Genomic DNA, 57,671 nt, shown 5'->3' with positions numbered 1-57,671 from the left:
GGCAAAAGAATAAAAAATCTCTCCATACGTAAAGTAATGGATCTTGGATTGGCTTATGTTCCGGAAGATCGTCACGCGCATGGCATTTTCAATATTACATCTGTACGAAAAAACATTACCTCAACCATTTTAAATAGATTAAATGGGTTATTTATTCCGATTACAAAAGAAAATGAAATCACGAAAAAATACGTAAATGATTTAAAAATTAAAGCAGAAGGTACAAATCAAGAGTTGAGCGATTTATCCGGTGGTAATCAGCAAAAAGTTGTACTCGCAAAATACTTAGCTACTGAGCCAAAAGTAATTATTCTCGATGAACCTACACGAGGAATTGATGCAAGTGCCAGGGCAGATATTTACCGCATTATCAATCAGTTGAAGGAAAGAGGATTAGCAGTCTTGCTGATTTCATCAGATACAGAAGAGATTGTAGAGCTTAGTGACAGAGTACTTGTTATGCAGGAGGGGAAGATCAACAAGGAAATAGAGAAAGAAAAACTTACGGTTGATAACATTACTTCGGCAGCCTTTGGTGTAAAAAAGGATGTGATTTCATGAAATCTTTCCTATATAAAATTATTAAAGTAAGAGAATTATCGATTCTCATTTTAATGGTAGCTTACTTCCTTTTCGTTGGATCTATAAATAGTCAATTCACTAATTCAAACACGATTGTATTGTTGGTAAATGGAAGCATCATATTACTTGTTATGGCTATTGGACAATCGTTTGTACTTCTTACAGCCAATATTGATGTTTCTATTGGTTCTATTATGGGTTTGTCGGCAGCAGTCTGTGGAACGCTACTCGCAAGTGGAGCAAATTTAGGAGTAGTGGTCTTTTCGGTTATATGTGTCGGAGCTGTCATCGGGTTCGTAAATGGAATTGGTGTCTCATATTTGAAGATACCTGCAATAATTATGACATTGGGAATGTTAGGAGTAGTTCGAGGTCTCATGCTCCTTTATACAAAAGGAATGTGGATCGAGAACATTCCGAATTACTACAAAAAAATTGCAAGAATAGAGATTCTAAGTATTCCATTTCCCGTTTGGATTGGTGTATTTTTAGTTTTAATTGCTTACCTTTTTCTAACAAAAACAAAATTCGGTAGATACTTTTATGCAGTTGGTGATAATACGGACGGTGCACAATTACTAGGATTGCCAGTTAACACCGTAAAAGTTCTTGCTTTTATTTTGTCTGGTTTATCTGCAGCCATCGCCGGTCTTATCTTTGTCATGAACATTGGATTTGTTTCAAACCAAACGGGCAGCGGAATGGAACTTCAAGTAATTGCAGCTGCTGTGTTAGGGGGAGTTGCGCTAACTGGTGGAATGGGGAGTGTCATAGGAGCTGGATTAGGAGCCATTTTCTTCACGGTTATTAATAGTTCTCTAGTATTTATGAAAATTCCAGCGTATTGGAATAGTGCTATTTCAGGTTTATTACTCATATTAATTGTTGTTGGCGATTCAAGGTTCCAAAAATATCTGAAAGAACGATCACGTCAAAATCAGAAAAATAGTTTGGGGGAAAATGACCGTGAAAAGCAATCTAAAGCTATTCCTTAAATGGGAGCTATTCCTGTTTATGTTTTTAGTGGGAGAATTAATCTTTTTCGGTCTACTGACACCAGGTTTCTTAAATATACAAAATCTGTTATTTAGTATGAATGATTTCGCTTATATTGGGTTAGCTGCGATTCCAATGACCTTTGTTATCATTACAGGCGGCATTGATGTATCCGTAGGTTCTATTATGGGACTTTCCTCCATTACTGTGGGTGTTTTATGGGCTGGTGGTCTCCATATTTGGATTGCACTTATTGTTGCTTTAATTGTCTGTACTTTAGCAGGTTTACTCAATGGTTTAATTGTAGCCTTTACTGATGTGCAACCGCTCGTTGTAACATTGGGTACTATGTTTCTCTTCGCTGGAATCGCTCTTGTCATTTCAGGTGGTTCCAGTGCTACAGGATATGAAGGGATCAGTGGTTTTCCGAATCCCTTTGTTCAAATTGCAAATGGAATTACGTTAGGACTTCCCAATTCCATTTGGTTAATTCTATTTTTCTTACTCATTTTTGGCGCTTTACTTCACTTGACCAAATATGGCCGAAATGTATATTTAGTTGGTATTAATATGAAAGCTGCTAAATATAGTGGTATTGCTACAAAATGGATTGTCATGAGCACCTATATGCTAGCGGGTTTAGGGGGTGGTATAAGTGGCATTATATTAACATCTTATTTCAGTTCTGCTAGATCTGATTTAGGAGCACAAGCAATTTTGCCTGTTATCACGGCAGTCGTGCTTGGTGGAACGAGTATATTAGGGGGAAGGGGTACAGTTTTAGGAACTGTAATTGCAAGCATAGTCGTTGGTATGATGAACTACGGTCTCCAACTTTCTGGTATGACCAGCGAACAAACGACCATTATTGTTGGAGTTATGCTAATTGTAGCAGTTGTCATGAGACGTTTTAATATAAATTATGTGAAAAAGTGGTTTATTGGGAATCGAAGTACTACAACAAAGGGTAGTTGATAGAAGGGTATACTAGAGGAGGAGTTTAAAGGATGAAGAAAAGTAAACTGTTTTTGGTATTCATCTTCGCTCTAATACTTGTCATTGCATCTGCTTGTAGTAATAATGGAACAAATTCAAATGAAAAAGTAACAACAAGTGGTACAGGAACAGTTAATAAAGAAGATGTTAAATTAGCTTTTATCCCGAAATTGACTGGCGTAGGATTTTTCACTTCTGGAGGACTAGGAGCAGAAGAAATGGCAGATTCATTGGGGGTAGAATTCAAATACGATGGACCTAGTGAAGCATCGGTTGCCGAGCAAGTAAAGTATATAAATAACTTTGTTAATCAAGGATACAATGCATTAATGATTTCATCAACTTCGGTGGATGGTTTGAATCAGGCATTGGATCGTGCAAAAGAACGTGGCGTCAAAATTCTTACATGGGATTCCGATGTAAATCCAGAACACAGATCTTTTTATATCAATCAAGGAACTCCGAATCAACTAGGTGAATTACTTGTCAATATGGCGGCCGATCAATTAGATAAGGAAGATGCGAAAGTAGCCTTCTTCTATTCAAGCCCGACTGTTACAGACCAAAACCAATGGGTTGAAAAAGCAAAAGAATATATTGCCCAAAAGCATCCAGGCTGGGAAATTGTCACTACACAATATGGAGAAAATGATGCGCAAAAATCGTTAACAATAGGAGAAAGTATTTTGACAACATACCCTGATATCGATGTCATATTAGCTCCAGACGCAACTGCCTTACCTGCGATGGCGCAAGCTGCTGAAAATTTGGATAAAGCGGGAGAAGTAATTATTACAGGATTTTCTACTCCTAACGTTATGAGAGATTATGTAAAACGTGATACCGTTAAACAATTTGGCTTGTGGGATGTTAAACAACAAGGAGCGATTGCTACTTATGTAGCTTACTTAATGACAGTGGAAGGGAAAGAGTTAAAAGTAGGAGATTCATTTGAAGTACCTGGAATTGGAGAAGTAACCATTGAGCCGAACTCCATTCAAGGTTATGAATATACTGCCGATGATAGTGGAATCATTTTACTTCCAGAACGAGTTACATTTACAAAAGATAATATCGATAATTACGACTTTTAATGGAATTTCCATCATAGGGTAGAAATAGTAATACACTTATTTCTACCCTATGAGTTTTTATTTTTGGGGGTCAATGTTGTTTTAATGATTATGTAGGAGGGGTTTTTATCGTAAATGAACGTTTTACAATTCAAGGTGACAGTGAAATTAGTAAGTTAGTAAATAGATCTAGACTACTGGGAAAAGATTCGAGCCTTGTTTTATATGGTGGAGGAAATACCTCAAGTAAAATCGAGGAAACAGACCACTTAGGGAGAAAGCGGACAGTTCTACGGATAAAAGGAAGTGGCTGTGATTTAAGGACGATTACGGAACAAGATTTTTCCGGTCTTTATTTGCAAGAATTACTACCTTTAATAAATTTAGATAGTATGTCTGATGAAGATATGGTGGATTATCTTGGTCGTTGTATGGTAAGTGCTGCAGAACGAAGACCTTCCATTGAAACGTTACTCCATGCATTTATCGATGCATTGCATGTCGATCATGTCCACTCGGATGCCATTTGCACATTAACTAATCATGAAAATGCGGAAGAAATCATAAAGGAAGTCTTCGGTGAAGATGTTGCATTTGTTCCATATTGTAGACCTGGATTTACACTTTCTAAAATAGTTCAACAGTTCTCGGGAAGCTATGCTGTTGTATTGGAACATCATGGACTGGTTACATGGGGAAATACACATGAAGAATCGTATTTAAAGACAATTGAATTAGAAGAGAAAGCAAAAGAATATATTAACAGCCATAAGTTAAAAAAAGAAAAGAATCTAGATACATTAAAAACGGATACACGCACATCACTTCTTCTCCGTTTGCGTGGACAACTTTCTCAAAAGCAGAAACAAATTATTACGATTGATGAGACTCAGTTGGAGCTAGCGAATAGAAGAGATGTAGAAAAAATTGCAACTGGCGGAAGGTCCACACTAGAACATATTTTAAGAATCGGTAAAGATTCACTTGTGATTTCGGATAGCGATGACTGTAAACAAACCATTCAGTCCTATCGAGATAGTTATACAAATTTCTTTAATCAGTTCCAAAATAGACTACCAAAAGGTTTTGACATGCATGAAAATATTGATCCCAAAGTAGGGTTAATACCTGGTGTAGGCTGTTTTGGTGCAGGAATCTCTCTTGCTACAGCAAAAAGAAATACAGATATCGCAAGGCATTCTCATGAAGCAATGGTGAATGTTCTCGACCTTTTTATTACGACAAAAAACCTTACAGAAGAAGAAGTATTTGATATAGATTACTGGCCATTAGAATTATACAAACTAAATTTATCCCCTACAGTTCCAAATCTGGCAGGGTACATTTTTGCTTTTTTTGGCATAAATAATGATCGTGAAGAATTAATTTTAGAAAAACTGTTGAAAAAAGGGGCACATGTAGTCGTAGCCTCCACATATACAGAACGACTTAGCGGTATTTTAAATATTTATAAAACCCAAGTAGTATTAATAGAAGATAATCATGTTGAAGAAGCGATTCAAAAAGCAATTTTGCATTACGGTGGTTTAGATGGTGTAATCATGGGTGAAAACGCAGCGTTATCTAATGAGCAAGTGAATAGATTAAATGAGGTATTTGAAACACAAGCAATTACAGGGTTAATTATTACAACGAGTGAGAGCTTATTAAATACGGATGGAAATCATGAGTTGAACTCTACTAGTATTATTCATGCTTCCGGAAAACAAACAGCATCTGAAGGTATTCTTTCTATTTTGGGGAATTAACCTAGCAAGATAATTGGCAAAACACAAAAGGAGTGGATCAAGTAATGGCGAAAATCGCGACATTGATTACAAATTTGTTCGAGGACTCGGAATTTACGGAACCAGCAAAAGCGTTTGAAGATGCTGGACACGAAGTTTATACAATTGAAAAAGAAGAGGGAGTAGAAATAACAGGAAAGAAAGGTGGAACGCTCACAATTAATTTTGGGATAGACGATGTGACGCCTGAGGATTTCGATGCACTTCTTCTCCCTGGTGGATTCTCACCAGACCTTTTGCGAGCAGATGACCGTTTTGTGGAATTCACAAAAGCATTCATGAATGATAAAAAACCCGTTTTTGCCATTTGTCACGGACAGCAATTGCTTATTTCTGCTAGAAGTTTAGCTGGTAGAGAAGCTACGGGTTATAAATCGATTATCGTTGATTTGGAAAACGCTGGTGTCAAGTTCCGAGATGAAGAAGTAGTTGTTTGTCAAAATCAACTTGTGACAAGCCGAACACCAGATGATATGATCGCTTTTAATCGTGAATCATTAAAGTTGCTTGAGAAATAATTAATTAGAAGTAAGACGGGATAAGTATACAAAACTAGTGTTTTTCTACGTGGGATTGGTAGAGTTCTTTAGAAAGAGTAACTGATAATCTACTAAAGCTATAAACGGCTGTAAAGGAATTTGTGGATTCCTTTAGCAGCTGGCTATGTAAATGGAACTGGTTGATTTATCGTAAAATGATATGACTACGCCTGCCCAACATCTAATAATTTTTATTAATAAACCCCTTCTAATTGGATATAAATATAAAATTATCAACGAGATAGTGAAAATTATATAAACTAGAGTGCAGACTAGGTTTATCTTAATGTAACGATTATTCAGTCAATTATTTTGCGACTACGAGGATTTGCGCTATTGTAAATTCAGCGCATGCAAATTTTTTCGGATTGAACGGTGTCATTTCCCACGAACACATTCAGGATTGCTTCACCTACACTATTAAAATATTGGTTGTTTTGACTTTTCTGATAATATAATAAATCGTAAAATTAGTTTTATTGGAGGGGTTAACGTGTACGTACCGTTATTATTAACAGATTTTTTAGATCGAGCTGTTAAGCTATATGGCGATAAGACGGCAGTCATTGATGACGACAAGGTTGTCACTTATTTCGAACTGAATGAAAGAGTAAACAGGCTTTCCCACGGGTTGAAAGAACTGGGGGTCGAAAAAGGTGACCGGGTTGCTATCTTGGCACCGAATACGTTGGAAATGTTAGAAGGTTTCTACGGAGCATTTCAATTGGGAGCCGTTACCGTCCCACTAAATATTCGGTTAAAACCGAATGATTATTTGTTTATTTTAAACCATAGTGAAACTAAAGTGTTATTTGTGGACTGGGAATTATACGAACTTATCGGCCCGGTCAGAGATCTGTTACATGTTGAACAGATCATTGTCCACGGCGGAGGCAACATCAAACTTGAAGAAAACGATCTTAACTACGATAAGTGGCTGGCACAATTTCCAGCAAAGCCGTTTGACCGTGCAGAAATGGACGAAAGAGATATCGCCAGCCTGCTTTACACAAGCGGCACGACAGGAGACCCGAAAGGCGTTATGCTCACTCACCGAAACAATTACATTCAAGCCCTTCAAGTGATGCATCATTTACGTGTAAGTGATCAGGACGTGCTGCTTCATGTTTTGCCAATGTTTCACGTCAATGGTTGGGGCTCGATATTTTATTACACAAGCAACGGTGCTACTCAGGTCATGTTAAGAAAAACCCGTCCCAATATCATTTTTGAGAAGCTGCAAAAGCATGGCGTGACGATTATGCACATGGCCCCTACCGTACTGAATTCACTACTCCAATATTACGATGAAAATAATCTGGAAATTAGTAAAAGTCAAAATGTAAGGATTGTCATTGGAGGTTCCGCACCACCTATTACGTTTATAACAAAAGTGGAGGATGAAATGGGCTGGGAATTCATTCAGATTTATGGAATGACAGAAACGTCCCCGCTGACTCTAACATCCATTATCCGCGCCCAACATTTGGATGAGCCTAAAGAAGTACAATACCGGATGAAATCAAAGGCCGGCTATCAAATGAGTTTAACCGAAGTGAAAGTGGTCAATGAAAATGGTGAAGAAGTGGCGCCTAACGGTCAGGAAATCGGAGAACTTGTTATCCGGAGCAACGGTGTGATGGAAGGCTACTGGAAAAATGAAAAGGCGACAAAAGAAGTCATCAGGAATGGCTGGTTTCATACCGGAGATATGGGAGTCGTCGACAGTGATGGAAATATCGAAATTGTCGACAGGAAAAAAGATGTTATTATCAGCGGCGGAGAAAATATTTCGTCCATTGAGGTGGAAAATACCCTGTACGAACATCCGGCGGTAGTGGAAGCGGCCGTGATCTCCATCCCTCACGAAAAATGGGGAGAGACCCCGCATGCCGTTGTGGTTGTCCGCGATAGTGAAACGGTAACGGAAGAGGAGATTATTGCTTTTGCAAGAGAACGGCTCGCCCGCTATAAAGCCCCGACGTCTGTCAGTTTTGTAGAAGAACTTCCTAAAACAGGTTCAGGCAAAATACAAAAGGCGCATTTGCGAAATGAGTTTTGGAAGAGTAAGGAAAAAATGGTCAACTAAAAAGGTAAGTGGAGCAATGATATTCAATTACATCGCTTCAATCATAAATAAAAAAGGCGCATCTGGATACTTTTTTTCAATGGTAAAAACTTCGTGCCATCGTCTTCAAACACTTTTTCCGGTTCCAAGGAAAGTTGGGCATCAAACGGTCAAATATAATAGGCGGTTCCCTAGAGAGGATTAGCTATTTAATAGGATCTAACCTATCTGTGCTATAACTCGGATGGGTTAGTTATATTGAATAAGTCCCAGTGTTAGAGTCAACTCGGACACTATTCTGAATTGTTTTGAATTGTGTCTAACACAGGGAAGCTTCACTAAAGAATAGGGCATCCATTTGGATGCTTTTTCTTATGGGTTGATAGTAGGGATATAAACTACGTCGTTAACGATTCAATGAAAAAAAGAAAAGACTTCATAAAGAAGTCTTAAATAGGGTTTATATTATGAAGTTCTTTAATAAAAAGCTCGTATAAATCATTGAAGTCTTTTGATTCTGATCTATCTTCACCTTCAAAGTTAAAATATAAACGATTTGTAGCATAGCTATAACTTGGTTTCACATTTGAATTTTGAATAAATGCTTTAGTCAGTTCTATTGCATATCTGTCGTTTTCGTTCAATAATCACACCTCACTTGGTAAAATGTATGAAATGACTGTCCAAAATATACTTATAGTTTTATGTTTGTAGAAGGTTTCCTTTCTCTTACGTCGACTAATAATTCGAGAGGAAGGTAGATATGTATGACTGAAATATTATGTGAATACAAAATGAGAATTAATTACAATCATAATTTTTCGAAAAACGCATTCGAGAGATTACAATTGGCTATAGTGTATGCTCCCTGAGTTGTGTCTAACCACAGGGAAGCTTTACTACTTATGAAACCGTATTAAGAGAAATTTAGCATTGATAATACTATTTTTAGCACTTACCAAAATCTTGTTGTATAAATATTCATTAGTAGTTATAATTATAATAATTTAATGTATTTAGAGGAGAGAGTGCCATGAAAAGAAAAAATATTATTATTATAGGTGCAGCAGGAAGAGATTTTCACAACTTTAATACGTATTATCGTAATAATGAAGCATATAAAGTTGTTGCTTTTACAGCAACACAAATTCCAGATATCGATGGACGTAAATATCCAAGTGAATTAGCAGGTGAACTATACCCGGAAGGGATTCATATATATTCACAAGATCAACTACCAGAGTTGATTAAAGAGTTGCAAGTGGATGAATGTGTTTTTGCATATAGTGACATTGGTTATGAGGATCTGATGGGCGTAAGTGCAATCGTGAATGCAGCCGGTGCGAACTTTACATTGTTAGGTCCAAAGAGCACAATGTTAAAAAGTAATAAGCCTGTCATTTCTGTCTGCGCTGTACGAACTGGAACAGGAAAAAGCCAAACTTCGAGAAAAATTATTGAGACGCTACTGGAGCATGATTTAAAAGTCATTGCAGTGAGACATCCAATGCCTTATGGCGATTTAAACGCACAGCGTGTTCAGCGTTTTGCAACAGTGGAAGATTTAAAGAAACATAATTGTACGATCGAAGAGATGGAAGAATATGAACCACATGTGGCACGAGGTAACATTGTATATGCTGGGGTTGATTATGCAGATATTTTGGCAGCGGCTGAAAATGACCCAGACGGCTGTGACGTTATTTTATGGGACGGGGGAAATAATGATTTTTCTTTCTTCCAACCTGATTTAGCTGTTACTGTATTAGACCCACATCGCCCAGGTCATGAGCTTAAATATTATCCGGGTGAAGTATGTTTAAGAACAACTGACGTGGCCATCATTAACAAAGTAGATAGCGCGTCAGAGGAAGCTGTTCAAATCGTAGAAAATAATATCAAACTTGTAAGTCCAAATAGCACGATTATTAAAGCTGAATCAACGATTACTGTCGATCAGCCGGAGAGTGTTGTAGGAAAGCGCGTGTTAGTCGTTGAAGATGGTCCGACGTTGACACATGGAGAGATGAAACTTGGCGCAGGTACAGTTGCAGCGGAACGTTTGGGTGCGAAGGAAATCATTGACCCACGTCCATTTGCAGTAGGTAAACTAGCCGAAACATTAAACCAATACCAACATATTGGGAACGTTCTTCCAGCGATGGGATATGGCGAACAGCAGTTGAAAGATCTGGAAGAAACGATTAATAACGCTGACTGTGATGCAGTGATTATTGGGACACCAATCGATTTAACTCGCATCATTTCGATTAATAAACCGTCTATACGTGTACACTATGATTTAAATGAAATTGGCGGAACGAATTTAAGCGATATATTAAAAGAATTTATCCAAGAACATAAGCTTGTGCGATAAAGTGAAACTTCAAGTAGTGGGGGGGGCTTCATCCTTCGCTAATTGGTAATTGAACGAATCGGGCTTTTACTGCCGGTAAGCATCCGGTCCCACTCAAACAATTTAAAAAGACTAGCGACAGATTAGTTGCTAGTCTTTTTAAAATGCTTTCTAATTCGGAAAAGGGTAGTACCAAGTTCATTTAATTCAATAGCGACTAGTATAATAGCCGTGCCTACCCCCTGAAATAGTGCCTCAAACAGAGAGCATACATTATGCTGGGTTTAATTTTTCAGTGGAAAGGTAGCTGTAAATGTGGATTATGACCACGGAGCCCTTTGATGGTAACAGGATCAACCATTTTGGTGTTTGTTCTATTCATGTGAGATATCGAAATTATCAGAATCGTTTCCAAGTTGTGTCTAACACAGGGAAGCTTTACTATGGATAGTGTTTGGAAGGATTAAGATAAATAGCCTATGTAATGAACTTACTTGAAAGTAGGTTCATTTTTTTGTCTTTCTATCCATTCGATTCCCTAATGTTACATGCTAAATATTGTTATAAACCTTTTTAATACTCTTTCCATTTCTATATGACTCAATAAACAAAGCGGTCTCCTGATCGAATTCTTTCTTAGAAATCAATTAGGAAACCGTTTCTTTGTTTTTTCAAGGAAAAAGAATCTATTCCTGTTTATTTAATTTTTTCTTATCAGTACTATCCTTCAATAGTTCCTGTAATGTTTTAATTGGTATGCCAAATAACAATAGAAAGAATGTAGTATGAAATCCCCTTAAATATGGTGATAAGTCTATTATTAAAATATGTGTAAAATCAGGCCAATTGTAGCATAGATAATTACCGTAAAGTAAATAACAATCATGTACACCAATGAGAATTTAAACATTTTATTTGCCCAGTCTTTCATATCCATTTTGCGTGAGCCGAATAAGCTTAACCCCAACCAAAATAAGCCTAAAACAAGTGAAACTAAAGTTAGACCTAAGCTTAGTGGTAAAAATAAAAAGCTAGAGAACACCAACAAAATTAAATAGAAATTTGTTTGGATATACGTACGTTTTCTCCCCTTGACAACGGGAAGCATAGGAATTTTTGCCACAGCATAATCTTCTTTCTTACGAATAGCAATAGCGTAAAAGTGAGGCATTTGCCATATTACCATTATTAAAAATAACGCCCAACACGTTGGATGCCAAATATCTGGACCGACTGCAGCCCAACCGATTAAAGGAGGAATTGCTCCTGAAATACTTCCAACTTCCGTATTCCAAATGGTATAGCGTTTAGTCCACATTGTATAAGGAACTACATAGAAAAATACCCCTAAAAACCCAAGTAAAGAGGCTAACGGAGAGGCTAAATATAATAAAATTAATCCGATCACTAATAGTAAAATGGCGACTATTAAAACTTTCTTAATAGATATATCCCCTGTAACAGTCGGGCGAATCTTTGTACGAGCCATAATGGCATCGATATCGCGGTCGTAAATGTTATTGAACGAACCAGCCGCTGCAATAACTGCTGCTGATCCTAAAATTGCAAAAACTGTATTCCAAATATTATCTGCAAAACTGTATTGATATGTATATAAAGCCAGCATTAATCCTGCGACCATTGGAATCAGATTTGACTTGATAATTCCAGTTTTAACTACTTGAGCCCATAACGTTTTTTGTGATTGCTTTTTCATTGTAATTTATAGCTCCTTATTTACCCACATGAACTAATATAACCTAATCGATTAGCAAAATTCCATCTTATTATCTTCTTTTCACAATCACTTTTGAACAGATATATTTAATCGGAATAAATTCAAGGGAAGCAGCAACAAAAATTTCAGAGAAATATAGTGAAACAATTGTGTTCCATGACAATCAATTACTTCTGAAATTATTTATTTTAGATGAATATGAAAATATTTATATTCAAAAAGCGAATGTACCTACCATTAGGTTTCATGATTTAAGACATACACATGCTACTTCACTGTTGATAGAGGGGATAAATCCAAAGATTGTTGCGGAACGGTAGGTCATAGTAGAGTAAGCATGACATTAGACGTCTATTCGCATGTTATTACCTAGTATGCAAAAAGAAGCGGCAGGGAAGTTGAATAAGACCCTTTTTGGATGACAAATAATGTATACTGTCGCCAACAGGTCGCCAAATCCGTAGCCATTTAGCCCAATGCATCTTAACCGCTTCAAAATTTAGAAATTGAAAAAACCGCTAAACCTTATTATATCAAGGATTAACGGCATTAACTGTCTAATGGTCCCGACTGGTCTCGAACCAGCGACCCCCACCTTGTCGAGGTGAAACTGATGTGAAATTTTTCATAATCTATTAACTTCACTCGAGAACTGATAATAGTAAGTGAATATAATATAAAGAAGCAAAACAGCAGCCGAAATTGCATCTTCGACTGCTTTCTTTAAGAACAGAATTTTATCTTTTTTTATTCCCCAAAAGAACTAAATCACTATGTGCCTTGTGGAGTATGAGTGCGGCTAATGCACATTTGCTACAGGATTATCGCAATGAAAAATATCGGCTGGAAGTGACGAAGTCAACTTCCAACCGTTTTTATCATATTCTCAGTAAAGGTGTAGAAGATGTGCAATCAAAAGCAAACCGGAAACAACCTCATCACTAAGAAACTTCTATTTCTTCATCTGTCTAATCTTCTCTTCATCCGGAGTAACAAACAACGTAGTCTGCTCAAAATAAATAACAAACCCCGGTTTAGCCCCACTTGGTTTCTTCACCTGCTTAATCACCGTATAATCCACCGGTACAGAAGCCGATTCCCGAGCTTTACTAAAATATGCTGCAAGATTCGCGGCTTCAAGCAAAGCTACTTCAGATGGATTATCCGAATGTATAACAACATGGGATCCAGGGATATCCTTAGTATGAAGCCATGTGTCTGATTTCTTTGCTAGTTTGAATGTCACGAAATCATTTTGTTTGTTGTTTTTTCCAACAGAGATTTCGGTGCCATCTGAGGCAATGAATTTTTCAGGTGTTGGCTTTGTTGGTTTTTTCTTCTTTTTCGAAGCTCTTGCTTTTAGTAAGCCTTGCTCCATTAGTTCTTCTCGAATTTCTTCGATGTCGGTTGGAGATGCTTGCATGACTTGTTGTAATAGTAATTCGAAGTAGGCAATATCATCTTTTGTTATTTCGAATTGTTGTTCAATTTTAAGTAATGCTGTTTTCGCTTTTGTGTATCGATTGTAATAGCTTTGTGCATTTTGTGTAGGTGTTTTTCTGTTGTCTAATGGGATGATGACTGTTTTTTCATTTTCGTCATAGTAGTTCACTAGCTCGACTTCTTTTAATCCTTTTTCCATTGCGTACGCATTTGCCATCAATAGCTCTCCGTACAATTGGAAGGTGTCTAATTTCTCGGCTTGTTCGAAGTCTTTTTGGAGTTTTTTCATTTTTAGCTTCAATTTATTTAATTCGTTTTGAAGCCATCTTTCTAAATCTCCTGCTTGTTGTTTTACACGATCTCGTTCTGCTTTGGCGAAATATACTCGGTCTAGTAATTTTCCTAGCGTTTCTTCGCTAAATTTGTCGCCAGCTAGATGCGTTAGTTCATTCGGTGAATAATACGTTTTTCCACCGGATTCGACAATTTGTATTGAAGCTCCACCTTGTTTAAATTCTTCCATGTACGTTTTATAAATTTCGACACGATTCGCTCCATTTTGGAATCGATGTAGTAATTCTTTTGCGTGTAAAGGAGAGAATCCAGAAATTTGTTCTACGATTTCTTTCGATTCATTAACCGATTGAATCACATTTACCAGTGCCTCGGAATATTCTAAAGGATGGTGCTTATTTTGGGCAGGTGGTGCAATATAAGGTTGCCCAGGTAAAATCGTCCGGTAACTATTCATGGAAGGAGATAAATGCTTAATACTTTCCAAAATTAAATTGCGAGTTGGATCTATTAATAGTAAGTTACTATGACGACCCATAATCTCCATATGAATTTCTCGCGTTATGTCGTCTCCAATTTCATTTTTACTTTGAATTTGGAAAATGATAATTCTGTCTGTTTCATGCTGTTTAACAGATGAAATGATGCCACCTTCTAAATGTTTGCGTAGCACCATACAAAATAGTGGAGGTTGCGCTGGGTTATCAATTGTTTCATTCGTAATTTGTACACGAGAATAAGAAGGGTGTACGGAAAATAATAATTTATAGTTTTGCCCTTGTGCTCGGATGTGCATTAAAATTTCTTGCGCATTCGGTTGATGTATTTTAGAAATACGTCCTGAAACTAAATGTTGCAGTTCTGTTGTCATTGATATAGTAAATAAACCGTCAAAAGCCATAATAGTATCCTCTTTCAAAACATTATCGTCGAACTAGCCAATTGCCACACACTTTAGGCAATAACGCTTTTCTAATATGATATCATTTTAAAGGAAACTTGTGTTATAATCAGTTAAGTATATAATGCAACAACGAAACGGAGTAAGCATGTATTTGAAGGAGACGTTATGCGAAGAGAAAAAGGTATATTAATCGTTTTATCAGGTCCATCTGGAGTTGGTAAAGGGACAGTGAGAAAAGAACTGTTTTCCGAGCCTGGCACAAATTATGAGTATTCCATTTCAATGACTACGAGACTTCCTAGAGAAGGAGAAGTAGACGGAGTGGATTATTTCTTTAAACAGAAAGAAGAGTTTGAACAGTTAATCGGACAAGGAAAATTATTAGAATATGCCTCTTATGTAGGTAATTACTATGGTACTCCAATCGATTATGTAAATGAAACACTCGATTCTGGTCGCGATGTATTTTTAGAAATTGAAGTACAGGGAGCAGCATTAGTGCGTGAAAAAGCACCAGAAGCTCTATTTATATTCCTAGCGCCGCCTAGTTTATCTGAGCTAGAGCAACGTTTAATAGGAAGAGGTACGGAAACGGAAGATGTGATCAATTCAAGAATCCAAGCTGCGAGACAAGAACTTGAAATGATGCATCTGTATGATTATGTAGTAGAAAATGATGAAGTCGCAAAAGCTTGTGCGAAAATAAATGCCATCGTTGCTGCAGAGCACTGTAGACGTGAACGTGTTGAAAAAAGATATTTAGCAATGTTGGAAGGGGAATTTTAAATGTTATATCCATCAGTAGACCAATTAAAAAATAAAATCGATTCCAAATACTCACTAGTAAGTGTAGCTTCTAAAAGAGCGCGACAGTTACAAGAAGAAGGCGGCGAACGTTTAACTTCATACGTATCTGCTAAGCAAGTTGGGAAAGCGTTAGAGGAAGTTGCAGCAGGCGAACTGGCAATTGAGTCATCTAATGAAAATGTAATTTACGAAGACGAAGTGTAATAGTAACTTTATGCGATAGTTTGGAGAAACAACTGCTGCATAAAGTTAAGCCTCCGGCGGATGCCACAGATTTTGTAAAGGTGTTCATCCGGGCAAGCCGGATGCAAAATCTGGGCTCAAATACGCCAAGGCGAATTTGATTTAGTCAACAACCTCCCAAAGAATTAATCTTTGGGAGGTTGTTATTTAGAGGGGAGAAATTAAGATGTTAACTTCTAAAAATATAGTCATTTGTGTCACTGGTGGGATTGCTGTTTATAAAGCGGTTGCACTTGTAAGTAAGCTTACGCAAGCTGGTGCCAATGTAAAAGTAATTATGACGAAATCCGCGATGGAATTTGTACAACCACTAACTTTTCAAGTGATGTCTAGAAATGATGTGTACTTCGATACATTTGATGAAAAAGATTCTAGTGTGATTGCGCATATTACTTTAGCAGATTGGGCGGATCTAGTCATTGTGGCTCCTGCAACAGCGAATGTTATCGGTAAGCTTGCCAATGGAATAGCGGATGATATGGTGACTACAACATTACTTGCAACTACTGCAAAGGTTTGGATTGCACCAGCAATGAATGTACATATGTATGAAAATGCAGCGGTTATACGAAATATAGATCAACTTTCAAAAGACGGATATTCATTCGTAGAGCCTTCTGAAGGTTTTTTAGCATGTGGTTATGTTGGAAAAGGTCGTCTGGAAGAGCCAGAAAAAATTGTTCAGCTTGTGGAAGACTACTTTTCACTAAAAAGTTTGCCTCTTAAAGGGCAGAAGGTTGTTGTAACAGCTGGTCCTACGAGAGAAAGAATTGACCCTGTTCGCTTTTTGACGAACTTTTCTAGTGGGAAAATGGGCTATGCAATGGCAGAAGCAGCGGCTAGTTTAGGTGCAGAAACAATTCTTATTTCAGGTCCTGTCAGTATAAATCCACCGTCTAATGTCACGCTTATTTCGATAGAAAGTGCGAAAGAAATGTATGAAGCCGTTTTGGAGCATTTTGATACAGCTTCTATCGTTATAAAAACTGCAGCAGTAGCTGATTATAAGCCAAAAGAAGTACATACCCGTAAGATGAAAAAGCAACCGGGAGAATCGACGATTGTTTTAGAGCGAACAACGGATATTCTAGCAGCACTTGGTCAACGAAAAACAACCCAATTATTAATAGGGTTTGCTGCAGAAACGAATGACGTCACTCATTATGCAAAAGGGAAATTGGAAAAGAAAAATGCGGATTATATTGTAGCAAATGATGTCACAGAAGCAGGTTCAGGATTTGGAACGGACACGAATTCGGTTACGTTAATTGGGAAAAATGACGTGGAAATACATTTTGCCCATTTGCCAAAAAAAGAACTTGCTACTCAATTACTTCAAACGATTATGAAATTAGAAACAGCTGAGTCAAAATGATCGTAGAAGTAATAGTCGATGTAGCTGCTTATCCAATTGATCGTCCGTTTGACTATATTGTACCCGAAGAATTAGAGCCCATAGTTGAACGAGGAAGCCGTGTGCATGTTCCTTTTGGTCCTCGAAAAGTGCAAGGTTTTATAACGAATATAAAAGAACAAACGGATTTGGATATATCGAAGTTAAAAGCGGTTCACTCTATTATTGATGTGGAACCTGTTATAACAGAAGAGCTTTTACAGTTATCCAAATGGCTGACAAATAAAACACTATGCTATGAAATCGATGCTTTGCAAGTAATGCTTCCAGCGGCCTTGCGTGCTTCTTATAAGAAAAATATTAAATTAGTGGACCCTTCTGTATTGGAAGAAGATTTTTTAGCGATATTTGGCAAAAAAGATATTGTTAGTTATGAAGTTATTGAAAAAGCTGGTTTACTACGTGCGATGAAAAAGTACTTAGAAACAGGAGCTGTTCAACTAGAAACGGTTATTAAACAGCATGCTAAGGCAAAAACTATTGTAAAGTACAAAGTAACCGCAAATAGAGAATTTATCGTAGAACAGTTAAACAGTTTAACAAAACAAGCAATAAAGCAAAAAGAATTGATCGACTGGCTATTAAGGCAAGAACAAACCACCTTTACAATGAAACAAATGATTGAACTAGCAAATGCAACGAATAGCACAGTAAAGGCGTTATTTGAAAAAGGTATTTTAGAAAAAGAAACAGAAGAAATTTACCGTGAAATTACTTCATTAGACTATCAAGATATAGATAAACGATTTGAGCTTACAGAAGAACAGAGCCATGCACTTACAAAGATAAATCATGCACAGGAACATGCTGAAAATACGACATTTCTTCTACATGGGATTACAGGTAGTGGAAAAACAGAAATCTATTTAAATGCAATCGAAAATTCCATTCTAAAAGGAAAACAAGCGATTATGCTTGTACCTGAAATTTCATTGACGCCCCAAATGACACGCCGTTTTAAGCTACGTTTTGGTGACCAGGTTGCGGTTATGCATAGTGGTTTGTCTATTGGTGAAAAATACGATGAATGGCGAAAAATATGGCGCGGAGAAGTAAAAGTTGTTGTTGGTGCTAGATCTGCCATATTTGCTCCATTCAAAGATCTAGGTATCATCATTTTAGATGAGGAACATGAGTCGACTTATAAACAAGACGACAATCCTAGATACCATGCAAGAGATGTAGCGATTTGGCGAAGTGAATTTCATCAATGCCCCGTTATTTTAGGAAGTGCTACACCTTCTCTTGAATCTTACGCACGAGCATCTAAAGGGGTTTATTCTTTATTGACATTAAAAATGCGTGCGAAAGAACAAGCGCTTCCTACTGTCAATGTTGTAGATATGCGGGCGGAGTTGAAAAATGGTAACCGCTCGATGTTCAGTGTCGATCTTGCAGACGCAGTCCGAGACAAGTTAGAGAAAAAAGAACAAATCGTATTATTTTTAAATAAACGAGGGTTTTCTTCCTTTGTCTTATGTCGAGACTGTGGAACGGTAGTAGAGTGTAAACAATGTGATATTTCCTTAACGTATCACCGCGCAGGAGAACAACTTAAATGTCATTATTGTGGACATGAGGAGCCTGTTCCAAATAAGTGTCCAGAATGTACTAGTGAACATATCCGCTTTTTCGGCACTGGTACACAAAAAGTAGAAGAAGAAATAGCAAAGTTATTTCCGTATGCGAGAGTACTACGAATGGATGTAGATACAACAAGAACAAAAGGTGCTCATGAGCGTATTTTGAAGCAGTTCGGTGATGGTGAAGCGGATATATTACTCGGTACGCAAATGATTGCGAAAGGGTTAGATTTTCCTAATATTACGCTAGTAGGTGTATTAAATGCCGATACGACGCTACATTTAGCGGATTTCCGAGCAGCAGAAAAAACGTTTCAATTGATGACCCAAGTAAGCGGGAGAGCTGGTAGGCATGATAAAGAAGGACAAGTATATATTCAAACGTATACACCGGAGCATTATGCGATCGAATTATCAAAATCTCAATTATATGAACCTTTTTATCATACGGAAATGCTTGTACGAAAACAGTATGGATATCCACCATTCTACTTTCTAACTTTAGTGCAAGTAACGCATGAAAATGTCATGCTCGCATCAGAGTATGCAAAGCTTGCGACAGATTGGTTAAGAGCGAATTTATCGTCCACGACCATGGTCGTTGGTCCTACTGCAAGTGCCATTAGTAAAATACAAAATAGATATCGTTACCAATGTTTGATAAAATACAAAAAAGAACCATTATTAATCGAAAAACTACAGCAACTAATAAAATTGTACCGAACGGATTGGATAAAAAAAGGCGTTATTTTGACGATTGATTTAGACCCTTCCACTATTATTTAATTTTATTCAGCAAACAAAACGCTGAATAAAATTAATGCCTCCGGCGGATGTCACAAATTTTGAAAGGAGTTAATTGAGCTAGTAGCTCAATTCAAAATTTGGACGCAATTACGCCAAGGCGAAATTGATTAAGTTTGAAATGAGGAAATGAAATGGCAATTAGACCAATTATTACACACCCCAATGAAATTTTAACGACGAAATGTTGCGAAGTGGAAGTTTTTGACGAAAAGTTAGCGACACTATTAGATGATATGTATGACACAATGATTGCTTCTGATGGAATTGGAATCGCAGCACCACAAGTTGGAGAAACCATTCAAGTGGCAATTGTTGACCTAGGGGAAGGTCAAGAGGTAATCGAAATGATTAATCCAGAGGTCGTTGAAATTGGCGGATCTGAAATAGAAGTGGAAGGTTGTTTAAGTTTTCCTGATATTTTTGGGGAAGTAGAACGCCCATTTTATGTGAAAGTGGAAGCGCAAGATCGGGATGGTGCTTTGTATGAACTTGAAGCAGAGGACTATGAAGCAAGAGCTATTTTGCATGAAATCGATCACCTACACGGAGTGTTATTTACTTCTAAAGTTATTCGATATGTAGATTTAGAAGAATTGGAGAATGAGGAGGAAGAAGCATGACTAATATAGTTTTCATGGGGACACCTGCATTTTCAGCACCAATATTACGAATGCTTGTAGAAGAAGGTTATAACATCCTAGCGGTAGTTACACAGCCAGATCGCCCAGTAGGCAGAAAAAAAGTGTTAACTGCTCCTCCTGTCAAAGAAGAAGCAGTTAAATTAGGGCTACCAGTTATCCAGCCAACAAAGCTAAAAGGATCATCAGAGCTTGAAGAAATAATTGCGCTCGCTCCAGATTTAATCGTGACTGCTGCATTTGGACAACTATTACCAATAGAACTACTTGATGCACCAAAACTCGGTTGCATTAATGTGCACGCATCACTGTTACCAGCTTATCGTGGTGGGGCACCGATTCATCAAGCAATTATCGATGGTCAAGATAAAACGGGCGTAACGATCATGTATATGGAAGAAAAGCTAGATGCTGGTGATATTATTTCTCAGAGCGAAATCCCGATTTCCCATTCAGATGATACCGGATTACTATTCGATAAATTGAGCAAAGTTGGTTCTGATTTATTGAAAGAAACTTTACCGTCAATCATTTCGAAAACAAATAATCGAGTAAAGCAAGATGAGTCACTAGTAACGTTTGCAAAAAATATTTCACGCGAGCAAGAACGAATCGATTGGACTAAATCTGCGCTAGACATACACAACCAAATCCGTGGGCTTCACCCATGGCCCGTTGCGTATACGACGCTCGATGATCAAACGGTGAAAATTTGGAGAGCAGACACAATTCAAGAAAACTCAAAAGAATTACCAGGGACAGTTGTGAAAATTGAATCGGATTATTTTGTTGTGCAAACAGGTTTGGAAGAAGCAATTCGGATAAATGAATTACAACCAGCTGGAAAAAAGAAAATGTCCGCAGAAGATTATTTGCGTGGCGTTGGTTCGAAATTGCGAATAGGGGATACATTTGAATGACAAAAAAACCAGAGAAAATTTGGACAGGTAATGTTCGAGATGCTGCACTCAATATATTAATGGCGGTTGAAAAGCAACAAGCTTATAGCAACTTATTATTACATCAGACGATTGAAAAATATAAAATCGATGATAAAGATCGTGCATTATTAACCGAATTAACATATGGAACACTGCAATATAAAATGACGTTGGATTATTATTTAGAACCATTCATCAAAGGGAAGTTGGATGATTGGGTCAAACAATTACTGCGCCTTTCTTTATATCAAATTCATTATTTATCTCGTATTCCCGATCATGCTGCGGTAAATGAAGCGGTGAATATTGCAAAACGAAGAGGACATAAAGGAATTTCAGGAGCCGTAAATGGTATTCTCCGTTCCATTTTAAGAGAAGGTGTCCGTTCGACAGAAGAGATAGAAGATGAATTGGAACGTCTTTCTATTGAGACTAGCCATCCACTTTGGATGGTGAAACGATTTGTTTCGGAATACGGATTTGAAACAACAGCGAAAATGCTCAAAGAAAATAATGAGCAACCTGTTACAACTCTTCGTGTGAATTTATTTAAGCGAACAGTGGAACAAGTGCTTCATTTATTGACGCAAGAAGGGTATGTTGTTGCACAAAGTGAAGTAATTCCCGAATGTATTTATTTGTTTAATGGGCAAGCAGCGAAAACGACTGCTTTCCAAAAAGGTTTTGTTACCATTCAAGATGAAAGCTCTATGATTCCTGCTTACGCACTTCAAGCGGAACCTGGTATGACGGTGTTAGATATGTGTTCAGCTCCCGGTGGAAAGACGACGCATATTGCAGAGAAAATGCGAAACACTGGTAAACTAGTAGCGATGGATATTCATGAGCATAAGTTAAAACTAGTAAAAGAAAATGCCGAAAGACTTGGCTTCGATTTTATCGAAACGGTGCAAATGGATGGTCGTAAGTCTTCGGAAGCGTATCCAAAAGAATCATTTGATCGAATATTAGTCGATGCACCATGTAGTGGTTTAGGCGTGATGAAGCGTAAGCCGGATATAAAATACACTAAAAACGAAAAAGATTTTGCAACGCTTAAGCCGATTCAGCTAAAATTATTAGACGAGGCTTATGCGCTGTTAAAACGCGATGGACTTTTAGTGTATAGCACTTGTACTGTAGACCGGGAAGAAAATGAAGGAACAGCTAAGTTGTTTTTAGAAGCTCATCCAGATATGGAACTTCAACATTTCCCTGAGGTTATTACAAATATTAAAGAGCAAGAACAGGAAGGAATGCTCCAACTTTTCCCACAGGATTTAAGAAGTGATGGATTCTTTGTTGCAATTTTCAAGAAGAAGTAAGCTTTTCAAAGGAAAAGCTAAGCTATTTATTACTGTTGATTCTAATTGATCTTCGTTACAGGTGGCGACTCCAGCGGGGAAAAGCGAGACAGTCGAGACCCCACAGGGAGCGTAGCGACCGAGGAGGCTCGGCCTCGCCCGCGGAAAGCGTCCGCCTGCAACGGAAATCAACGGTATAGTTTAACTGAACCTAAGGAAAAATTGTATTTTCTTTTCATTATAAAAGAGGTGATGGAAGAAATGAAGTTCGTTGTCGAAACTGATGTTGGCTTGAAAAGGACAGTAAATGAAGACCGGGTGGATGTGTTTGTCCGCGATGATCATCGAATTCTTGCAGTTGTTGCAGATGGTATGGGTGGTCATAATGCTGGAGATGTAGCAAGTGAATTAGCAATATCTGAGTTCAAAAAGTATTTTACAACGTATAATCCTGCTGTGATAAAAGCAAAAGATTGGCTCACTTACACATTCCAAACGATTAACCAATCCATTGCTAGGCATTCAGCGATGAATACTGGCTGTGAAGGAATGGGTACGACATTAATCGCTGGATTATTTGACAAGCATAAAGGAATTGTCGCCCATGTTGGTGATAGTCGGGTTTATCAAATTACAAGAGAAAAAGTGAATCAAATAACACGCGATCATTCTTATGTAAATGTATTAATCGATTCAGGCGAAATTAGTGAAGAACAAGCGAAAACACATCCTAAGAAAAATGTATTGATGAAAGCAATTGGTACAGAAAAAACCATTCAACCTGATTTTTACGAAGTAGAATTTGTTTCGAACTCTTATTTTCTTTTTTGTACGGATGGATTAAGTAATAAATTAAGCGAAGACTTTATACAATCCCTCCTGTATTCCGATAAAACGCTCCAAGAAAAAGCGAGTCAATTAGTGGAGGAAGCCATTCAATCTGGTGGGGAAGATAATATTTCATTAGTCTTACTATCAAACAATGAAGAGGAGGTGTAAGGATGTTAATAGGTAAACGAATTAGTGGCAGATACAAGTTGCTTGAAATGATAGGTGGAGGCGGCATGTCCAATGTATATTTGGCGCATGATATGATTTTAGACCGTGATGTAGCGATCAAAATTTTACGTTACGATTTTTCGAATGAAGAAGAATTACACCGTCGTTTCCAAAGAGAAGCATTATCTGCAACAAGCCTTACACACCCAAATATAGTGAATATATATGATGTAGGGGAAGATGGGGATATACATTATATCGTCATGGAGTTTGTCAAAGGGGAAACTTTAAAACAATACATACAACGGGATGCTCCAGTTTCACCTAGAAAATCAGTAACGATTATGAAACAGCTTACTTCCGCTATTGCAAATGCACATAATAATCATATTATTCATCGGGATGTTAAACCTCAAAATATTTTGTTGGATGAAGAAGAAAATATTAAAATAACAGACTTTGGAATTGCAATGGCCCTTAGTGCAACTTCTTTTACACAAACAAATTCTGTGTTAGGGACGGTCCATTATTTATCCCCGGAACAAGCTCGCGGGGGGACAGCTACGAACCAATCTGACATTTATGCATTAGGAATTGTATTGTTTGAGCTACTTACTGGTCAACTCCCGTTTTCTGGAGAATCTGCCGTATCGATTGCATTAAAGCATTTGCAATCGGAAACGCCTTCTATTCGTGCGATTAACCCTTCTATTCCTCAAAGCTTAGAGAATGTCGTTTTAAAAGCAACTGCGAAAGATCAAAAAAATCGATATCGTAACGCAGAAGAAATGGAAGCGGATTTATCAACTGCTCTATCACCAGAAAGAGCGGGAGAAGCAAAGTTTGTTGTAGCGGTGGATGATGATGCAACAAAAGTTTTACCCGTTATTAAAGAACCTGTTTCTTTTCAAGAAGTATCGGAAACGAAAAAAATTCCTGTCGCAACAGGGGTAATAGAAGAAGTAAAGCCGAAAAGTAAGCGGAAAAAAAGAAAGATAATTGGCGCTATTATAGCGAGTATCGTAGTGCTTGCACTGCTTGTTATTATCGTATTTCCTGGATTATTTAAACCGAAAAAAATTGAAGTGCCAGATGTTTCTAATCTAGAACTTCAACTTGCAATAGAAGAATTAGAAGCGAATGGTTTTACGATTGGGGAAGAAACATTAGAGTTTTCCGAAGACGTGGAAGAAGACCATGTTATTCGGACAACCCCTGAAGCAGGAAAAATGAGAGATAAACAAACAGAGATCCATCTCTTTGTCTCTTCTGGTAAAGAAACATCTGCTATAGGAAATTATGTAGGAGATGATATAGAACAAGTGAGAAGATTGCTTCAAAATCAAGTGCTTGATATTGATGTAGAAGAAAGATTTGACTCTGAACCTGTTGGAACGATATTAGAACAAACGCCAGTCGGAGGTACTGAAATAATTCCAAATGAAACGGAATTACAATTTGTCATAAGTAAAGGTTCTGACTTGAGAACAGTGAATGATTTAACGAATTACAACGAAAAAGCGTTAAAGGATACGGAAAAGTCTTCTGGATTCAAAATAAGAATCGCTAGTAAAGAAAACCACGAAAGCATTCAAAAAGGGAATGTCATTAGGCAAGACCCAAAACCGAATGCCAGAGTAGCACCAGGCAGTACAATTGAAGTAGTCATATCAGACGGACCTAAAGCAAAGCCAACTAAATTCTATGCCAAAACAATTACAATTCCATATACACAACCAAATCCAAATGAGGAAGAGTCTGAGGATGAACAGCAAGAAGAAATAGAAGTGCAACCACAAGTTGTACGTATTTATATCCAAGATAAAACGAGGTCACTTGCTGAGCCGGTAGAGGAATTTTTATTAACGGAAACGACAGAGAGACAGCTAAAATTAGAAATTAGTGAAGGACAAAAAGCAGTCTATCGTATTATGGTGAATTCAAATGTAATCGTAGATGAAACGATTGCTTATGACGATATTTAAAGGAGGTTTCGGATGCCAAAAGGTCAGATAAGAAAAGCATTAAGTGGATTTTATTATGTATATGATGATGGAAAGATTATTCAATGCCGTGCTAGAGGGGTATTCAGAAACAGAGGGGAATCCCCTTTAGTAGGTGATTTAGTAGATTATACGGTGGAGGGAGAAAATGACGGTACAATTACCGTCATTCATGAACGTAAAAATAACTTAGTTCGCCCTCCAATCGCCAACATTGACCAAGCGATATTAGTATTTTCGATAAAAGAACCAGATTTCAATACGATCTTATTGGATCGCTTTTTAGTAGTGCTTGAATCATTCTATGTCGAACCAATCATTTGTTTAACAAAAAGTGATTTAATGGATAAACAGATGGAGAAAACGATGGATGCATATGTGAGAGAGTATGAACAAATCGGTTATCAAGTATTGATGACATACAAAGATGATCCGTCGTTTGATGAGAAAATAACACCGCTACTGAAAGATAAAACGACAGTACTTGCAGGCCAATCGGGTGTAGGTAAATCTACACTTTTAAATACTATTTTACCTTCTCTTGATTTAAAAACAGGTGTTATTTCTAATGCGTTAGGACGAGGAAAACATACGACAAGGCACGTAGAGCTTATCGAGGTTTGCGGTGGATTACTTGCTGACACACCAGGTTTTAGCTCATTTGAGTTTGACCTGATGGAAAAAGAAGAACTGTCCAGATGTTTTCCAGAGCTTGTTGAAAAACAAGATGCATGTAAATTTAGAGAATGTCTGCATGTAAAGGAACCAAAATGCGCAGTAAAAGATGCCGTGGAATCCGGCGAAATCAAGGAATATCGGTACAAGCATTACTTACAGTTTTTCGATGAAATATTAGAAAGAAAGCCGAGGTACTAATTATGGTGAAAATAGCTCCATCCATTTTAGCAGCAAATTTTGCGAAACTTGGAGAAGAAGTATTAGAAGTTGAAAAAGCAGGAGCAGAATTGATTCATATTGATGTCATGGATGGTCATTTCGTACCAAATATTACGATGGGGCCAATTGTCGTCGAAGCGTTACGCCCGCTTACAACTTTGCCGCTTGATGTGCATTTAATGATTGAAAATGCGGATCAATATATTGAGGCATTTGCTAAAGCTGGTGCTGATTATATTACGGTTCATGTGGAAGCTTCTCCTCATTTACATCGAACGATTCAACTAATCAGGTCGTTTGGTGTAAAACCAGGTGTAGTATTAAATCCACATACACCAATTGAGTCTATTCAACATGTGCTTGAAGATATTGATATGGTACTCTTTATGACTGTTAACCCAGGTTTTGGTGGGCAAAAATTTATTCATTCGGTCGTTCCAAAAGTGAAGCAATTAGCGGATATTATTAAAGAGAGAAATCTGGCTATTGAGATTGAAATTGATGGCGGTATAAATGAAGAAACGATTAAACCTTGTGTCGAAGCGGGAGCAACTATTTTAGTGGCAGGATCTGCTATATATAACGCACCTGATAAAGGAAAAGCTTTACAAGCGATTAAAGAAGCTGGTTTGAGCGTACTAGCGAAATGAAACGGGTAATCGTATGTTCTGGAGGTCCAGTAGAGGAAGTTGTTGATTTTGAACAGCTTCCTCTTTTGGAAGAAGAGACGGTTTTTATCGGCGCTGATCGTGGCGCCCTTCATTTATTAGCAAAGGGAATAACGCCTACCGAAGTTATTGGTGATTTCGACTCGCTGACAACCGAAGAATTTCAGTTAGTAAAACAACGAGTAAGTAAGGTTACAGTACTAGAAGTAGAAAAAGACGAGACGGATACCCATATAGCACTTCAAAAAGCACTTACATATAGCCCAGACGAAATTATATTGACCGGAGTTACTGGCGGTCGATTAGATCATTACGAAGCGAGTTTACATGATATATGTCGTTTACAAATGGACCATTCGGATATTCTTTTCTACATTCAAAATAACCAGAATATAATTCAATTTTTGTTGCCGGGAAGCCATGAAATCAAGCAAGATGAACATTACAAATACATTTCCTTTTTTTCTTTCGGTGAAAAAGTAGAGAAAATTTCTTTGACAGGATTTCTATATAATGTTACAGATGAGATTATTACGGTGGGGAATGCAAAATTTACGAGTAATGAACTAAAAGGACGAACAAGTACTATCTCTTTTATAGCTGGCATATGTTTAATGATAAGAAGCAGTGACTAAAAGGGAGGAATTGTGTGAAGGTCTACACATTTAGATTGCCTAAATCCGTCAGTAGTTTGATGAAAGTTTGCATTCGTTTGTTTAAAAGAGAAGAAGTAAAGAAATAATACCTTGATGACTCCAATTTTATTTGGGGTCATTTTTTATTTTTTAGATAAATTTTCTCCCCTACAACCGAACCAGTTACTAATTTAAGGTCCTCTTTTCATATACTTATCAAAACAAGGCAATAATAAATAAAACTAATTTAACTAGTTAGCTAAGTATATTGTTTCTTTTAATAATTTCCGCGTGAGGAGTTAAACGTTTTTATCAATTTTGAAAAACGAAAAAATGCCAGATCGACGATTGTCAACCCGGCATTATTTACGAGTGCGATTAAACGCGCTCAATTTTTCCTGATTTTAAAGCTCTAGCAGAAACCCATACACGTTTAGGTTTACCGTCTACAAGAATACGGACCTTTTGAAGGTTTGCTCCCCACGTACGTTTGTTTGCGTTCATAGCGTGAGAACGAGCATTACCAGAACGAGCTTTACGCCCAGTGATTGCACATACTTTTGGCATTATATTTCCTCCTCTTAAAAGAAGCTGAAAGATTTTTCAGTTCGATATTTCACATACTTTAATAATTTACCACAGACTTTTACTATGCGCAAGCCTTATCAAGAAAAAAACCTTTACACATATAAAAGCGGAAGCGCCTCTTTTAAATGTTCTTTCCCAATAGAAGTCGTACTTTGACTTCATTTGGGAAAGGTTATTTGACCCCAAGCAGCAAGGAGCTGGAGCTAAATACAGACAAAAAGTGTTCACTATTGAAAAAGTGCTTATTTCAGGGGTTCAATGTGACTATTAATTAGCCGGCAAGTACAGTACCCGTGATTTTCGCTGCAGGCGGCGACTCCAGCGGGATTAGCTTGAGCTGTAGACCCCGCAGGAGCGAAGCGACGAGGAGGCTGAAGCCAAGCCCGCGAAAAGCGTCCGCCTGTAGCGAAAATCATTGCGGTCACTATTTAGTATTGTTGCGCATTATGTTAAATCAGTGAATCTGTAGACGAAAAGAAACGTTTCTTTTATAATTTCAATGGGTGTAGTACAATTATTGGTAGTCAAAAAGACTTGGGAGGTTTCAACATGTCAATTGAATTGAAAAACGAATTCGGACAAATTGATATATCACAAGATACAGTTGCTCAAATTGCTGGTGGAGCTGCTATTGAGTGCTATGGTATTGTTGGTATGGCATCAAAGCACCAAATAAGAGACGGACTAACAGATATATTAAGAAAAGAAAACTTCACAAAAGGTGTAGTAGTAAGACAAGAGAAAGAGAATTTACATATTGATATGTATATTATTGTAAGTTACGGGACGAAAATTTCTGAAATAGCTTATCAAATGCAATCAAAAGTGAAATACACACTTAACAAATCTCTTGGGATGTCAGTCGAATCCGTAAACGTTTATGTACAAGGAGTTCGCGTGGCAAACGTGTGAATAAGGAGAGAACATAATGAAATTAATTAATGGAATTCAATTTGCGGATATGATCAAGATGGGAGCTCATCATCTTTTTCAAAACGCAGATTATGTAGACGCGCTTAACGTATTTCCAGTCCCAGATGGGGATACAGGAACAAATATGAATCTTTCCATGACTTCGGGTGCAAAAGAAACTGCCGCACATACAGGAGAACATATTGGGAAAACAGCACAAGCGCTCTCTAAAGGACTACTTATGGGGGCACGTGGTAATTCGGGTGTTATTTTATCGCAGTTGTTTAGAGGTTTTGGAAAATCGGTAGAGAGTCATGATACTTTAAATGCCAAACAATTTGCACAAGCGTTGAATTATGGGGTGGAAACTGCATACAAAGCAGTGATGAAACCTGTCGAAGGTACCATTCTAACAGTGGCAAAAGACGCAGCGAAAAAAGCTGTTGAAGTGAGTGAAACAGAGGACGACATTCGAACATTAATGGCAGCAATTGTGGAAGAAGCTAAACAATCGTTAAACAGAACTCCTGATTTATTACCAGTACTAAAAGAGGTAGGAGTAGTAGATAGTGGTGGGCAAGGCCTTGTTTTCGTCTACGAAGGCTTTTTAGCTAGCTTACGAGGGGAAGCGCTTCCTGAAAAAACAGTAAGTACTTCAATGGATGATTTAGTAAGTGCAGAACATCATAAAAGTGTGCAAGGATTTATGGATACGGCAGATATTGAGTTTGGTTTCTGTACCGAATTTATGGTTCGTTTAGAAGAAGGTAAAAAAGTATTTGACGAGACACAGTTTCGAAATGATTTAAGTGCTTTTGGAGATTCGTTATTAGTAATTTCAGATGAAGAAGTAGCGAAAATCCATATTCACTCAGAAACACCTGGTGACGTATTAACATATGGTCAGCAATATGGTGATCTCATAAAAATTAAAATCGAAAATATGCGCGAGCAGCATTCAGAAATCGTTGGAGATAATATCTCTAAAGAAGTACCTTCGAAAAAAGCAGAAGTTCACCCATACGCTGTAGTAACAGTTGCAATGGGAAGCGGCGTATCAGAACTGCTTAAAAGTTTAGGTGCATCTGCTGTAATCGAAGGTGGTCAAACGATGAACCCTTCTACAGAAGATATTGTGAAAGCGATTGAAGCTATCGGGGCGGAACGCGTTTTAATATTACCAAATAACAAAAATATAGTTATGGCAGCTGAACAAGCAGCTGAAGTGTTAGGAATCGAAGCTGCAGTAGTACCGACAAAAACAATCCCACAAGGAATGGCAGCTATCCTTGCATTTAATCCGCAAGCAACTGTTGAAGAAAATCAAAAAAATATGACAAACGCGTTTGCACATGTCAAAACAGGTCAAGTTACTTTTGCAGTTCGTGACACATCTATTGACGGTGTGGAAATAAAAAAAGATGATTTCATGGCACTTGCAGAAGGAAAAATTATTTTATCTAATCCTTCTAGAGAAGAATCTGCAACAAGCTTAGCAAAAGCATTGATTGATGAAGATGCAGAAATCGTTACAATTATTTATGGGGAAGATGTTTCAGAAGAAGAAGCAAATGTTTTTGCTGAATTCATTGAAGAACAATTTGAAGATATTGAAGTGGAAGTATACAACGGTAAACAACCACTATATCCATATATTTTATCTGTCGAATAACTAGAAGCCACGGGGAAAACAAGTCCCGTGGTTTTTTATTGCTTCACAACATCTATACTTAATCTCTTTAGTTTGAATTTTATCCTATTGGGAAGAAGTTGGACTCACGGGTGGAAAACGAATACTAGAGCGCTAAATTATAGCTTATGAGGTTTCAACTTTTCTAAAGTGTTAGAAAATACAAGGTGCCATAGAAGTTAATCTAATATATTCCTTTTGTTTATTTAGTATTTTAGGTGTAAAATAAAAATCAAATATAGATATATTAAAATGGAGGTCTATGAATTGAAATTCAAATCCGTTTTTGACATAATTGGACCCGTTATGATTGGACCATCCTCTTCCCATACGGCAGGAGCAGCACGAATTGGTCGAGTGGCAAGAGATTTATTTGGAAAACAACCTACATGGGCAAAAATCCATCTATATGGATCTTTTGCGGAAACGTATAAAGGCCATGGTACGGATGTCGCAATAATTGGCGGCTTGCTCGATTATGATACATTTGATGAGCGCATTAAAACGGCATTTGAAGATGCTAAAAAAGCAGGGCTTACCTTTGAATTTATACCGGAAACGGCAAATACAGAGCATCCAAATACCGCGCGTATTGTCATTGGAGATGACAAGCAGGAGATGTCTATGGTTGGCATCTCTATAGGTGGTGGAAAAACAGAAATTACCGAGTTAAACGGATTTCCGCTACGACTTTCCGGTAATTTAGCAGCCATTTTAGTAGTGCACGATGACCGATCAGGATGTATTGCAAATGTGGCTAATTGTTTAGCAAAGTACGATATTAATATTGGTCATATGGAAGTTTCCCGAAAAGAAAAAGGAAATATGGCGTTAATGGTAATAGAAGTGGATCAAACAGTAGATGAGAATATACTTGAGGAAATAGGAAAACTACCGAATATTACACAAGTAACGAGAATAGCAGATTAAGGGGGATGTCATATGGATGTGTTATTTCATAATGTTCGTGAGTTAGTAGATAGAGCGAATAGAGAACAAAAGCTAATTTCAGAAATCATGATTGAACAAGAAATGTTAATCACAGGTCGCTCCCGCGAAGAAATTATGGCCCAAATGGATCGTAATTTGACCGTCATGGAAGAAGCAGTTGAAAAAGGATTGAATGGTGTTCGCTCAACTTCTGGATTAACTGGAGGAGACGCAGTACTTCTTCAAGCTTATATGAAAAAAGGAAATACATTATCTGGTGAATTAATGCTAGATGCTGTCAGTAAAGCAGTAGCTACAAATGAAGTAAATGCGGCAATGGGAACTATTTGCGCTACTCCAACAGCAGGTTCTGCGGGAGTTGTACCAGGTACTCTGTTTGCGGTGAAAAATAAACTAAATCCGACGAGAGAACAAATGATACGCTATTTGTTTAATGCGGGAGCATTTGGATTTGTAGTTGCGAACAATGCTTCGATTTCTGGTGCTGCAGGTGGCTGTCAAGCAGAAGTCGGATCAGCGGCGGGAATGGCAGCAGCAGCAATTGTTGAGATGGCTGGCGGTACACCGGAACAAAGCTCTACAGCATTTGCGATTACGCTGAAAAATATGCTTGGTTTAGTTTGTGATCCTGTAGCTGGTTTAGTAGAAGTTCCATGTGTGAAGCGAAATGCTATGGGTGCTTCGAACTCATTAGTAGCTGCCGATATGGCGCTTGCAGGAGTTACTAGTCGTATTCCTTGTGATGAAGTAATCGATGCAATGTATAAAATAGGGCAATCAATGCCAACTGCTTTAAAGGAAACAGCTCAAGGTGGTCTTGCTGCAACTCCTACTGGAAAATGGTTAGAAGCTAAAATTTTTGGCGGAGCAGTTGTTAGTAGTGGAAACTAAAAAAGATGAGTTAGTAACTTCCTTAAAAGGAGTGGGAAGTGGATCCGCTAACGCATTACGAGAACTCGGTATTGAGACATTAGAAGATTTAGTCATGACCTTCCCTTACCGACACGAGGATTTTCGGTTAAAAAATATAGCAGAAACACCACATAATGAACGAGTCACTGTAGAAGGAAGGGTCGAAAGTGAGCCTTCCTTACTTTTTTCAGGTGCGAAAAAGTCAAGAATGCAAGTTCGTTTATTGGCAGGACAGCATCTGATTAAAGCAGTATTTTTCAACCAAGCATATTTGAAAAATAAAATAATTCCAGGATCTATCGTTACAGTAACTGGTAAATGGGACAGAGGTAGACAGGTTATTAATGTGTCTACTTTTTCAGCAGGTCCTAAAACGGATCAACAAGACTTTGAACCGGTTTATTCGCTAAAAGGTTCTATTAGCCAAAAGGTTTTCCGTAAATTTATGCGCCAAGCGTTAGATGAAGTAAATGGTCATTTGATAGATCCATTACCTAATTCGATTAAGGGCCCTTATCGTCTACCAGATATATCGGAAGCATTAGAAGGAATTCATTTTCCTCAAAATGTAGAGCATTCAAAAAATGCTCGCAGGCGCTTTGTCTACGAAGAATTGCTCATTTTTCAGTTGAAAATGCAAGCGATAAAAAAAGTCCGGAAAGAACAAAATGTTGGAAACAGTATAGAATTTGATAATGATAAACTGAAAAAACTAATAGAAACATTGCCGTACGAACTAACGAACGCACAAAAAAGAGTTGTAAATGAGATTTGCCGTGATTTGAAAGAACCACATCGGATGAATCGTTTACTACAGGGAGATGTTGGTTCCGGTAAAACTATTGTGGCAGCGATTTGCTTGTATGCTGCAATTACAGCTGGATATCAAGGTGCACTTATGGCGCCTACAGAGATTTTAGCTGAACAACATGCCAGCTCTTTAGATGAGTGGTTAGCACCGATTGGTATCAAAATTGCTTTACTGACGGGATCGACAAAAGCTAAAGCACGTCGAACGGTACTAGAAAACTTAGAAGCAGGGAACATCGATTTATTAATAGGGACACATGCATTAATACAGCCAGATGTGGTGTTTAAACAACTTGGCTTAGTGATTACGGATGAGCAGCATCGATTTGGTGTCGAACAGAGAAGAGTATTAAAAGAAAAAGGCGAAAATCCAGATGTTTTGTTTATGACGGCAACTCCAATACCAAGAACTTTAGCGATTACTGCTTTTGGAGAAATGGACGTCTCTATTATCGATGAAATGCCAGCTGGTCGTAAAAAAATTGATACATATTGGATGAAGCATGAACAGCTTCATAAATTGATTGTTCGCTTAAAAGCAGAATTAGCTAAAGGAAGACAAGCATATATAATTTGTCCGCTTATTGAGGAATCGGAAAAGTTAGATGTTCAAAATGCAGTAGATGTGTACAATATGATGGTTGCAGAACTAGGTAATGATTATTCAGTTGGCCTAATGCATGGTCGCTTGCACCCGGACGAGAAAGAAGAAGTGATGAGAAACTTTTCAGACGGGGAAGTGAAAGTGCTTGTTTCTACAACAGTTGTAGAAGTAGGAGTGAACGTTCCAAATGCAACATTTATGATCATTTTCGATGCGGAGCGTTTTGGGCTTGCGCAACTTCATCAGTTAAGAGGTCGAGTAGGACGGGGCGAGCATCAATCTTATTGCATACTACTTGCCGATCCGAAATCGGAAGAAGGTAAAGAACGTATGACTTCGATGACCGAAACGAATGATGGGTTTGTTCTAGCTGAAAAAGATTTAGAACTAAGAGGACCAGGTGACTTTTTCGGTAGAAAACAAAGTGGCTTGCCGGAATTTAAAATGGCAGACCTAGTGCATGATTATCGAGCACTTAACACAGCAAAGGTAGATGCCGAAAAGCTTTTAAACTCGGATGATTTTTGGAAGTCTGAAGAAATGGAAGGTCTAAGAACCATTCTTATCAATTCAAAAGCACTAGACGGAGAACGAATCGATTAACTTTCCTCAGAGAGAACCTGAGGAAAGTTAATGCCTCCGGCGGATGTCACAAACTTTGAAGCGAGTCGAGGAAGTCGGTCTAAGTTCGCAACGTCCTGCTCCTGCGCAAAGCTCTTCGCAAAAGAACTTTTGTCTCAACGACTGAATGACCTACATCCAGGTTTCTAGCATTTCGCCAAAACGTAATTTAATCAAGAATGCAAGAATGATTTTGAATCTATTCTTGCATTCTTTTTTTAATATTTATATACTGATATTAGTACCAAGTGCTAAAATGGTGGTGATTGGATGAAATACACAAAAAAAGACAGACAACAACTACTTCTAGAAACAATAGAGAAAAATCCATTTATCACAGATGAACAATTGGCTTCGACATTCAATGTAAGTGTTCAAACGATTCGTCTTGATCGAATGGAGTTATCTATACCTGAATTACGTGTACGAATAAAATCAGTAGCAGCACATAATTTCGGGGAAGAAGTGAAGTCACTTCCGCTAAATGAGGTAATTGGAGAGATTATCGATATCGATTTGGATAAACAAGCTATTTCTATATTGGATATTACGCAAGACCATGTATTTGCAAGAAATGGCATTGCTAGGGGGCATCACTTGTTTGCCCAAGCAAATTCCTTAGCGGTAGCTGTTATAAATGATGAATTAGCACTTACTCGAAAATCCACAATTACGTTTGTGAAACCTGTAAAAGCGGGGGATAGAATAATTGCGAAAGCAGTCGTTCTATCTAAGGATACAGAAAAAAATAGTACGTTAATTGAAGTAACTAGTAAAGTAGAAAATGATACCGTTTTTATCGGGCAATTTAGTATGTACCGTATGACAAAGTCTTAAATAAAGGTGATGACAAATGAAAATTTCCATTGATGCAATGGGTGGAGATAATGCCCCACATGAAATTGTAAAAGGTGTGTATGAAGCGCTACACGCTTTTGATGATATTGAAATCCAGTTGTACGGGGATGAACAAAAGTTAGCTCCTCTCATTACAGCGCATGATCGATTACAAGTGGTGCATACGGAAGAAGTGATCGAAGGTACGGATGAACCAGTACGTGCAATCCGTAGAAAGAAAAATTCTTCCTTAGTAAAAATGGCTGAATCTGTGAAAAACGGTGAATCAGATGCGTGTGTTTCGGCTGGAAATACTGGCGCTTTAATGGCCGCGGGTTTGTTTGTCGTTGGGCGTATCGACCAAGTAGATCGTCCTGCACTTGCACCGACTTTGCCGACGCTTGATGGAAAAGGATTTGTGATGCTCGATTTAGGAGCAAATTCGGATGCAAAGCCGGAGCACTTAGAGCAATTTGCAGTTATGGGTAGTGTCTATGCAGAACAAGTACGTGGCATTTCGAATCCGCGTGTTGGGCTTTTAAATATCGGAACGGAAGATATTAAGGGAAATGAACTAACAAAAGCTGCGTTCGATTTATTAAAAAATGCACCGATTAACTTTATTGGAAATGTAGAATCTCGGGATTTGCTAAACGGTGTTGCGGATGTTGTAGTTACAGATGGTTTTACTGGTAATATGGTGTTGAAAACAATTGAAGGTACAGCATCGAGCATATTTACTCTGCTGAAAGAAGCGTTTAATACTTCAACCAAAACAAAACTTTCCGCTCTACTTGTAAAAGATCAGCTTCGAGGGTTGAAAAAAAAGTTGGACTACTCGGAGTATGGTGGTGCGGGATTATTTGGTTTAAAAGCACCTGTTATTAAAGCGCATGGTTCTTCCAATGCAAATGCCATTTTTCATGCAATAAGACAAGCGAGAACAATGGTGGAATATGATGTGTGTGGAATTATTCAAAGTACGTTAAGAAAGGAATCATCCAATGACTAAAATTGCATTTATCTTTCCAGGACAAGGCTCCCAATCAGTTGGTATGGGGCAGCAACTTATCGAAAGTAACGAAGAAAGTAAAAAGTATTACGAGCAAGCAGATGAAGTACTAGGGTTTTCTTTATCGAATATTATGCTTGAAGGTCCAGCGGAGGAACTGACAAAAACATACAATGCACAACCTGCGCTTCTGACAACAAGTACGATGGTAGCAAAGAAACTACTTGCTGCCGGCATTTTACCCGACTATACGGCTGGTCATAGCTTAGGAGAATATTCGGCACTTGTTGCATCGAATGTACTGAGCTTTGAAGATGCTGTTTTATTAGTTCATAAAAGAGGCCTATTTATGAATGAAGCAGTACCTGCTGGTGAAGGGGCAATGGCAGCTATTTTAGGGTTAGATAAAGATTCGTTAAACGAAGTAACGAAGGAAGTAACCGAAAATGGCGAAACTGTACAAGTAGCTAACCTAAACTGCCCAGGTCAAATCGTTATTTCTGGAACTGCTGCAGGCGTGGAACAAGCTTCTGTAAAAGCCAAAGAAGCTGGTGCGAAAAGAGCAATCCCTCTAGTAGTTAGCGGGCCATTCCATTCGGAATTAATGCGACCAGCAGCAGATAAATTAGATGCTGCTATTTCTTCGATTGATTTAAAAGAAGCGGATATACCAGTTATTTCGAATGTGACCGCATTTCCGGTAACTCAAAGCACGACTATTAAAAACTTATTAGTGGAGCAGCTTTATTCACCTGTACGATGGGAAGAGTCTGTACAAAAAATGATCGAACTAGGTGTCACTACATTTATCGAATGTGGTCCAGGTAAAGTGTTAAGTGGACTAGTGAAAAAAATAGATCGTTCCGTTACTACTTATTGCGTACATGATGAGGAAACATTGCAACAAGTAATGGACTTGTTAGGAGAGAATAAAAATGGGTAAATTAGATGGAAAATCAGCAATTGTAACAGGGGCATCCCGTGGGATAGGAAAAGATATAGCGTTATACTTAGCAAAAGAAGGTGCAAAAGTTGCGGTAAACTATAGTGGAAGCAAAGAAAAAGCAGAAGCGGTAGTAGAAGAAATAAAAGCACTTGGTGGCGAAGCATTTGCGATTCAGGCAAATGTAGATCAATCAGAAGATATCAAAGAATTGGTGAGTGCTACACTAGAACAATTTGGTTCGATCGATATATTAGTAAATAATGCAGGTATTACACGCGATAATCTATTAATGCGTATGAAAGAACAAGAATGGGACGATGTACTAAACACGAACTTGAAAGGCGTATTCCTATGTACGAAAGCTGTCACAAGACAGATGATGAAACAACGTGCTGGTCGTATTATTAATATTACCTCAATCGTTGGTGTATCAGGTAATCCAGGACAAGCGAATTATGTAGCGGCAAAAGCTGGTGTTATTGGATTAACGAAAACGTCGGCATTAGAACTTGCGAGCCGTAATATAACAGTAAACTCGGTTGCACCAGGATTTATAACGACTGATATGACAGATGCGCTACCAGAAGAAGTGAAAGCACAAATGTTAAGCCAAATCCCGCTTGCTAAGTTTGGTAACACAGAAGATATTGCAAAAGCAGTTGCTTTTTTAGCTTCGGATGATGCAAACTATATAACGGGCCAAACGCTTCATGTAAACGGCGGAATGTTCATGTAATCTCCTCTTTCATTAAGCGATAGAATTTTGTATAATCATTGAGGGGAGGTGACTAATGTGTCAACAGTATTAGAACGCGTAACAAAAGTAATCGTGGATCGTCTAGGTGTAGATGAGAGCGAAGTCAAGCTAGAAGCATCTTTCCGTGATGATCTAGGTGCTGACTCCCTAGATGTGGTTGAATTAGTAATGGAACTTGAAGATGAGTTCGATATGGAAATTTCAGATGAAGATGCTGAAAATATTTCAACTGTAGGTAGTGCAGTTAGCTATATTGAAAGTAAACAAGGCTAATGACAAATAGCGAAAAGAGACGTTCTACTTATTCCAAGTGAATAAGGATAGGACGTCTCTATTTCTTTTTGCACAATGCTTTATAAACAGGTAAACTTAAAAGCATACATGATAAAGCAGAAAAGTGAGGAAGGCAGATTATTCATGAAAGTAAATCGCAAAAATAATCAAATTAGAAAAACAGTATTCTCTGAAATTGTGAAAGAAAATTTTGAGCAATTTCAACAGCATTTTCAAATTCAATTTAATAATCCAGCGCTATTGTATCAAGCCTTTACCCATTCATCCTATGTGAATGAGCATCGACGGAAATTTTTTGCCGATAATGAACGATTAGAATTTCTTGGTGACGCCGTATTAGAATTATCTGTTTCCCAATATTTGTTTCAGCAATATACAATGATGAGTGAAGGGGAGTTAACGAAGCTCCGTGCAGCAATCGTTTGTGAGCCTTCGCTTGTGTTATTCGCCAATGAGTTAAACTTTGGTAAATATGTATTGCTTGGAAAAGGAGAAGAACTAACAGGCGGACGGGAAAGACCAGCGTTACTTGCAGACGTTTTTGAGGCGTTTGTAGGTGCATTATATTTGGACCAAGGGCTAGACGAAGTCGTCTCCTTTTTAGAAAAAATTGTTTTTCCGAAAATAGAACTCGGTGCTTTTTCGCATGTGATGGATTATAAAAGTCAGTTACAGGAAGTTGTTCAACAACATAATAATGGAACGCTTAGCTATGAAATTGTAGAGGAAAAAGGACCGGCGCATAATCGGACGTTTGTTTCTCGCGTCCTTCTGAACGCAAAAGAATTAGGAATCGGAAAAGGTCGTTCTAAAAAAGAAGCAGAGCAACAAGCAGCAAGACTTGCGATACTTGCAATAAAGGATCAAGAACAGGGGGAATAATCATTGTTCCTTAAGAGATTAGAAATTATTGGTTTTAAGTCATTTGCAGACAGAATTGGTATAGATTTTGTACCGGGAGTTACAGCGGTTGTAGGTCCTAATGGAAGTGGAAAAAGTAATGTAACCGATGCGATACGTTGGGTATTAGGAGAGCAATCCGCTAAATCACTACGTGGAGCAAAAATGGAAGATGTTATTTTTGCGGGTAGTGATTCTAGAAAAGCGTTAAACTTTGCAGAAGTTACATTAATATTAGATAACTCGGATAACTTGGTGCCGCTTGATTTTGCAGAAATTAGTGTAACGAGAAGGGTTTTTAGGTCCGGCGATAGCGAATATTTATTGAACAAACAAACATGTAGATTGAAGGACATTACGGATTTGTTTATGGATTCTGGTCTTGGAAAAGAAGCTTTTTCAATTATTTCACAAGGTCGGGTCGATGAAATATTAAATAGTCGTCCGGAAGATAGAAGAACTATTTTTGAAGAAACTGCTGGAGTGCTGAAATACAAGCAACGGAAAAAGAAAGCGGAATTTAAACTAATCGAAACAGACGATAATTTGAATCGTGTATTAGATATATTACATGAATTAGACAGTCGTATGGAGCCTTTACAAATTCAGTCTTCTCTTGCATCCGACTATTTACGAATGTCTGAAGAACTAAAAGGTATTGAGATTGCTGTAATTGCGCATGATTTACGATTATATGTTCAAGAAAACGCTGCATTACATAGTAAATTACAAGCAATGGAAGAAACAAAACTATCACTTTTAGAACAAATTCATACGATGGAAGTTTCTATTCAAAAAGATCGAAAAGCAATGTCTCAAATAGATGAAAAGTTGGATGCAGAACAAAGTGAATTAGTAGAGACAAGTTCTGAGTTAGAACGGTTAGAAGGTCGTAAGCTTTTACTTGCGGAAAAGCAACATAATGCAAGTCAGCAAATTTCGCAACTTAGAAAAACGCTAGAAGAGGAACAAGAAAAACTTGTTTCTTTTGAGCAACAATTATCAGAAATTAATGTTTCCAAATCGGAAAAACAACTTCTGTTAAAAGAACTTCGTAGTAAAAAGCATCAAATCGATCTTGTATTAAGTAAATCTGCCTCAGAAGTAGAAGACGAAATAGAAGAGTTGAAAAGCACGTATATCGATCTATTAAACGAAGAAGCGACTATGAAAAATGAAATGAAGCATATGGAACAGCAATTGCATTTTGAACATGTTTCTTCCGAAAAAATGTTTGAAGACTATCGGGACATAAAAGAAGAGTTAGAAAAACTTACTTCCCGTAAACAGGAATTAGACAAATTATTAACAACTTGTCAAAAAGAATTAGAACAAAAATTACGCGACTTCGCTCAGAAACGAGATGCATCGGAACAACTGGAAACGACATTTGAAGACCAGCAAACAATGCTCCAAAAAGCGTATCAAATGAAGCATCAAATGCAAGCAAGAAAAGATTCGCTAGAAGAGTTAGAGTCTGAGTTTTCAGGGTTTTTCCAAGGGGTAAAAGAAGTATTAAAAGCAAGAGACAAAAAAGAATTACAAGGAATTCATGGGGCGGTAGCGGAGTTAATCCAAATACCACATGAGTATATGAATGCAATTGACACAGCTATTGGTCAACAGTCTCAACATATTATTACGGATACGAGCCAAGATGCGCGGATGGCGATTGAATGGTTGAAAAAGAAAAAGGTCGGTAGAGCAACATTTTTACCGCTCCAAGTGATGAAGTCCCGTAAATTAAACGAGCATACATTAGCTTCGATTAGTGGGCATCCATCATTTGTCAATACAGCGGATAAGCTTGTAAATTATAGTAATGGCTATCAAATTATCGTAGAAAACTTGCTAGGGAATATTATTATTGCAAAAGATTTAAAAGGCGCAAATGAAATGGCGTCTCGTTTGCAATATAAATTTCGATTTGTCACATTAGATGGAGATGTAGTCAACGCTGGTGGTTCACTCACTGGTGGTTCGGTTAAACAGCAATCTTCTCTATTTACACGGAAAGCGGAGCTAGATCAATTAAATGACAAGCTAATTGAACTAGAAAAGTCTGTTTACCAAGCGGAAAAAGCCGTTTCTTCTAGGAAACAAGAAGTTCAGCAGTTAAAAATTGAGTTAGAGGAAAATCGACTTGCAGGCGAAACATTACGAGGAGAAGAGCATAGACTGCTTTCTGAAACAAGAGAATGTGCCGCGATCATTTCTCGACTTACCCATCAATTACTGGAATACGATGAAGAAAAAACAGAAAAGAATAATTTACAAGAAAACCTAGTTCGTAAAAAAGAACAAACTGCGATTAGAAATGCTGAGATTAAGGAATCACTAGCCACTATACAGCAAACTATTGATCAACTACAATTGCTGAAGCAACAATCCATTGAAGAGAAAGACAAGTTTCAAAATGAACTTGGGGAGCTATTATCTCAAATCGCCGTAGTAAACGAACAAGTTTCCCAGCAAGAAAAAGAAAAAGTACAGCTGGAAAGCTCTATTTTAACGAGCACCCAAAAAGTGGCAACATTACAAAAGGAAATTGCATGGTATGAAAATGGTGAGCAAGGTGGTACTTCTGCGGAAGAACTTGTTTTGCTGATCGGCCAACTTAAAGTGAAAAAAGATCAGTTAATTGAACAAATTCAGTCTGGTAAAACAAATAGGTTGGACCTTGTGCATCAAATAAGTAAGCTAGAACATTCATTAAAGTTAGTGCAAAATGAAGCAAATCAACATACAAATGTAGAACGAGAACTTGAAATCAAGTTAAGCAAGTTAGAAGTAGAGATGAACACGCTACAAAATCATTTAGAAGAAACGTATGAAATGACTTTAGAAGAGGCAGAGCGTGATTTTCCGTTTAATTTAGAGGAAGATTTGGCACGTAAAAAAGTGAAGTTACTGAAACTTTCTATTGAGGAACTTGGACCGATTAATTTGGGGTCCATTCAAGAATTCGAGCAAGTCAGTGAACGTCATGCATTTTTGACTGAACAAAGAGAGGATTTACTATCTGCCCAAGAAACATTGCATGAAGTGATTAAAGAGATGGACGAAGAAATGACGATTCGTTTTGAGACTACTTTCTTGGAGATACAGAAACATTTTAAAGTAGTATTCCGCGAATTGTTCGGTGGTGGTCAGGCTGACTTAATCCTTACAGATCCAACTTCTTTATTGGATACAGGTATTGATATTATCGCGCAGCCTCCGGGGAAAAAGTTACAAAATCTTTCCTTGTTATCAGGCGGGGAGCGTGCACTAACAGCGATTGCTTTATTGTTTGCTATTCTTCATACAAGACCAGTTCCGTTTTGTATTTTGGATGAGGTGGAAGCGGCACTTGATGAAGCAAATGTCACTCGTTATAGTGATTATTTGAAGAAGTTTAGTCATGATACACAGTTTATCGTCATCACACACCGAAAAGGGACGATGGAAGGTGCGGATGTATTGTATGGGATAACGATGCAAGAATCCGGAATTTCTAAATTAGTTTCTGTTAAACTAGAAGAACAATTAGTAACAACGTAAAGGAGTTTATACGGATGAGTTTTTTTAAGAAATTAAAAGAGAAGTTAGTTGGTACAACGGAAGAAGTCCAAGAGACGGTTACGATTACCAATAAATTCAAAGAAGGATTAGCAAAAACGAGAAACCAGTTTACTTCTAAAGTAAATGACCTTGTAGCGAAGTATCGCAAAGTAGATGAAGATTTTTTCGAAGAATTGGAAGAAATATTACTCCAAGCAGACGTTGGGTTTGAAACAGTAGATGAGCTAATGGAAGCATTGCGCTTTGAAGTACAGCGTAAAAATATAAAAGATACTGCTGGAATTCAGTCTGTTATATCGGAAAAATTAGTAGAAATTTATGAAGCTGGCGATGAAAATACAACAGATTTGAAATTGGAAGAAGAGGGATTATCTGTTATTTTATTTGTCGGGGTAAATGGCGTTGGAAAAACTACTACGATTGGAAAACTTGCGCATCGTCTAAAAGGTGAAGGGAAAAAAGTGATGCTTGCTGCCGGAGATACATTCCGTGCAGGAGCTATTGACCAACTTCAAGTTTGGGGCGACCGCGTCGGTGTAGAAGTGATTAAACAAGCAGAAGGCTCTGACCCAGCTGCTGTTATGTATGATGCTATCAGAGCAGCTAAAACGAGAAATGCAGATGTATTAATTTGCGATACTGCTGGTCGACTTCAAAACAAAGTAAACTTAATGAATGAATTAGAAAAAATACATCGCGTTATTTCTCGGGAAATACCGAACGCTCCGCATGAAGTATTACTTGCATTAGATGCTACGACGGGTCAAAATGCACTTGTGCAAGCGCAAACGTTTAAAGAAGCTACAAATGTTACAGGTATCGTATTAACAAAGCTAGATGGTACAGCAAAAGGTGGTATTGTGTTAGCTATTCGTACGAAATTGCATATACCAGTGAAATTCGTTGGGCTTGGTGAACAAATGGATGACCTGCAACCGTTTGATGCAGAGAAATATGTATATGGACTTTTCGCAGAAGGTCTAGAGCATGAAAGCGAAAGTGAAAATGAATCAGACAAGTAATTTTACTTGACAGATGAACCAACTGTTACTAAACTAGAGAATGACAATTGAATTGGAGAGATGGAAATGATTGAAAAAACAACTCGTATGAATTTTCTCTTCGATTTCTATCAGGCTTTATTAACCGATAAGCAAAGAAGCTATATGCAGCTTTATTATTTAGATGATCTATCACTTGGAGAAATAGCAGAAGAATATGATATTTCGAGACAAGCAGTTTATGATAACATTCGACGGACAGAGGCAATGCTAGAAGAATATGAAGAAAAGCTAAATCTGTTTACGAAATTTGAAAAACGGCAAGAAACGATTGATGATCTACTGCTAGTAGTAAAGGATCAATCATCTGAAGAAACACTGATTCAACTCATTAATCAATTAAAAGAATGGGATTAGGAGGCGAACGAGCATGGCATTTGAAGGATTAGCTGAGCGACTCCAAGGGACGCTTCAGAAAATCAAAGGCAAAGGAAAAGTTTCTGAAGCAGATGTAAAAGAAATGATGAAAGACGTAAGACGTGCATTAATAGAAGCGGACGTTAACTTAAAAGTGGTAAAAGAATTCGTCAAAAATGTATCCGAACGAGCAGTTGGCCAAGAAGTAATGAAAAGTTTAACTCCCGGTCAACATGTCATTAAAATCGTTAAAGATGAACTAACGGAGTTAATGGGTGGGGAGCAAAGTCAAATTTCTTTTGCAACGAAACCTCCGACTGTCATTATGATGGTTGGACTTCAAGGTGCAGGTAAAACAACTACTACTGGGAAGTTAGCAAATCTACTGCGCAAAAAATACAACAAAAAGCCTTTACTTGTTGCAGCGGATATTTATCGACCAGCGGCAATAAAGCAGCTAGAAACGCTCGGAAAGCAGTTATCTTTACCTGTTTTTGCATTAGGGACAGATATTTCACCTGTTGAAATTGTGAAACAGGCACTAGAACATGCAAAAGAAGAGCATCATGATGTTGTAATGATTGATACAGCAGGTCGACTTCATATTGACGAAACGCTTATGCAAGAGCTTAAAGATATTCGTGCAATAAAAGAGCCAGACGAGATCTTTTTAGTTGTCGATGCGATGACGGGGCAGGATGCAGTCAATGTTGCGAATAATTTTAACGAAACCATTGGTATCACAGGAGTTCTCTTAACGAAATTGGACGGAGATACTCGTGGTGGTGCGGCTTTATCTATCCGTTCCGTAACGCAAAAGCCTATTAAATTTGTCGGGATGGGCGAAAAAATGGACGCTTTAGAGGCTTTTCATCCAGAGCGTATGGCTTCCCGTATTTTAGGTATGGGAGACATGATGTCTCTTATCGAAAAAGCGCAAGCAAATGTAGACGAAGAAAAAGCGAAGGAATTAGAAGAAAAATTCCGTACGCAATCTTTTACATTTGATGATTTTCTAGAGCAAATTAGTCAAATGAAACAAATGGGACCATTAGATGAAATTATAAAAATGCTTCCAGGGGCAGGCAAGATAAAAGGGTTAGAAAATGCTAAAATCGATGAAAAGCAAATGGATCGTGTAGAAGCAATCATTTATTCGATGACAACGCAAGAAAAAACTACTCCCGATATTATTAATGGTCCAAGAAAAAAACGAATTGCAAAAGGATCTGGAACGTCCATCCAAGACGTGAACAGATTACTGAAACAATTCGAAGACATGAAAAAAATGATGAAACAAATGACGAACATGCAACAAAAAGGAAAGAAAAAGATGAGAATGCCTGGTTTAGACTCACTTTTTAAGTGAGATTTCTAGAAAAAAATTAGGGTGTTAAGAAAAAACACTTTACAAACAAATAAAAGCTTGATAATATACTATCTTGTGTGAAACTATTCGGAGGTGCAGTAAAAATGGCAGTTAAAATTCGTTTAAAACGTATGGGAGCAAAAAAATCTCCTTTCTATCGTATTGTAGTAGCAGACTCTCGCGCTCCACGTGATGGTCGTCAAATTGAAACAGTAGGTACTTACAACCCACTTACAAAACCAGCTGAAGTTAAAATTAACGAAGAATTAGCGTTAAAATGGCTTCAAGACGGTGCGAAACCATCTGATACAGTACGTAACTTGTTCTCAGAACAAGGAATTATGGAAAAATTCCATAACGCAAAACTCGGCAAATAATCGGAGGGGACAATGTGAAGCAGCTGATCGAAGCAATCGTTAAACCATTAGTTGATTATCCTGATAAAGTTCAAGTTGAAGAAGAGGAGAATGTAAACCGTATAGTTTATAAACTTTCTGTTCATCCTGAAGATATGGGAAAAGTAATTGGCAAACAAGGGCGAGTAGCGAAAGCCATTCGTACTATTGTTTACTCAGCAGCAGGCAGTCACCAAAAGAAAAAAACATATGTCGATATTCAAGATTAAGGGAGAACACTTTGTTCTTCCTTTTTTGATAGGTCTAGCGCAAGCGCCTTGCCCCTCGGGGTCAAATGGGGAAAAGCTGAGGAGCTGCCTCCTGGGCCCGCACGATGCGGCGTACTTAGGGTGCCTTCCCACACCGTTTGCCTGTCGGGGCAGACATAGGCGCATCCGCTTTTCTAGATAGGAGGTAATTATAGATGGAATGGTTTAATGTTGGTAAAATTGTAAATACGCATGGTATTTGGGGAGAAGTTCGCGTTATTTCTACAACTGACTTTGCAGACGAACGATATGAGGTAGGTAGCGAACTTGGGCTTTTTAAAGCGGATGGATCTAAACCGATTATCGTTAAAGTGGCTAGTCATCGTAAGCATAAAAACTTTGATTTATTAACATTTGAAGGATATACATTATTAAAAGATGTAGAGGTTTTCCGTGATGCTGTATTAAAAGTATCAGAAAAACATCTTTCCGATTTAGAAGATAATGAATTTTATTATCACGAGATTATCGGCTGTTCGGTTGAATCTTTAGAAGGTGAAGTAATTGGAACTGTTACGGAAATCATTCAAACGGGAGCAAATGACGTTTGGGCAGTTCAACCTGAAAAAGGGAAAACACATTATATTCCGTATATCGAGGACGTTGTTAAAACAGTCGATATTGAAAATAAAAAAATTACGATTGACGCGCTGGATGGTCTGTTATCATGATGAACATTCATATTCTTTCGCTTTTTCCTGAAATGTTTACGGGGGTTTTTAATTCCTCTATTTTGAAAAAAGCGCAGGAAAAAGAGGAAGTTGCGATCAATGTAGTCAACTTTCGAGACTTTTCCGGCAATAAACATCATCAAGTAGATGATTATCCATACGGCGGCGGTGCTGGTATGGTGTTGAAGCCAGAACCCATTTTTAATGCAGTAGAATCGCTTATTACACAAAGGGAACATAAACGACGTATTATACTTCTTTGCCCTCAAGGAGAGCGATTTACGCAACAAAAAGCAGAAGAACTTGCGAAAGAAGAAGAACTCATATTCATTTGCGGTCATTATGAAGGCTATGACGAACGGATACGAGAACATTTAGTGACAGATGAAATTTCCATTGGAGATTTTGTTCTTACAGGCGGAGAGTTAGCAGCGATGACTGTTGTTGATAGTGTTGTAAGACTTTTACCGAATGTATTAGGAAAAGCTGAATCACATGAACAAGATTCTTTTTCGACGGGATTATTAGAACATCCGCATTATACTCGTCCTGTAGAATATCGTGGCTATAAAGTGCCGGATATTTTATTATCGGGTAATCATGCGGCCATTGATAAATGGAGAAAAGAGCAGTCGCTGAAACGAACGGTAGAAAGAAGACCTGATTTGTTAGACCAGCTTGAGTTAAGTGAGACCGAAAAACAATTTATTAATGAATTAAAAAGCAAATTATAATTGCATGTAACAAGAAGTTATGATATATTCTATTATGTACTTTTATGTAAAGTACTGATTTTGGGTGTTCCGCTGCAACAGCTAATGTGTGTAAGAGCATTCTAGAGAAGGAGAGAAAATGATGCAAAACATTATTTCAGAAATCACAAAAGAACAATTACGTACAGATCTTCCTACTTTCCGTCCTGGTGACACTGTTCGTGTACACGTTAAGGTAGTAGAGGGAACTCGCGAACGTATCCAAATGTACGAAGGTGTTGTAATTAAACGTCGTGGAGGCGGAGTTAGCGAAACTTTCACAGTTCGTAAAATTTCTTCTGGCGTTGGTGTTGAACGTACATTCCCTGTACACACACCAAAAATTGCAAACTTAGAAGTTACTCGTCGTGGTAAAGTTCGTCGTGCTAAATTGTACTACTTACGTGAACTACGTGGTAAAGCAGCTCGTATTAAAGAGCGTCGCTAATAGTAAAAGTAAATGTTGTAGTGAAGGTGATGCCACTTTTGCTACAACATTTTTTCTTTTTCAGTCTCTATGAAATATTTACATTTTAAAAAATGATGTGTTACATTATACACTTGATTATTACTCATATTATTTATTGTAGTGGAAGGCGGCGACTCCAGCGGGAATAGCTTAAGCTGAAGACCCCGCACTGAGTGAAGGAACAAAGGCTAAGTACGTCACATCGAACGGAAGGCAATCTAATCCGCCGCGTTCTGTGGGCCTCAACGCCTTTGTGACCAACATCCTGTTGGCCCTGGCCGAAGTCGAAGCCCGTGGAAAAGGTCCGCCTATAAAGGAAATAATAGTATAGTTTAACTGTGTCTAAAAAAATGTTGTCATTCCTTTTGCTTGAAACTAATTTTCCTTGTACAATATAAATAGTGAATAAAGGGGGCAAATTAATGGAACAAGTAAAAAAGGAAAAGAATGAATTATGGGAGTGGTCGAAAGCTCTTTTAATCGCTTTTGGACTAGCAGCAATAATTCGTTTCTTTTTATTTACACCAATCGTAGTAGACGGAGAATCCATGATGCCTACTTTAGAAAATGGCGACCGTATGGTTGTTAACAAGATTGGCTACATGGTTGGCGAACCAGATCGTTACGATATAGTAGTATTTCATGCACCAGAACAAAAAAATTATATTAAACGAGTGATTGGTTTACCCGGCGATCATCTAGAGTTTAAAAATGATCAATTATTTATTAATGGAAAAGAACTACCAGAACCATATTTAGAGCAGTATAAGAGCGAAGTCAGTGAAGGAACACTTACAGATGACTTCACTTTAGAAGATATTACGCAAAAGCATAAAATCCCAGAAGGATACATATTCGTAATGGGAGATAATCGTAGATACAGTAAAGATAGCCGACATATTGGTCTCGTTGCCATTGACGAAGTGATTGGAAACACGAACTTCGTATTCTGGCCTATGGATGATATTGGTTTTGTGAAGTAAAGAAGGTGGTACCGAAATGACGATTCAATGGTTTCCTGGTCATATGGCCAAAGCGAGAAGAGAAGTAACGGAAAACTTAAAACTAGTAGACATTATTTTTGAGTTAATAGATGCACGATTACCGTTGTCTTCTAGAAATCCGATGATTGATGAAGTGGTTCATCAAAAAACTAGATTACTTATCCTAAACAAAATGGATATGGCAGACGAGGCGCAGACAAAAAAATGGATCGCCTATTTTGAGTCAAAAGGGCATGCTGCTGTCGCGATAAACTCTTTAGAAGGAAAAGGATTGCAAACTGTTTTTAAAGCCGCTAAAGAGCTTTTAAAGCCGAAATGGGATCGTATGAAAGACCGGGGCATAAAACCTCGTGCAATTCGAGCGATGATTGTTGGAATTCCGAACGTCGGAAAATCTACACTCATTAACCGATTTGCAAAGAAAAATATAGCGAGAACTGGTAATACGCCAGGCTTGACCAAAAAACAACAATGGATCAAAGTGGAAAAGGAAATAGAATTACTCGATACACCGGGTATTCTTTGGCCAAAGTTTGAAGATCAACAAGTCGGATACAAGTTGGCGCTCACTGGTGCGATAAAAGATGCATTAATCAATATGGAAGACCTAGCTGTTTATGGGCTTCGTTTTCTACAAGAACATTATCCAAAGCGTATGGAAGAACGTTATCAGCTAACAGAAGTTAGTGAAAATTTAGTGGATACGTTCGACCATATTGGAAAGCTACGGAGATGTTATGCGGGTGGAGGCGAAATTGATTATGATCAAGTCGCTGAGTTAATTGTTCGAGACGTCCGTGGTCTCCAGCTTGGTAGATTGACTTTCGATTTTGTAGATGAATATCAATAGAAATATACCCTTTTTGCCACCAGGTAAAGAGGGTTTTCTTGTGTTTTTGAAGTGGATAGTAATGCGTCATAAGGAAGTTACCTCTAGAATTTCCGCTGGAGTCGCCCCCCTTCCGCTGCAATTAATAGAGCTTGCTGACTAATCAGTATCTGAACTCAATAGAGCTTTAGAGTTATCAGGATGACCACGCCAAATCTGGTATGAATCCAGAAAATGGCTTAGAGCAACCGTCTGGTCATTGATAGCAATCAATTAATAGTCGAGAGCAATCATTTCTCATGGTATACCTTCACTAGTCATGAGATGACATTTTCTAATTAGCTATCATATACATTGCGTAATTGAAAGTTTCGAGTAAAGATGGCTGTCTTGCGCTTAGTTCAAATAATGAGCAAAGGCTGATTTTAACTAAGCTAAGGATAGTAGGGGGATAAGCCAATGCCCTATTCAGTTTTGCTATTGATTTAGCTAGCATTTTCCATTGATTTTCGCTGCAGGAGGCGACTCCAGCGGGAATAGCAGATGTTTTCTGCACCGAAAGCGTCCGACTGAAATCATAGTGGTCGCCTAATAGAGCTTTTTGTTGCACATTATCTCTAAAATCTAAAATATAGATTCAAATAGTTAAAAAACGAATGTATAGAAATAATTTTTTAATTAAACAAAAAAATAACCGATACATAATAATAAGCAAGAGAAAGAAGATGTAAATATGTTAAGTTTGAAAGAAATAAAAGAGAGATTAGAACAGGCAACCGGTTCGGAAACTTGGTTTAAAGAGCTAGAAAATGATACTAGAATAGGTGCTCAGAAACTAATAAACAGCTGGGAGAGAAAGCAACAAAAGCTACTACTAGAAAAAAAAGCACATGAAGAAAAAGTATTATTCGATCGCAGCTTTTGTACAAACGAACAAGATTTAGTAGCAGGAGTCGACGAAGCAGGGCGTGGACCATTAGCGGGACCAGTAGTGACAGCTGCAGTCATCCTAAATGCACATGCTGAGGAACTGATTGGATTAAATGATTCCAAGCAACTTTCAAAAGAAAAGCGAAATGAACTAGCTATAAAAATAAAAAACAATGCGATAAGCTATTTCATTCATTTTCAAACCGTAGAAAAAATTGATGAACTAAATATTTACGAAGCAACAAAGCAATCCATGACAGAATCGGTCCTACATCTACATAAACGACCATCTGTAGTGCTAGTTGATGCTATGAAACTACCGATAGATATAGAAACACACTCCATCATTAAAGGGGATGCACAAAGCTTAGCAATTGCCGCGGCATCGATACTTGCTAAAACAGCTCGAGATGAATATATGGACCAATTACACGAAAGATATCCACAGTATTTATTCAATAAACATGCTGGATACGGCACAAAAGAACATGTTGAACGAATAGTGAAATACGGACCAATAGAGCATCATCGTAAAACGTTTGAACCAATAAAGTCCATTTTAAAAAAATGAGGTGAGTAAATGACTTTTCCATCTTTTTCATCCATTGGATCACAGACATCCCCAGTTGTTTCAACAGGAAGACAAATGCCTATGAAAGAAGGGCAAGTTGTACACGGAGTGATAAAAAAACTATATCCAAATCAAACTGCAGAGGTGCAAATAGGCAATCAAAAAGTCATCGCAAAACTGGAAACCCCTTTAAAAGCAGGAGACGCCCATTTTTTTCAAGTATCGAAAGCTTCTCCAGAAGTACAACTAAAAGTAGTGACAGGTCCATTAACCGGAGGTAATACTTTTGCGCAACAAGCAACCCAATTGTTACAAGCAATGAATTTAACGAAAACGAGTGAAATGCAAGCGGTTACCCAATTTTTCTTAAAAGAACAATTACCCATATCAAAAGAAATATTAGTACAAGCAGAGCAACTTTTAAAACAGTTGCCACAAGGAGTCTCGATAAAATTAGCGCTTGTAGCAATTCAAAAAATGACAGAGTTAAAGCTACCATTCACACAGAATCTATTGGAGGCTGTCGTAAACGGGAAATCCACGGGTGGTTTGCAGTCGTCTATCGAAAATTTCAAACTGGCATTACAACAGGATTCGACCATTTCACAGGTTGTAAAAAACGATATGATGCAAAGCTTACAAAAAGTAGCTGAGCCTTTTCGTTTACCTGTAGCAGGTGCGATTATTGGGAAGCAAATAGTGATACTGCAAGATCAGCAAACAAGTATTTCGACGAGATTACCTATCATACAATCTTTAAAGCAAGTAGAAATTTTACCAGCAGCGGCTTCTTTATCAAACCCAATTCCTTTAGTTAGTAAGCATTCGTTACCTAATTCAGCGGGACAACTGATGGCACAATTGGCACACGCTACACCTCCTGAAAAAGGGGCAATAATGGAACAACTCCGTAACTGGATAAATGTACAACCGTTATTGACTTCTGCGCAAAAAGAACAAGTATTGTCCATGATGAAAGAAAATAGCCAAGCCCAACAGATCAATAACGTGTTAGTCAAAGTATTTGCGGAACAGAGTCAGCATGCCATTTTCCGAGAGGACACAAATAGTTTAACCGCCAAAGAGCATTTAGTTACTCTACTAGGAAAAGGGCAAACGGTAGAAAGTGTTAACCAGGTATTACAACAAGTAGCTACAATGTCTAAAAGTAACTTCAATAGCTTTAATGCCCAAATAATTACTGGGGCGGAGCAAGCTGTATTAAACCAGTTGGATGGAAAAGCTTTTGAACATGCGATGAAAGAAGTATTAAAATCTCTAGGGTTTAATTATGAAGCGAAGCTTGGAAATAACAGTGAAGAAATTAGAAATATAGCGCTTCAATTAAAACCTCAATTAGTAGAGTTGATGCAAAATCACACCATTTCTACAACCCTAAGAGATAGTGCAGAAATGCTACTAGGACGAATGAATGGTTTGCAAATTTTGTCGGGAGAAAATGGTCCACAACATCAGTTACTTATGCAAGTGCCGTTAGAATTTCTTGGTAAGAAAATGGATGCAACGCTAGAGTGGAATGGTCGAATGAAAGAAGACGGAAAAATAGATTCTGATTTTGCGAGAATTATGTTTTATTTAAAATTAGACACATTGGATGAAACGGTAGTAGATATGCAAGTGCAAAGTAGAATTGTAACGATTACCGTATACAACAATAATGCACAGTTGCAGCAGATTGCCAATACATTTAAAACCGGCTTAAAAGATGGGCTACTATCCGTTGGATATACACTATCTGGTGTATTTATGAAAACATTCGAAGAACAAAAGCTTGCATCGAAGGTCCAGTCAAAAATGGCTTCAAGAGATTCGCAAGGAGTAGATATACGAATATGACAAAAGAGAAACAAGTTCGAAAAGAAGCAATTGCACTAACATATAAACCTGGAGTGGTAGATGCGCCGACAGTAGTGGCAAAAGGAAAAGGGAAAATTGCCGAAAATATATTAGCTAAAGCAAAAGAACATGAAGTACCTATTCAACAAGATGCAAGTTTAGTAGAGCTTCTGGGGCAATTAGATATAAATCAGTCCATTCCGGAAGAGTTGTATCAAGCGGTGGCAGAGGTTTTTGCCTTTATTTATAAGGTGGATCAGGAAAAAGGGAAAAGTAATCTACCAATCTAATTCGTTCGACTGTAAAATATCGAAATATTTTATAATTTCTACAATTGCTATACTTGTGTGGACAAGTTGTGACAGTTTTAATACAATGAAAAGGTAGTATATTACTTGACACAAGTTTGATTGGAGGATGTAAGATGAATATCCATGAATATCAAGGGAAACAACTCCTCAGACAATATGGCGTAGCAGTTTCAAACGGAATTGTTGCTTTTTCACCTGAAGAGGCAGTAAAAGCGGCAAAAGAGTTAGGCTCAAGCGTTATTGTTGTTAAAGCTCAAATCCACGCAGGTGGTCGTGGTAAAGCTGGTGGAGTAAAAATCGCAAAAAATTTAGATGAAGTACGTGAATACGCGAAGGAACTATTAGGAAAAGTGTTAGTAACACACCAAACGGGTCCAGAAGGTAAAGAAATTAAGCGTTTACTGATCGAAGAAGGTAGCGATATTAAGAAGGAGTATTATGTAGGTTTAGTTCTAGACCGTGCAACTTCTCGTGTAACATTAATGGGCTCTGAAGAGGGCGGTATGGATATCGAGGAAGTAGCTGCAAATACACCGGAAAAGCTTTTCTATGAAGAGATTGATCCTGTTGTAGGTTTAACAGGTTTCCAAGCTCGTCGCATGGCTTTTAATATGAACATTCCAACAAAACTTGTTAATAAAGCAGCTAAATTTATGCTTGGTTTATACCAAGTATATAAAGAAAAAGATGCTTCTATTGTTGAAATCAACCCGTTAGTAGTAACAGCGGATGACAACGTTTTAGCATTAGATGCAAAATTCAACTTCGATGCAAATGCTTTATATCGCCATAGCGATATTTTAGAAATGCGCGACTTTGATGAAGAAGATCCAAAAGAAATCGAAGCTTCTAAATATGACTTAAGCTATATTTCATTAGATGGAAATATCGGTTGTATGGTTAATGGAGCAGGTCTTGCAATGGCTACTATGGATACAATTAGCTATTACGGCGGTTCACCCGCAAACTTCCTGGACGTTGGGGGCGGTGCTACAGCTGAAAAAGTTACAGAAGCATTCAAAATCATCCTTTCTGATGCTAACGTAAAAGGTATTTTTGTTAATATCTTCGGTGGTATTATGAAATGTGACATTATCGCAGAAGGTGTTATTATTGCTGCGAAAGAAGTAGGACTTTCTGTGCCATTAGTAGTACGTCTTGAAGGTACAAATGTCGATTTAGGTAAAAAATTATTAAATGAATCAGGCTTAAATATAATCGCTGCTGACTCTATGGCAGACGGTGCTCAAAAAATCGTTAATCTTGTAGGATAAGAAAGGCAGGGACAAAAAGTGAGCGTATATATTAATAAAGACACGAAAGTAATCGTTCAAGGAATAACGGGCTCAACTGCTCTTTTCCATACAAAACAAATGCTTGAGTATGGTACTAAAATCGTTGCTGGGGTTACACCTGGTAAAGGTGGTACGGAAGTAGAAGGCGTTCCAGTTTTCAATACAGTGGAAGACGCTGTAAAAGCAACTGGTGCGAATGTTTCAGTAATTTATGTACCAGCTCCGTTTGCTGCTGATGCGATTTTAGAAGCTGTGGATGCTGATTTAGATATGACTATTTGTATTACTGAACATATCCCAGTATTAGACATGGTTAACGTGAAACGTTATATGGAAGGCAAGAAAACTCGTTTAGTTGGACCAAACTGTCCAGGTGTTATCACTGCAGACGAGTGTAAAATTGGTATTATGCCAGGATACATTAACACAAAAGGTCATGTTGGAGTTATTTCAAGATCTGGAACACTTACTTACGAAGCAGTACTTCAGTTAACTGAAGCTGGAATCGGACAATCAACATCTGTTGGTATTGGTGGGGATCCTGTAAATGGAACAAACTTCATCGATGTTCTAAAAGAGTTCAATGCAGATCCTGAAACATATGCAGTTGTTATGATTGGTGAAATCGGTGGTACTGCTGAAGAAGAAGCGGCAGAATGGATTAAAGCTAATATGACAAAACCTGTAGTAGGATTCATCGGTGGTCAAACTGCACCTGAAGGTAAACGTATGGGACATGCTGGAGCAATTATCTCTGGCGGTCAAGGTACTGCAGAAGGAAAAATCCAAGCGATGAAAGAAGCAGGGATGAAAGTTGCTGCAACTCCATCTGTAATTGGTGAAACTTTAATAGAAGCTATTAAAGAAGCAGGTCTTTACGACGCTTGTAAAACACATTAATATAGTAGTACGGCGCATCTTTTCGGTGTTGCCGTACTATTTTTATAGGAGGGTAGAAATGATTGATGAACAATTCACAAATCGATTTTTAGCATTGCATTATGTATTTCCAGTTCCTTTAAACAAAATAAAACCCCTACTTGAGTATGACCCTCAATTAACTCAACTAGAAAAAATGAAGCCTACTTTTCTTGCAAGTATATGTAGAATTTCGGAGAATCGTGCGATAAATTTACAACAAATGTACCAAAAATACGTAGAAATCCCACTTCTACAAATATATGAAAAACATACTATATCCCCTATTATTTTCACTAATCCCAATTACCCATCTAATCTATTAAACTTGTATGATTCACCAGCAGTATTATATGTAAAAGGTGATATAAATTTGCTTCGAAACGATAAGAAAATTGCAATTATTGGTTCAAGGGAAGCGTCCGATTACTCTAAGAGTAGTATTGAAAAAATTTTACCTCCATTAATACAAAAAAACTTTGTCATCGTGAGTGGGCTAGCGAAAGGTGCAGATACATTGGCACATGAAATTACAATGCAAAATGGTGGGAAAACAATCGCTGTATTAGGCACTGGATTTTTTCATGTGTATCCAAAACAAAACGCAGACCTAGCGCATAAAATGTCGAAAAATCAGTTGTTAGTAACGGAATACCCTCCATATATAACACCGAAAAAATGGAATTTCCCTATGCGAAATCGAATTATTAGCGGATTGTCACAAGGTGTCGTTATTACAGAAGCAAGAGCGAAAAGTGGTACAGTTTCGACAATGGAACATGCACTTGAAAACGGAAAAGAAATATTTGCAATCCCTGGGTCTATCTTTTCTCCCCTTTCCGCAGGCCCACATAACCTTATACTAGAAGGTGCGAAGCCTGTTTGGGATGGACATCAAATACTGGAAGAATTACTGAAATAACAAACGAATAAAATAATTTAAAAATGAAAAGTCTTGCTTTTATTATGAAACTGTTATACATTTTGCAACAGGTATTTGTTTTGAAGAAAAAGCGAGTTACCTTCTATAAGGAGGCACATTTATGTCGGATTATTTAGTTATAGTAGAATCGCCAGCCAAAGCAAAAACGATTGAGCGATACCTTGGAAAAAAATATAAAGTAAAAGCATCGGTTGGTCATGTTCGCGATTTACCTAGAAGTCAAATGGGTGTCGATGTGGAACATAACTATGAGCCAAAATATATTACGATACGTGGAAAAGGTCCCGTATTACAAGATTTAAAAAAAGCGGCAAAAAAAGCGAAGAAAATATATCTCGCAGCTGACCCCGACAGAGAAGGGGAAGCAATTGCATGGCATTTAGCTAACTCATTAAATGTAGATATTCATTCAGATTGTCGCGTCGTTTTTAATGAAATTACAAAGGATGCTATTCTAGAATCTTTTAAACATCCTAGACCGATTAATATGGATTTAGTGGATGCACAACAAGCAAGAAGAATTTTGGATCGACTAG

General features: G+C 37.7%; 53 protein-coding genes and 1 pseudogene (2 of these 54 running past the window's edge). 50 read left to right on the top strand and 4 right to left on the bottom strand.

Annotated features, from left to right (window positions below):
- The 7 genes from BMZ04_RS00865 to BMZ04_RS00835 form a co-directional block, all read left to right on the top strand.
- Positions 1–561, top strand: the 3' portion of a protein-coding gene (locus tag BMZ04_RS00865) for a sugar ABC transporter ATP-binding protein (RefSeq protein ID WP_255367743.1). Its footprint begins 954 nt before the window's first position; the window shows 561 of its 1,515 coding nt (coding positions 955–1,515); its start codon lies off the left edge, out of view; it ends in the stop codon at positions 559–561.
- Complete coding sequence (locus tag BMZ04_RS00860) at positions 558–1,577, top strand: ABC transporter permease subunit (RefSeq protein WP_093263493.1); 1,020 nt, start codon at positions 558–560, stop codon at positions 1,575–1,577. Before BMZ04_RS00865 ends, BMZ04_RS00860 begins: the two co-directional genes overlap by 4 nt.
- Positions 1,543–2,553: an ABC transporter permease gene (locus BMZ04_RS00855; protein ID WP_093263490.1), complete on the top strand. Its 1,011-nt coding sequence runs from the start codon at positions 1,543–1,545 to the stop codon at positions 2,551–2,553. The genes BMZ04_RS00860 and BMZ04_RS00855 overlap by 35 nt, the downstream gene beginning before the upstream one ends.
- 32 nt (positions 2,554–2,585) lie before the next feature.
- Positions 2,586–3,668, top strand: a complete 1,083-nt coding sequence (lsrB, locus tag BMZ04_RS00850; RefSeq protein ID WP_093263486.1) for an autoinducer 2 ABC transporter substrate-binding protein LsrB — start codon at positions 2,586–2,588, stop codon at positions 3,666–3,668.
- A 59-nt stretch (positions 3,669–3,727) separates the two neighbouring features.
- The gene (locus BMZ04_RS00845; RefSeq protein ID WP_093263481.1) at positions 3,728–5,416 is read left to right on the top strand and encodes a class II aldolase/adducin family protein; all 1,689 of its coding nucleotides are present in this window, start codon (positions 3,728–3,730) and stop codon (positions 5,414–5,416) included.
- A 44-nt stretch (positions 5,417–5,460) separates the two neighbouring features.
- Positions 5,461–5,973: a type 1 glutamine amidotransferase domain-containing protein gene (locus BMZ04_RS00840; protein ID WP_093263476.1), complete on the top strand. Its 513-nt coding sequence runs from the start codon at positions 5,461–5,463 to the stop codon at positions 5,971–5,973.
- A 514-nt stretch (positions 5,974–6,487) separates the two neighbouring features.
- Positions 6,488–8,083 (top strand): long-chain-fatty-acid--CoA ligase, encoded by a 1,596-nt coding sequence (locus BMZ04_RS00835; RefSeq protein WP_093263472.1) that lies wholly within the window; start codon positions 6,488–6,490, stop codon positions 8,081–8,083.
- 428 nt (positions 8,084–8,511) lie between these two features.
- On the opposite strand, the gene BMZ04_RS00830 is transcribed toward BMZ04_RS00835, so the two are convergent.
- Positions 8,512–8,706: a hypothetical protein gene (locus BMZ04_RS00830; protein WP_093263468.1), complete on the bottom strand. Its 195-nt coding sequence runs from the start codon at positions 8,704–8,706 to the stop codon at positions 8,512–8,514.
- A gap of 389 nt (positions 8,707–9,095) precedes the next feature.
- Here BMZ04_RS00830 and BMZ04_RS00825 point away from each other — a divergent pair, with 389 nt between their 5' ends.
- A complete protein-coding gene (locus BMZ04_RS00825; RefSeq protein WP_093263465.1) occupies positions 9,096–10,439 on the top strand; it encodes a cyclic 2,3-diphosphoglycerate synthase in 1,344 nt (447 codons plus the stop codon).
- A gap of 799 nt (positions 10,440–11,238) precedes the next feature.
- Here BMZ04_RS00825 and cyoE read toward each other — a convergent pair.
- Positions 11,239–12,135, bottom strand: coding sequence for a heme o synthase (gene cyoE, locus BMZ04_RS00820; protein ID WP_093263461.1), 897 nt, complete (start codon positions 12,133–12,135; stop codon positions 11,239–11,241).
- A 239-nt stretch (positions 12,136–12,374) separates the two neighbouring features.
- Between cyoE and BMZ04_RS00815 the strand changes: the two are divergent.
- Positions 12,375–12,578 (top strand): annotated as a pseudogene (locus BMZ04_RS00815) (tyrosine-type recombinase/integrase); the annotation flags it as partial.
- Between the two features lie 530 nt (positions 12,579–13,108).
- On the opposite strand, the gene BMZ04_RS00810 reads toward BMZ04_RS00815, so the two are convergent.
- Entirely contained in the window at positions 13,109–14,794 is a 1,686-nt protein-coding gene (locus BMZ04_RS00810) for an Rqc2 family fibronectin-binding protein (protein ID WP_093263457.1), read from the bottom strand.
- 168 nt (positions 14,795–14,962) lie between these two features.
- On the opposite strand from BMZ04_RS00810, the gene gmk reads away from it, so the two are divergent.
- From gmk to BMZ04_RS00750, 12 genes are all read left to right on the top strand, one after another.
- Complete coding sequence (gene gmk, locus BMZ04_RS00805; protein WP_093263453.1) at positions 14,963–15,583, top strand: guanylate kinase; 621 nt, start codon at positions 14,963–14,965, stop codon at positions 15,581–15,583.
- Positions 15,584–15,808, top strand: coding sequence for a DNA-directed RNA polymerase subunit omega (rpoZ, locus tag BMZ04_RS00800; protein WP_093263449.1), 225 nt, complete (start codon positions 15,584–15,586; stop codon positions 15,806–15,808). It abuts the gene before it with no gap.
- A 205-nt stretch (positions 15,809–16,013) separates the two neighbouring features.
- Entirely contained in the window at positions 16,014–17,222 is a 1,209-nt protein-coding gene (coaBC, locus tag BMZ04_RS00795) for a bifunctional phosphopantothenoylcysteine decarboxylase/phosphopantothenate--cysteine ligase CoaBC (protein ID WP_093263444.1), read from the top strand.
- Positions 17,219–19,630 carry a primosomal protein N' gene (gene priA, locus BMZ04_RS00790; RefSeq protein ID WP_093263439.1) on the top strand — a complete coding sequence of 804 codons (2,412 nt, stop codon included), beginning with the start codon at positions 17,219–17,221 and terminating at the stop codon, positions 19,628–19,630. Before coaBC ends, priA begins: the two co-directional genes overlap by 4 nt.
- 152 nt (positions 19,631–19,782) lie before the next feature.
- Positions 19,783–20,271, top strand: a complete 489-nt coding sequence (def, locus tag BMZ04_RS00785; RefSeq protein WP_093263434.1) for a peptide deformylase — start codon at positions 19,783–19,785, stop codon at positions 20,269–20,271.
- On the top strand, positions 20,268–21,209 hold the full coding sequence (fmt, locus tag BMZ04_RS00780; RefSeq protein WP_093263430.1) for a methionyl-tRNA formyltransferase: 942 nt from the start codon (positions 20,268–20,270) through the stop codon (positions 21,207–21,209). Before def ends, fmt begins: the two co-directional genes overlap by 4 nt.
- Positions 21,206–22,555 carry a 16S rRNA (cytosine(967)-C(5))-methyltransferase RsmB gene (gene rsmB, locus BMZ04_RS00775; protein ID WP_093263426.1) on the top strand — a complete coding sequence of 450 codons (1,350 nt, stop codon included), beginning with the start codon at positions 21,206–21,208 and terminating at the stop codon, positions 22,553–22,555. Before fmt ends, rsmB begins: the two co-directional genes overlap by 4 nt.
- Before the next feature lie 231 nt (positions 22,556–22,786).
- The gene (locus BMZ04_RS00770; RefSeq protein ID WP_369802609.1) at positions 22,787–23,533 is read left to right on the top strand and encodes a Stp1/IreP family PP2C-type Ser/Thr phosphatase; all 747 of its coding nucleotides are present in this window, start codon (positions 22,787–22,789) and stop codon (positions 23,531–23,533) included.
- Positions 23,534–23,535: 2 nt separating this feature from the next.
- On the top strand, positions 23,536–25,518 hold the full coding sequence (pknB, locus tag BMZ04_RS00765; protein ID WP_093263422.1) for a Stk1 family PASTA domain-containing Ser/Thr kinase: 1,983 nt from the start codon (positions 23,536–23,538) through the stop codon (positions 25,516–25,518).
- 12 nt (positions 25,519–25,530) lie between these two features.
- Entirely contained in the window at positions 25,531–26,412 is an 882-nt protein-coding gene (gene rsgA / locus BMZ04_RS00760; RefSeq protein WP_093263418.1) for a ribosome small subunit-dependent GTPase A, read from the top strand.
- A 2-nt stretch (positions 26,413–26,414) separates the two neighbouring features.
- Positions 26,415–27,083 carry a ribulose-phosphate 3-epimerase gene (gene rpe, locus BMZ04_RS00755; RefSeq protein ID WP_093263414.1) on the top strand — a complete coding sequence of 223 codons (669 nt, stop codon included), beginning with the start codon at positions 26,415–26,417 and terminating at the stop codon, positions 27,081–27,083.
- Positions 27,080–27,736: a thiamine diphosphokinase gene (locus tag BMZ04_RS00750; RefSeq protein WP_093263409.1), complete on the top strand. Its 657-nt coding sequence runs from the start codon at positions 27,080–27,082 to the stop codon at positions 27,734–27,736. Before rpe ends, BMZ04_RS00750 begins: the two co-directional genes overlap by 4 nt.
- A gap of 378 nt (positions 27,737–28,114) precedes the next feature.
- On the opposite strand, the gene rpmB is transcribed toward BMZ04_RS00750, so the two are convergent.
- Positions 28,115–28,303: a 50S ribosomal protein L28 gene (gene rpmB, locus BMZ04_RS00745; RefSeq protein WP_093263405.1), complete on the bottom strand. Its 189-nt coding sequence runs from the start codon at positions 28,301–28,303 to the stop codon at positions 28,115–28,117.
- A 570-nt stretch (positions 28,304–28,873) separates the two neighbouring features.
- Here rpmB and BMZ04_RS00740 point away from each other — a divergent pair.
- The 29 genes from BMZ04_RS00740 to topA all read left to right on the top strand — a co-directional run.
- A complete protein-coding gene (locus tag BMZ04_RS00740) occupies positions 28,874–29,236 on the top strand; it encodes an Asp23/Gls24 family envelope stress response protein (protein WP_093263400.1) in 363 nt (120 codons plus the stop codon).
- Between the two features lie 16 nt (positions 29,237–29,252).
- Positions 29,253–30,908, top strand: a complete 1,656-nt coding sequence (locus tag BMZ04_RS00735; RefSeq protein ID WP_093263395.1) for a DAK2 domain-containing protein — start codon at positions 29,253–29,255, stop codon at positions 30,906–30,908.
- A gap of 285 nt (positions 30,909–31,193) precedes the next feature.
- The gene (gene sdaAB, locus BMZ04_RS00730) at positions 31,194–31,856 is read left to right on the top strand and encodes an L-serine ammonia-lyase, iron-sulfur-dependent subunit beta (RefSeq protein WP_093263390.1); all 663 of its coding nucleotides are present in this window, start codon (positions 31,194–31,196) and stop codon (positions 31,854–31,856) included.
- A 12-nt stretch (positions 31,857–31,868) separates the two neighbouring features.
- A complete protein-coding gene (gene sdaAA, locus BMZ04_RS00725) occupies positions 31,869–32,768 on the top strand; it encodes an L-serine ammonia-lyase, iron-sulfur-dependent, subunit alpha (protein ID WP_093263386.1) in 900 nt (299 codons plus the stop codon).
- The gene (recG, locus tag BMZ04_RS00720; protein ID WP_093265410.1) at positions 32,758–34,806 is read left to right on the top strand and encodes an ATP-dependent DNA helicase RecG; all 2,049 of its coding nucleotides are present in this window, start codon (positions 32,758–32,760) and stop codon (positions 34,804–34,806) included. Before sdaAA ends, recG begins: the two co-directional genes overlap by 11 nt.
- A gap of 288 nt (positions 34,807–35,094) precedes the next feature.
- On the top strand, positions 35,095–35,661 hold the full coding sequence (gene fapR / locus BMZ04_RS00715; RefSeq protein ID WP_093263381.1) for a transcription factor FapR: 567 nt from the start codon (positions 35,095–35,097) through the stop codon (positions 35,659–35,661).
- Between the two features lie 16 nt (positions 35,662–35,677).
- Positions 35,678–36,673 (top strand): phosphate acyltransferase PlsX, encoded by a 996-nt coding sequence (plsX, locus tag BMZ04_RS00710; protein WP_093263376.1) that lies wholly within the window; start codon positions 35,678–35,680, stop codon positions 36,671–36,673.
- A complete protein-coding gene (gene fabD, locus BMZ04_RS00705) occupies positions 36,666–37,616 on the top strand; it encodes an ACP S-malonyltransferase (protein ID WP_093263363.1) in 951 nt (316 codons plus the stop codon). Before plsX ends, fabD begins: the two co-directional genes overlap by 8 nt.
- Positions 37,609–38,355 (top strand): 3-oxoacyl-[acyl-carrier-protein] reductase, encoded by a 747-nt coding sequence (fabG, locus tag BMZ04_RS00700; protein ID WP_093263359.1) that lies wholly within the window; start codon positions 37,609–37,611, stop codon positions 38,353–38,355. The genes fabD and fabG overlap by 8 nt, the downstream gene beginning before the upstream one ends.
- A gap of 57 nt (positions 38,356–38,412) precedes the next feature.
- Positions 38,413–38,649 (top strand): acyl carrier protein, encoded by a 237-nt coding sequence (gene acpP, locus BMZ04_RS00695; RefSeq protein ID WP_093263354.1) that lies wholly within the window; start codon positions 38,413–38,415, stop codon positions 38,647–38,649.
- Positions 38,650–38,793: 144 nt separating this feature from the next.
- Complete coding sequence (gene rnc, locus BMZ04_RS00690) at positions 38,794–39,552, top strand: ribonuclease III (protein ID WP_093263350.1); 759 nt, start codon at positions 38,794–38,796, stop codon at positions 39,550–39,552.
- A gap of 3 nt (positions 39,553–39,555) precedes the next feature.
- A complete protein-coding gene (smc, locus tag BMZ04_RS00685; protein ID WP_093263345.1) occupies positions 39,556–43,113 on the top strand; it encodes a chromosome segregation protein SMC in 3,558 nt (1,185 codons plus the stop codon).
- 14 nt (positions 43,114–43,127) lie between these two features.
- Complete coding sequence (gene ftsY, locus BMZ04_RS00680) at positions 43,128–44,156, top strand: signal recognition particle-docking protein FtsY (RefSeq protein WP_093263341.1); 1,029 nt, start codon at positions 43,128–43,130, stop codon at positions 44,154–44,156.
- Positions 44,157–44,222: 66 nt separating this feature from the next.
- A complete protein-coding gene (locus tag BMZ04_RS00675; RefSeq protein WP_255367742.1) occupies positions 44,223–44,552 on the top strand; it encodes a putative DNA-binding protein in 330 nt (109 codons plus the stop codon).
- A 13-nt stretch (positions 44,553–44,565) separates the two neighbouring features.
- On the top strand, positions 44,566–45,921 hold the full coding sequence (gene ffh, locus BMZ04_RS00670; protein WP_093263332.1) for a signal recognition particle protein: 1,356 nt from the start codon (positions 44,566–44,568) through the stop codon (positions 45,919–45,921).
- Positions 45,922–46,025: 104 nt separating this feature from the next.
- Entirely contained in the window at positions 46,026–46,298 is a 273-nt protein-coding gene (gene rpsP / locus BMZ04_RS00665) for a 30S ribosomal protein S16 (RefSeq protein ID WP_093263327.1), read from the top strand.
- Between the two features lie 14 nt (positions 46,299–46,312).
- A complete protein-coding gene (locus tag BMZ04_RS00660) occupies positions 46,313–46,546 on the top strand; it encodes a KH domain-containing protein (protein ID WP_093263322.1) in 234 nt (77 codons plus the stop codon).
- 194 nt (positions 46,547–46,740) lie between these two features.
- Positions 46,741–47,256 carry a ribosome maturation factor RimM gene (gene rimM, locus BMZ04_RS00655; protein WP_093263318.1) on the top strand — a complete coding sequence of 172 codons (516 nt, stop codon included), beginning with the start codon at positions 46,741–46,743 and terminating at the stop codon, positions 47,254–47,256.
- Positions 47,256–47,990, top strand: coding sequence for a tRNA (guanosine(37)-N1)-methyltransferase TrmD (gene trmD / locus BMZ04_RS00650; RefSeq protein ID WP_093265407.1), 735 nt, complete (start codon positions 47,256–47,258; stop codon positions 47,988–47,990). The genes rimM and trmD overlap by 1 nt, the downstream gene beginning before the upstream one ends.
- A gap of 121 nt (positions 47,991–48,111) precedes the next feature.
- Positions 48,112–48,456 (top strand): 50S ribosomal protein L19, encoded by a 345-nt coding sequence (rplS, locus tag BMZ04_RS00645; protein ID WP_093263315.1) that lies wholly within the window; start codon positions 48,112–48,114, stop codon positions 48,454–48,456.
- Between the two features lie 443 nt (positions 48,457–48,899).
- Positions 48,900–49,460 carry a signal peptidase I gene (gene lepB / locus BMZ04_RS00640; RefSeq protein ID WP_093263312.1) on the top strand — a complete coding sequence of 187 codons (561 nt, stop codon included), beginning with the start codon at positions 48,900–48,902 and terminating at the stop codon, positions 49,458–49,460.
- Between the two features lie 16 nt (positions 49,461–49,476).
- A complete protein-coding gene (ylqF, locus tag BMZ04_RS00635; RefSeq protein WP_093263308.1) occupies positions 49,477–50,331 on the top strand; it encodes a ribosome biogenesis GTPase YlqF in 855 nt (284 codons plus the stop codon).
- A gap of 712 nt (positions 50,332–51,043) precedes the next feature.
- The gene (locus tag BMZ04_RS00625; RefSeq protein WP_093263300.1) at positions 51,044–51,811 is read left to right on the top strand and encodes a ribonuclease HII; all 768 of its coding nucleotides are present in this window, start codon (positions 51,044–51,046) and stop codon (positions 51,809–51,811) included.
- 9 nt (positions 51,812–51,820) lie between these two features.
- Positions 51,821–53,668 carry a hypothetical protein gene (locus BMZ04_RS00620; protein WP_093263295.1) on the top strand — a complete coding sequence of 616 codons (1,848 nt, stop codon included), beginning with the start codon at positions 51,821–51,823 and terminating at the stop codon, positions 53,666–53,668.
- A complete protein-coding gene (locus tag BMZ04_RS00615; protein WP_093263290.1) occupies positions 53,665–53,958 on the top strand; it encodes an EscU/YscU/HrcU family type III secretion system export apparatus switch protein in 294 nt (97 codons plus the stop codon). The genes BMZ04_RS00620 and BMZ04_RS00615 overlap by 4 nt, the downstream gene beginning before the upstream one ends.
- A gap of 134 nt (positions 53,959–54,092) precedes the next feature.
- Complete coding sequence (gene sucC, locus BMZ04_RS00610) at positions 54,093–55,253, top strand: ADP-forming succinate--CoA ligase subunit beta (RefSeq protein ID WP_093263286.1); 1,161 nt, start codon at positions 54,093–54,095, stop codon at positions 55,251–55,253.
- Positions 55,254–55,271: 18 nt separating this feature from the next.
- Positions 55,272–56,174, top strand: coding sequence for a succinate--CoA ligase subunit alpha (gene sucD / locus BMZ04_RS00605; RefSeq protein ID WP_093263282.1), 903 nt, complete (start codon positions 55,272–55,274; stop codon positions 56,172–56,174).
- A 58-nt stretch (positions 56,175–56,232) separates the two neighbouring features.
- Positions 56,233–57,114: a DNA-processing protein DprA gene (dprA, locus tag BMZ04_RS00600; RefSeq protein ID WP_177184266.1), complete on the top strand. Its 882-nt coding sequence runs from the start codon at positions 56,233–56,235 to the stop codon at positions 57,112–57,114.
- A 121-nt stretch (positions 57,115–57,235) separates the two neighbouring features.
- Positions 57,236–57,671: the beginning of a type I DNA topoisomerase gene (gene topA, locus BMZ04_RS00595; protein WP_093263277.1), read on the top strand. The gene runs 1,640 nt beyond the window's last position; only the first 436 of its 2,076 coding nucleotides appear in the window; its start codon is at positions 57,236–57,238; the stop codon falls past the right edge of the window.

Origin of the sequence: Psychrobacillus sp. OK032 (assembly GCF_900111345.1) — a bacterium.
In the GTDB taxonomy this organism is placed as follows: Bacteria; Bacillota; Bacilli; order Bacillales_A; family Planococcaceae; genus Psychrobacillus.
This window is presented reverse-complemented; position numbering and strand designations above follow the sequence as displayed.

Bases quoted from the DNA above. Each gene is read 5' to 3' on its own strand.
- BMZ04_RS00860 (WP_093263493.1), top strand. From the start codon at position 558: ATGAAATCTTTCCTATATAAAATTATTAAAGTAAGAGAATTATCGATT.
- BMZ04_RS00855 (WP_093263490.1), top strand. From the start codon at position 1,543: ATGACCGTGAAAAGCAATCTAAAGCTATTCCTTAAATGGGAGCTATTC.
- lsrB (WP_093263486.1), top strand. From the start codon at position 2,586: ATGAAGAAAAGTAAACTGTTTTTGGTATTCATCTTCGCTCTAATACTT.
- BMZ04_RS00840 (WP_093263476.1), top strand. From the start codon at position 5,461: ATGGCGAAAATCGCGACATTGATTACAAATTTGTTCGAGGACTCGGAA.
- BMZ04_RS00825 (WP_093263465.1), top strand. From the start codon at position 9,096: ATGAAAAGAAAAAATATTATTATTATAGGTGCAGCAGGAAGAGATTTT.
- cyoE (WP_093263461.1), bottom strand. From the start codon at position 12,135: ATGAAAAAGCAATCACAAAAAACGTTATGGGCTCAAGTAGTTAAAACT.
- BMZ04_RS00810 (WP_093263457.1), bottom strand. From the start codon at position 14,794: ATGGCTTTTGACGGTTTATTTACTATATCAATGACAACAGAACTGCAA.
- gmk (WP_093263453.1), top strand. From the start codon at position 14,963: ATGCGAAGAGAAAAAGGTATATTAATCGTTTTATCAGGTCCATCTGGA.
- rpoZ (WP_093263449.1), top strand. From the start codon at position 15,584: ATGTTATATCCATCAGTAGACCAATTAAAAAATAAAATCGATTCCAAA.
- coaBC (WP_093263444.1), top strand. From the start codon at position 16,014: ATGTTAACTTCTAAAAATATAGTCATTTGTGTCACTGGTGGGATTGCT.
- priA (WP_093263439.1), top strand. From the start codon at position 17,219: ATGATCGTAGAAGTAATAGTCGATGTAGCTGCTTATCCAATTGATCGT.
- def (WP_093263434.1), top strand. From the start codon at position 19,783: ATGGCAATTAGACCAATTATTACACACCCCAATGAAATTTTAACGACG.
- fmt (WP_093263430.1), top strand. From the start codon at position 20,268: ATGACTAATATAGTTTTCATGGGGACACCTGCATTTTCAGCACCAATA.
- rsmB (WP_093263426.1), top strand. From the start codon at position 21,206: ATGACAAAAAAACCAGAGAAAATTTGGACAGGTAATGTTCGAGATGCT.
- BMZ04_RS00770 (WP_369802609.1), top strand. From the start codon at position 22,787: ATGGAAGAAATGAAGTTCGTTGTCGAAACTGATGTTGGCTTGAAAAGG.
- pknB (WP_093263422.1), top strand. From the start codon at position 23,536: ATGTTAATAGGTAAACGAATTAGTGGCAGATACAAGTTGCTTGAAATG.
- rsgA (WP_093263418.1), top strand. From the start codon at position 25,531: ATGCCAAAAGGTCAGATAAGAAAAGCATTAAGTGGATTTTATTATGTA.
- rpe (WP_093263414.1), top strand. From the start codon at position 26,415: ATGGTGAAAATAGCTCCATCCATTTTAGCAGCAAATTTTGCGAAACTT.
- BMZ04_RS00750 (WP_093263409.1), top strand. From the start codon at position 27,080: ATGAAACGGGTAATCGTATGTTCTGGAGGTCCAGTAGAGGAAGTTGTT.
- rpmB (WP_093263405.1), bottom strand. From the start codon at position 28,303: ATGCCAAAAGTATGTGCAATCACTGGGCGTAAAGCTCGTTCTGGTAAT.
- BMZ04_RS00740 (WP_093263400.1), top strand. From the start codon at position 28,874: ATGTCAATTGAATTGAAAAACGAATTCGGACAAATTGATATATCACAA.
- BMZ04_RS00735 (WP_093263395.1), top strand. From the start codon at position 29,253: ATGAAATTAATTAATGGAATTCAATTTGCGGATATGATCAAGATGGGA.
- sdaAA (WP_093263386.1), top strand. From the start codon at position 31,869: ATGGATGTGTTATTTCATAATGTTCGTGAGTTAGTAGATAGAGCGAAT.
- fapR (WP_093263381.1), top strand. From the start codon at position 35,095: ATGAAATACACAAAAAAAGACAGACAACAACTACTTCTAGAAACAATA.
- plsX (WP_093263376.1), top strand. From the start codon at position 35,678: ATGAAAATTTCCATTGATGCAATGGGTGGAGATAATGCCCCACATGAA.
- fabD (WP_093263363.1), top strand. From the start codon at position 36,666: ATGACTAAAATTGCATTTATCTTTCCAGGACAAGGCTCCCAATCAGTT.
- fabG (WP_093263359.1), top strand. From the start codon at position 37,609: ATGGGTAAATTAGATGGAAAATCAGCAATTGTAACAGGGGCATCCCGT.
- rnc (WP_093263350.1), top strand. From the start codon at position 38,794: ATGAAAGTAAATCGCAAAAATAATCAAATTAGAAAAACAGTATTCTCT.
- ftsY (WP_093263341.1), top strand. From the start codon at position 43,128: ATGAGTTTTTTTAAGAAATTAAAAGAGAAGTTAGTTGGTACAACGGAA.
- BMZ04_RS00675 (WP_255367742.1), top strand. From the start codon at position 44,223: ATGATTGAAAAAACAACTCGTATGAATTTTCTCTTCGATTTCTATCAG.
- ffh (WP_093263332.1), top strand. From the start codon at position 44,566: ATGGCATTTGAAGGATTAGCTGAGCGACTCCAAGGGACGCTTCAGAAA.
- rpsP (WP_093263327.1), top strand. From the start codon at position 46,026: ATGGCAGTTAAAATTCGTTTAAAACGTATGGGAGCAAAAAAATCTCCT.
- rimM (WP_093263318.1), top strand. From the start codon at position 46,741: ATGGAATGGTTTAATGTTGGTAAAATTGTAAATACGCATGGTATTTGG.
- trmD (WP_093265407.1), top strand. From the start codon at position 47,256: ATGAACATTCATATTCTTTCGCTTTTTCCTGAAATGTTTACGGGGGTT.
- rplS (WP_093263315.1), top strand. From the start codon at position 48,112: ATGCAAAACATTATTTCAGAAATCACAAAAGAACAATTACGTACAGAT.
- lepB (WP_093263312.1), top strand. From the start codon at position 48,900: ATGGAACAAGTAAAAAAGGAAAAGAATGAATTATGGGAGTGGTCGAAA.
- ylqF (WP_093263308.1), top strand. From the start codon at position 49,477: ATGACGATTCAATGGTTTCCTGGTCATATGGCCAAAGCGAGAAGAGAA.
- BMZ04_RS00625 (WP_093263300.1), top strand. From the start codon at position 51,044: ATGTTAAGTTTGAAAGAAATAAAAGAGAGATTAGAACAGGCAACCGGT.
- BMZ04_RS00620 (WP_093263295.1), top strand. From the start codon at position 51,821: ATGACTTTTCCATCTTTTTCATCCATTGGATCACAGACATCCCCAGTT.
- BMZ04_RS00615 (WP_093263290.1), top strand. From the start codon at position 53,665: ATGACAAAAGAGAAACAAGTTCGAAAAGAAGCAATTGCACTAACATAT.
- sucC (WP_093263286.1), top strand. From the start codon at position 54,093: ATGAATATCCATGAATATCAAGGGAAACAACTCCTCAGACAATATGGC.
- dprA (WP_177184266.1), top strand. From the start codon at position 56,233: ATGATTGATGAACAATTCACAAATCGATTTTTAGCATTGCATTATGTA.